At 68.6% G+C, this 44,158-nt stretch carries 50 protein-coding genes, 1 other RNA gene and 1 pseudogene; 14 read left to right on the top strand and 38 right to left on the bottom strand.

The genetic code is table 11. The features are described from left to right. Nucleotides 1-56: 56 nt before the first annotated feature. Together Adu01nite_RS19565 and Adu01nite_RS19560 are read right to left on the bottom strand one after the other, a co-directional pair. Nucleotides 57-281 (bottom strand): winged helix-turn-helix domain-containing protein, encoded by a 225-nt coding sequence (locus tag Adu01nite_RS19565; protein WP_203728335.1) that lies wholly within the window; start codon nt 279-281, stop codon nt 57-59. A gap of 338 nt (nt 282-619) precedes the next feature. Beyond that, nucleotides 620-1,390, bottom strand: a complete 771-nt coding sequence (locus Adu01nite_RS19560; protein ID WP_203728334.1) for an SGNH/GDSL hydrolase family protein — start codon at nt 1,388-1,390, stop codon at nt 620-622. Between the two features lie 228 nt (nt 1,391-1,618). Between Adu01nite_RS19560 and Adu01nite_RS19555 the strand changes: the two genes are divergently transcribed. The 3 genes from Adu01nite_RS19555 to Adu01nite_RS19545 are packed head-to-tail and all read left to right on the top strand — an operon-like array spanning nt 1,619 to nt 3,320. Then, nucleotides 1,619-2,644 (top strand): LCP family protein, encoded by a 1,026-nt coding sequence (locus Adu01nite_RS19555; RefSeq protein WP_239132536.1) that lies wholly within the window; start codon nt 1,619-1,621, stop codon nt 2,642-2,644. Nucleotides 2,645-2,657: 13 nt separating this feature from the next. Next, on the top strand, nt 2,658-3,005 hold the full coding sequence (locus Adu01nite_RS19550; protein ID WP_203728333.1) for a hypothetical protein: 348 nt from the start codon (nt 2,658-2,660) through the stop codon (nt 3,003-3,005). Nucleotides 3,006-3,059: 54 nt separating this feature from the next. Beyond that, nucleotides 3,060-3,320 (top strand): type II toxin-antitoxin system prevent-host-death family antitoxin, encoded by a 261-nt coding sequence (locus Adu01nite_RS19545; RefSeq protein ID WP_203728332.1) that lies wholly within the window; start codon nt 3,060-3,062, stop codon nt 3,318-3,320. Nucleotides 3,321-3,327: 7 nt separating this feature from the next. Here the strand turns inward: Adu01nite_RS19545 and Adu01nite_RS19540 are convergent, their stop codons facing one another. Further along, complete coding sequence (locus tag Adu01nite_RS19540; protein WP_203728331.1) at nt 3,328-3,867, bottom strand: hypothetical protein; 540 nt, start codon at nt 3,865-3,867, stop codon at nt 3,328-3,330. Nucleotides 3,868-3,941: 74 nt separating this feature from the next. Further along, nucleotides 3,942-4,331 carry a helix-turn-helix domain-containing protein gene (locus tag Adu01nite_RS19535; RefSeq protein WP_239132535.1) on the bottom strand — a complete coding sequence of 130 codons (390 nt, stop codon included), beginning with the start codon at nt 4,329-4,331 and terminating at the stop codon, nt 3,942-3,944. Between the two features lie 146 nt (nt 4,332-4,477). Between Adu01nite_RS19535 and Adu01nite_RS19530 the strand changes: the two genes are divergently transcribed. Genes Adu01nite_RS19530 through Adu01nite_RS19520 form a run of 3 tightly spaced genes read left to right on the top strand, consistent with a single transcriptional unit; the run spans nt 4,478 to nt 5,558 of the window. Then, nucleotides 4,478-4,741 (top strand): hypothetical protein, encoded by a 264-nt coding sequence (locus tag Adu01nite_RS19530; RefSeq protein WP_203728329.1) that lies wholly within the window; start codon nt 4,478-4,480, stop codon nt 4,739-4,741. 53 nt (nt 4,742-4,794) lie between these two features. Beyond that, a complete protein-coding gene (locus tag Adu01nite_RS19525) occupies nt 4,795-5,190 on the top strand; it encodes a TetR/AcrR family transcriptional regulator (protein WP_203728328.1) in 396 nt (131 codons plus the stop codon). Nucleotides 5,191-5,201: 11 nt separating this feature from the next. Further along, the gene (locus Adu01nite_RS19520) at nt 5,202-5,558 is read left to right on the top strand and encodes a hypothetical protein (RefSeq protein ID WP_203728327.1); all 357 of its coding nucleotides are present in this window, start codon (nt 5,202-5,204) and stop codon (nt 5,556-5,558) included. Between the two features lie 4 nt (nt 5,559-5,562). Here the strand turns inward: Adu01nite_RS19520 and Adu01nite_RS47870 are convergent, their stop codons facing one another. Further along, nucleotides 5,563-5,889 (bottom strand): hypothetical protein, encoded by a 327-nt coding sequence (locus Adu01nite_RS47870; protein WP_239132534.1) that lies wholly within the window; start codon nt 5,887-5,889, stop codon nt 5,563-5,565. After that, nucleotides 5,883-6,725, bottom strand: coding sequence for a hypothetical protein (locus Adu01nite_RS19515; RefSeq protein WP_239132533.1), 843 nt, complete (start codon nt 6,723-6,725; stop codon nt 5,883-5,885). Before Adu01nite_RS19515 ends, Adu01nite_RS47870 begins: the two co-directional genes overlap by 7 nt. A gap of 283 nt (nt 6,726-7,008) precedes the next feature. On the opposite strand from Adu01nite_RS19515, the gene Adu01nite_RS19510 reads away from it, so the two are divergent. Together Adu01nite_RS19510 and Adu01nite_RS19505 are read left to right on the top strand one after the other, a co-directional pair. Next, nucleotides 7,009-7,704, top strand: coding sequence for an aggregation-promoting factor C-terminal-like domain-containing protein (locus Adu01nite_RS19510; protein ID WP_203728326.1), 696 nt, complete (start codon nt 7,009-7,011; stop codon nt 7,702-7,704). A 710-nt stretch (nt 7,705-8,414) separates the two neighbouring features. Beyond that, nucleotides 8,415-8,861: a type IV toxin-antitoxin system AbiEi family antitoxin gene (locus Adu01nite_RS19505; RefSeq protein WP_203728325.1), complete on the top strand. Its 447-nt coding sequence runs from the start codon at nt 8,415-8,417 to the stop codon at nt 8,859-8,861. Between the two features lie 334 nt (nt 8,862-9,195). Here Adu01nite_RS19505 and Adu01nite_RS19500 read toward each other — a convergent pair whose 3' ends face one another. The 3 genes from Adu01nite_RS19500 to Adu01nite_RS19490 are packed head-to-tail and all read right to left on the bottom strand — an operon-like array spanning nt 9,196 to nt 11,385. Beyond that, nucleotides 9,196-9,813, bottom strand: coding sequence for an NAD(P)-dependent oxidoreductase (locus tag Adu01nite_RS19500; RefSeq protein WP_203728324.1), 618 nt, complete (start codon nt 9,811-9,813; stop codon nt 9,196-9,198). A 1-nt stretch (nt 9,814) separates the two neighbouring features. Further along, a complete protein-coding gene (locus Adu01nite_RS19495) occupies nt 9,815-10,591 on the bottom strand; it encodes an inositol monophosphatase family protein (RefSeq protein WP_203728323.1) in 777 nt (258 codons plus the stop codon). A gap of 29 nt (nt 10,592-10,620) precedes the next feature. Then, nucleotides 10,621-11,385 (bottom strand): inositol monophosphatase family protein, encoded by a 765-nt coding sequence (locus tag Adu01nite_RS19490; protein WP_203728322.1) that lies wholly within the window; start codon nt 11,383-11,385, stop codon nt 10,621-10,623. Between the two features lie 66 nt (nt 11,386-11,451). Here Adu01nite_RS19490 and Adu01nite_RS19485 point away from each other — a divergent pair, with 66 nt between their 5' ends. Further along, the gene (locus tag Adu01nite_RS19485; protein WP_203728321.1) at nt 11,452-12,357 is read left to right on the top strand and encodes a LysR family transcriptional regulator; all 906 of its coding nucleotides are present in this window, start codon (nt 11,452-11,454) and stop codon (nt 12,355-12,357) included. Nucleotides 12,358-12,360: 3 nt separating this feature from the next. Here Adu01nite_RS19485 and Adu01nite_RS48510 read toward each other — a convergent pair whose 3' ends face one another. After that, complete coding sequence (locus tag Adu01nite_RS48510) at nt 12,361-13,068, bottom strand: CPBP family intramembrane glutamic endopeptidase (protein ID WP_203728320.1); 708 nt, start codon at nt 13,066-13,068, stop codon at nt 12,361-12,363. 459 nt (nt 13,069-13,527) lie between these two features. Here Adu01nite_RS48510 and Adu01nite_RS19475 point away from each other — a divergent pair, with 459 nt between their 5' ends. Both Adu01nite_RS19475 and Adu01nite_RS19470 read left to right on the top strand, forming a co-directional pair. Further along, nucleotides 13,528-13,815, top strand: a complete 288-nt coding sequence (locus Adu01nite_RS19475) for a type II toxin-antitoxin system Phd/YefM family antitoxin (RefSeq protein ID WP_203728319.1) — start codon at nt 13,528-13,530, stop codon at nt 13,813-13,815. After that, nucleotides 13,812-14,084 (top strand): Txe/YoeB family addiction module toxin, encoded by a 273-nt coding sequence (locus tag Adu01nite_RS19470; protein WP_239132532.1) that lies wholly within the window; start codon nt 13,812-13,814, stop codon nt 14,082-14,084. Before Adu01nite_RS19475 ends, Adu01nite_RS19470 begins: the two co-directional genes overlap by 4 nt. A gap of 316 nt (nt 14,085-14,400) precedes the next feature. Here the strand turns inward: Adu01nite_RS19470 and Adu01nite_RS19465 are convergent, their stop codons facing one another. From Adu01nite_RS19465 to pruA, 11 genes are all read right to left on the bottom strand, one after another. Beyond that, complete coding sequence (locus tag Adu01nite_RS19465) at nt 14,401-14,784, bottom strand: DUF5615 family PIN-like protein (RefSeq protein ID WP_203728318.1); 384 nt, start codon at nt 14,782-14,784, stop codon at nt 14,401-14,403. Continuing rightward, nucleotides 14,781-15,206 (bottom strand): hypothetical protein, encoded by a 426-nt coding sequence (locus tag Adu01nite_RS19460; RefSeq protein WP_203728317.1) that lies wholly within the window; start codon nt 15,204-15,206, stop codon nt 14,781-14,783. Before Adu01nite_RS19460 ends, Adu01nite_RS19465 begins: the two co-directional genes overlap by 4 nt. 332 nt (nt 15,207-15,538) lie before the next feature. Then, nucleotides 15,539-15,913: a transfer-messenger RNA gene (ssrA, locus tag Adu01nite_RS19455) on the bottom strand. Nucleotides 15,914-15,946: 33 nt separating this feature from the next. Next, nucleotides 15,947-16,570 carry a cellulose binding domain-containing protein gene (locus Adu01nite_RS19450; protein WP_203728316.1) on the bottom strand — a complete coding sequence of 208 codons (624 nt, stop codon included), beginning with the start codon at nt 16,568-16,570 and terminating at the stop codon, nt 15,947-15,949. A gap of 47 nt (nt 16,571-16,617) precedes the next feature. Next, nucleotides 16,618-17,094, bottom strand: a complete 477-nt coding sequence (smpB, locus tag Adu01nite_RS19445; protein WP_203728315.1) for an SsrA-binding protein SmpB — start codon at nt 17,092-17,094, stop codon at nt 16,618-16,620. 65 nt (nt 17,095-17,159) lie between these two features. After that, complete coding sequence (locus tag Adu01nite_RS19440) at nt 17,160-18,353, bottom strand: M23 family metallopeptidase (RefSeq protein WP_239132531.1); 1,194 nt, start codon at nt 18,351-18,353, stop codon at nt 17,160-17,162. A gap of 158 nt (nt 18,354-18,511) precedes the next feature. Next, nucleotides 18,512-19,387: a permease-like cell division protein FtsX gene (gene ftsX / locus Adu01nite_RS19435; protein ID WP_203728314.1), complete on the bottom strand. Its 876-nt coding sequence runs from the start codon at nt 19,385-19,387 to the stop codon at nt 18,512-18,514. A 67-nt stretch (nt 19,388-19,454) separates the two neighbouring features. Then, nucleotides 19,455-20,135, bottom strand: coding sequence for a cell division ATP-binding protein FtsE (gene ftsE / locus Adu01nite_RS19430; RefSeq protein ID WP_203728313.1), 681 nt, complete (start codon nt 20,133-20,135; stop codon nt 19,455-19,457). A 142-nt stretch (nt 20,136-20,277) separates the two neighbouring features. Continuing rightward, entirely contained in the window at nt 20,278-21,390 is a 1,113-nt protein-coding gene (gene prfB, locus Adu01nite_RS19425) for a peptide chain release factor 2 (protein WP_203728312.1), read from the bottom strand. Between the two features lie 58 nt (nt 21,391-21,448). Next, on the bottom strand, nt 21,449-21,964 hold the full coding sequence (locus Adu01nite_RS19420; protein ID WP_203728311.1) for a PadR family transcriptional regulator: 516 nt from the start codon (nt 21,962-21,964) through the stop codon (nt 21,449-21,451). Nucleotides 21,965-22,211: 247 nt separating this feature from the next. Next, on the bottom strand, nt 22,212-23,843 hold the full coding sequence (pruA, locus tag Adu01nite_RS19415) for an L-glutamate gamma-semialdehyde dehydrogenase (protein WP_203728310.1): 1,632 nt from the start codon (nt 23,841-23,843) through the stop codon (nt 22,212-22,214). A 121-nt stretch (nt 23,844-23,964) separates the two neighbouring features. Between pruA and Adu01nite_RS19410 the strand changes: the two genes are divergently transcribed. Next, complete coding sequence (locus tag Adu01nite_RS19410) at nt 23,965-24,936, top strand: hypothetical protein (protein ID WP_203728309.1); 972 nt, start codon at nt 23,965-23,967, stop codon at nt 24,934-24,936. On the opposite strand, the gene Adu01nite_RS19405 is transcribed toward Adu01nite_RS19410, so the two are convergent. After that, a complete protein-coding gene (locus Adu01nite_RS19405; RefSeq protein WP_203728341.1) occupies nt 24,888-25,391 on the bottom strand; it encodes a DUF6912 family protein in 504 nt (167 codons plus the stop codon). The two genes, Adu01nite_RS19410 and Adu01nite_RS19405, sit on opposite strands and share 49 nt — an antisense overlap. Nucleotides 25,392-25,506: 115 nt before the next feature. Beyond that, the gene (locus Adu01nite_RS19400; RefSeq protein ID WP_203728308.1) at nt 25,507-25,935 is read right to left on the bottom strand and encodes a rhodanese-like domain-containing protein; all 429 of its coding nucleotides are present in this window, start codon (nt 25,933-25,935) and stop codon (nt 25,507-25,509) included. 93 nt (nt 25,936-26,028) lie between these two features. Between Adu01nite_RS19400 and Adu01nite_RS19395 the strand changes: the two genes are divergently transcribed. Then, on the top strand, nt 26,029-26,508 hold the full coding sequence (locus Adu01nite_RS19395; RefSeq protein ID WP_203728307.1) for an Lrp/AsnC family transcriptional regulator: 480 nt from the start codon (nt 26,029-26,031) through the stop codon (nt 26,506-26,508). 26 nt (nt 26,509-26,534) lie between these two features. On the opposite strand, the gene Adu01nite_RS19390 is transcribed toward Adu01nite_RS19395, so the two are convergent. The 4 genes and pseudogenes from Adu01nite_RS19390 to secA form a co-directional block, all read right to left on the bottom strand. Then, a complete protein-coding gene (locus Adu01nite_RS19390; RefSeq protein WP_203728306.1) occupies nt 26,535-27,116 on the bottom strand; it encodes an Rv3235 family protein in 582 nt (193 codons plus the stop codon). 123 nt (nt 27,117-27,239) lie between these two features. Further along, nucleotides 27,240-27,455, bottom strand: a complete 216-nt coding sequence (locus Adu01nite_RS19385) for a helix-turn-helix transcriptional regulator (RefSeq protein ID WP_203728305.1) — start codon at nt 27,453-27,455, stop codon at nt 27,240-27,242. A 114-nt stretch (nt 27,456-27,569) separates the two neighbouring features. After that, the gene (locus tag Adu01nite_RS49140; RefSeq protein WP_438871087.1) at nt 27,570-27,899 is read right to left on the bottom strand and encodes an SEC-C metal-binding domain-containing protein; all 330 of its coding nucleotides are present in this window, start codon (nt 27,897-27,899) and stop codon (nt 27,570-27,572) included. A gap of 56 nt (nt 27,900-27,955) precedes the next feature. Further along, a pseudogene (gene secA, locus Adu01nite_RS19380) lies at nt 27,956-30,470 on the bottom strand (preprotein translocase subunit SecA); the annotation flags it as partial. Nucleotides 30,471-30,650: 180 nt separating this feature from the next. Between secA and Adu01nite_RS19375 the strand changes: the two are divergent. After that, nucleotides 30,651-31,781 carry a GNAT family N-acetyltransferase gene (locus Adu01nite_RS19375; RefSeq protein WP_239132538.1) on the top strand — a complete coding sequence of 377 codons (1,131 nt, stop codon included), beginning with the start codon at nt 30,651-30,653 and terminating at the stop codon, nt 31,779-31,781. A gap of 12 nt (nt 31,782-31,793) precedes the next feature. Here Adu01nite_RS19375 and hpf read toward each other — a convergent pair whose 3' ends face one another. From hpf to ahcY, 11 genes are all read right to left on the bottom strand, one after another. Further along, on the bottom strand, nt 31,794-32,417 hold the full coding sequence (gene hpf, locus Adu01nite_RS19370) for a ribosome hibernation-promoting factor, HPF/YfiA family (protein ID WP_203728302.1): 624 nt from the start codon (nt 32,415-32,417) through the stop codon (nt 31,794-31,796). A gap of 318 nt (nt 32,418-32,735) precedes the next feature. Further along, nucleotides 32,736-33,467, bottom strand: a complete 732-nt coding sequence (locus Adu01nite_RS19365; protein ID WP_203728301.1) for a ComF family protein — start codon at nt 33,465-33,467, stop codon at nt 32,736-32,738. Between the two features lie 21 nt (nt 33,468-33,488). Then, entirely contained in the window at nt 33,489-35,303 is a 1,815-nt protein-coding gene (locus Adu01nite_RS19360; RefSeq protein ID WP_203728300.1) for an LpqB family beta-propeller domain-containing protein, read from the bottom strand. Next, nucleotides 35,303-36,976: an MtrAB system histidine kinase MtrB gene (gene mtrB, locus Adu01nite_RS19355; protein WP_203728299.1), complete on the bottom strand. Its 1,674-nt coding sequence runs from the start codon at nt 36,974-36,976 to the stop codon at nt 35,303-35,305. Before mtrB ends, Adu01nite_RS19360 begins: the two co-directional genes overlap by 1 nt. A gap of 54 nt (nt 36,977-37,030) precedes the next feature. Further along, a complete protein-coding gene (gene mtrA / locus Adu01nite_RS19350; protein ID WP_203728298.1) occupies nt 37,031-37,720 on the bottom strand; it encodes an MtrAB system response regulator MtrA in 690 nt (229 codons plus the stop codon). Between the two features lie 76 nt (nt 37,721-37,796). Then, nucleotides 37,797-39,050 carry an iron uptake transporter deferrochelatase/peroxidase subunit gene (efeB, locus tag Adu01nite_RS19345; RefSeq protein ID WP_203728297.1) on the bottom strand — a complete coding sequence of 418 codons (1,254 nt, stop codon included), beginning with the start codon at nt 39,048-39,050 and terminating at the stop codon, nt 37,797-37,799. A 7-nt stretch (nt 39,051-39,057) separates the two neighbouring features. Then, nucleotides 39,058-40,182 carry an iron uptake system protein EfeO gene (gene efeO, locus Adu01nite_RS19340; RefSeq protein WP_275414673.1) on the bottom strand — a complete coding sequence of 375 codons (1,125 nt, stop codon included), beginning with the start codon at nt 40,180-40,182 and terminating at the stop codon, nt 39,058-39,060. A 9-nt stretch (nt 40,183-40,191) separates the two neighbouring features. Next, nucleotides 40,192-41,025, bottom strand: coding sequence for an iron uptake transporter permease EfeU (efeU, locus tag Adu01nite_RS19335; RefSeq protein ID WP_203728296.1), 834 nt, complete (start codon nt 41,023-41,025; stop codon nt 40,192-40,194). 147 nt (nt 41,026-41,172) lie between these two features. Then, nucleotides 41,173-41,370, bottom strand: a complete 198-nt coding sequence (locus Adu01nite_RS19330; protein ID WP_203728295.1) for a DUF397 domain-containing protein — start codon at nt 41,368-41,370, stop codon at nt 41,173-41,175. Nucleotides 41,371-41,409: 39 nt separating this feature from the next. Then, nucleotides 41,410-42,270, bottom strand: coding sequence for a helix-turn-helix domain-containing protein (locus tag Adu01nite_RS19325; protein ID WP_203728294.1), 861 nt, complete (start codon nt 42,268-42,270; stop codon nt 41,410-41,412). A gap of 186 nt (nt 42,271-42,456) precedes the next feature. Continuing rightward, nucleotides 42,457-43,923 (bottom strand): adenosylhomocysteinase, encoded by a 1,467-nt coding sequence (gene ahcY / locus Adu01nite_RS19320; RefSeq protein ID WP_203728293.1) that lies wholly within the window; start codon nt 43,921-43,923, stop codon nt 42,457-42,459. Between the last annotated feature and the right edge of the window lie 235 nt (nt 43,924-44,158).

Here is a 44,158-nt window from a genome sequence, read left to right as displayed (position 1 = left end):
CCGCACCGCATCGCACGGCACCGCCCCCACCGACCCACCCTCCCCGGCGGTGGCGGCTAGCTTTCTTTGTCGGCTACGAAGACTCCTACGCCGGACAGGCCCTCGACTAGGCCCTTTGCCTTCAGCCACTGCACTGCGTTGCGTACGACGGTGATGGACACGCCGTACTGGGCTCTTAGCTCTGCTGTGCTTGGCAGGCGGTCGCCTGGGGCCAGCTGGCCCGATTCGATCTGCGTGGTGATGTCGTCGATTACGTGCTGGGTCTTTGATTTTGCTGGCAACGTTCCCTACTCCCTGGTCCGCGAGGTCAGTTGACCACGCCGGCAGGAGGGCTGCAAGCATCAGTAGGCATCAGCATGTGTCTAGGTGTTGCCGTATGCATAAGGTTGGGCTAGGTTCGCGATGTCGCTTCCTGGTCCGCAAACCGGAGTGACCGCGGCGGCACGGTGGCCGAGGCATTGTCTGACGACCGGCGTCGCGGGATCTCATGAGCCGTTGACTGGCTGCTCGCCGGCCTGCCCGGCGGACATCCGGAAACTTCGACCGCACCGGCCGCCGCGTTTTTCGGTGTGTACGAAGGCCCGGTCCGACGACCGGGCCTTTTCTCATGTCTGCGTTTTCAGACGCCGATGCCGGACGCCGCGGTCAGCAGCGGGAGATACACCTGGGCGTAGCCACCCCCGTTCGGGTGGTAGGAATCGGCCGGCCGGGTCGCCGACACGTTGTTGATCCATGCCACCGTCGTGCACACCCCGTGGCCGGTGAACAGCGGGCGGGTGTCGGCGAAGGTGAAACCGGCCGCTTTCACCCGGTCGGCGGTTACCGCCGCCAGGCTGTCGGCGGTGTCGTTGAGCAGTTGCCGGCGGGCCGCGCTCAGGCCGCCGCCCGGGCAGGACGCCGCGATGTCGAACAGTCGGGGGTAGCCGAGCACGACCACGGTCGCGTTCGGGGCCTTCTGCCGGATCGCCTGGTAGGTCGCGTCCAGCTTGGCCGGCAGGATCTGGGCGATCGCGGTGCGCGCGGCGGCTACCTGCTGCTGGCACGCCGCGTCGGTGCCGGCCGTGCACACCGACAGGGTGGGCGAGAAACCCACGTCGTTGCCGCCGGCGGTGATGCTGACCAGGTCGGTGTCCGCGGTGAGGCTGGTGAGCTGCGACGTACGTACGTTATCGGTGGTTGCTCCGCCGCAGGCGGCAAGATGGAGCACCGCGGCCGGATGGTTGATCGCCCAGAGCGACGGATAGCTGCTCGGGCTCTGCCCGCAGGAACCGGCGGCGTCGGGGGTGCCGACACCCGCCGAATACGAATCACCGAGCGCCACGTAGTCGACGGTGGTTGTGGCCGCGGCGGCCGGCTCCTGCAGGCAGAGCCCGGCCAGCAGCACGGACACGACTACCGCAGCAGGACGAGAAGGACGGAAAGACAACGATGACCTCCGATGTGTGAACGAGCACAGGCAGCCTAGACGGATCGGACACCCGATCCGATCCGGGTCGCTTCGCCGCACCCGGAACCGGTGCCCTCACGGGATGAACGCCGGCGCCGATAGGTCCTAGGAGACGGGCAAGTTCCCTGGATGAAGGCGGTGTGAGTGGCGCGCTGGGCGAAAGCGGTACTGGTGACCCTGACGGCACTCGCCGCCCTCGCGGGGGCCGGTTTCGGGGCTTCCGTGCTGTATGCCGAGCACGTCGCCGCTCAGGTCGGCCGGGACGACATGCTCGGCCAGGCCTCGGCCCTGCCGAAGATCGCCAAGGGCTCCGAGTACGTCGTGGTCACCGGCCCGTCGACCGGCCCGAGCGCCCTTCCCGGCGTCGGCAACGGGGTCGAGGTGGGGCAGAACTTCCTGATCCTCGGCGTCGACACCCGCAGCGGCTGGACGCAGGGCCAGTCCCGCAGCGACACGATCATGCTGCTGCACGTCGACCGCAACCGCGAGCACGCCGGCATCGTCTCGTTCCCGCGCGACTCGTACGTCTACATCCCGCCGGTCGCGGGCCGCTGGAACGGCGGAAAGACAAAGATCAACGCGGCGTACGCGTGGGGCGGCGCACCCCTCGTGGTGCAGGTGGTCAGCCACCTGACCGGAGTGAACATCGACCACGTCGTACGGGTCGACTTCGCCGCCGTTCGCAAGATCACCGACATCGTCGGCGGGGTCGACGTGACCGTCCGCAAGACCACTCGGGACGGCCGCACCGGCTTCACGTTCAAGGCGGGCGTCAATCACCTCGACGGCAAGAAGGCCGAGATTTACGTACGCCAGCGGTACGGCCTGGCCGGCGGCGACTTCGACCGGGTGAAGCGGCAGCAGCAGTACCTGCACGCGCTGACCGGCAAGGTGCTGTCGATGGGCGTGCTCACCAACCCGATCCGCCTCAACCAGCTGCTGTCCGAGGCGGCCAAGTCACTGGTCGTCGACCAGGGCCTGAGCCTGGCCCAGACCGCCCGCGAGCTGTCCCACCTGAGCCAGGACGACCTCGGCTTCACGACGATTCCGTCGACCGGCTTCGTGCACACCACCGCCGGCACCGCGAACCGCCTGGACACGAACGGCTGCCGCGCCCTGTTCCTGGCGCTGCGCACCGACACGATGACCGACTGGTTCCGCACCCACAAGGGCTACCAGGCGGTCACCGGAGCGTGACATCGTGGCCGGCATGACCGACCACGACGAGCGACGCCTGCGCCAGCGGGCCGCAACCGGCGACCCGGATGCGCTCGACGACCTGATCGCCCTGGCCGTGGAGCGCGGGGACCTGAACGAGCTGCGCCGCCTCTCCGACGCGGGAAATTCCGACGCGGCTGCCCACCTGATCGAGCTGGCCGGCGAGCGAGGCGACCTGTCCGAGCTACGCCACCTGTCCGCCCAGGGCCACTCCGACGCGACCGCCGTCCTGATCGAGACAGCCGCCGAACAGAACAACCTGACCGAGCTACGCCGCCTCGCCGCCGCCGGCAACAGCGACGCCACCGAGGTCCTGGCCGAACTGACCGACGACGACTGATTCCCCCAGCTCCCCCGACGGCAAGCGGACTAGCCTCTGGGCCAAGGGGTCGTCATGACGGAGAGCGCCGCGGAATTCAACGTCCACCATGCGGCGACGAATCTGTCGCGCATCATCGGTCGTGTCGAGCACGGCGAAGAAATCATCATCAGCCGGTCAGGCACTCCCGTCGCCAAGGTCGTCCCGCTCAACCGCCGAGTCGACCGCGATCCCTTCGACCGGATCCTCATCGCGCAGGCTCAGCTCGAAGACCTGACGCTGATGACCCGCGACTCCGAGATCCAGAAGTACGAAGTCGACCTGCAAGTGGTGTAGAGCCAGTTCAGCGCTGGGGTGGGGTGCGGCGTAGTGCTCGCACGTTTGCCTCCGGTGACTCCGGCGCGGTGGCCGTACGCATGCCGTTGAGGTAGCCGTCGGTTTCCCGGCGCTCGCCGAACTCGGTGGTCATTTCGGCCAGCCGCTCGCCCAGCGCTGCCAGGTCACGTTCCCGGTCGGCGGCGATCTCGGCGCGCAGCCCGGCCAGCATGCCGCCCAACTCGCCGCTCAGCCCGCCCCCGGGCGACGGCGGCGGCTGGTGCCGGCGCATCTGCCGCAGAACCTGGTCGCGGGCGAACACCACCAGCACGGACAGCCAGGAGAGCACGAAAAAGCCGGTGACGACGGAGAAGAAGGCCAGCGGGCGCAGGCTCGGCGGAGGCGGGGCCATCCCGACCGGCGGGGGCGGCGGATTACCCGGGGGCATCGCTGTGAACAGCATGACGATCAGGGCGCCGGTGGCCGCCGTGGCGACGATGACCGCGACCACGAGCAGCTTGCTGATCTGGAGGTGGAGTCCGCTGGAGAGGTGCGGCCGCTCGGTCATGGTTGGAGGCTAGTGACCCGGCGGCCCGAACGCGACAATCGACCAGCGAGAACGTGCGTAGAGGCGGGTATCTGTCACCCGGATTTGCGACGGCGCGACAGTCTCCGATATGGATCAAGAAGCCGATCGAGGACCGTCTCGAGTGCCTCGCGGTCGGCGCGCGGGATCGGCGAGTCGTCGGCGAGGAGCCGCCCGAGCTCGTGCACCAGCGGATGAATGGCCGGCGTCGCCGGGACAGGCCCGCTGAGCCGATCGGGATAGGCGGCCAGCACGAGCTCGTTGATGCTGCGGCCGAGCACCGGCGCAATCCGCTCGATCGACGTGATGGTGGGCCGTTGCTCCTCGCTCAGCCACCGCAGCACCACCGACGGGTCGGTGCCGACTGCTCGCGCGAAGTGGCTCGGCGTCGGGAAGCGGGCAGCCAGGATCGCTTCCTTCAGGTAGGCGCCGAATCCCGATGACATCGACACAGCATAAGAGCGAACAGCGCGGGTGTACGTCCACAAGTCGGCGGATTGGCTAGCGCGCCAGTCACTGCTAACGTCGTTGTCTCGATAACCAATGACCCCGGGTGAGAGGTCGTGGCAACGTGGTTCGCACGATGGTCCTGGTGAGCATCGTCCTTTCCGCGACGGCGCTCGTGCTGTTCCGCCTCAGGCGCAACACACAAGCCCGACACCACCGCCCGGCATCGGCGGCACCGGGTGCTTCTGTGGCGGCGGAAGCACCCGGTGCGGCATCGAAGCCGGCCCCGCAGCGTCCCCGGCGCCGCCACGACAACAGCGGCTTCTCCCATTTCGCCACCGGCCGGCGCGGCCACGCCCGCATGCCCCGGATAGCCGAGCTCAAGAAGCGCCCCGACGCGGCCTCGTAATTAAGGAACGCTCGTTCTTGACTGCTCGTTCCTAAACTGGCTACGCTGGTCACGTGGGCAGACCAAGAGCATTCGACGAGGCCGAGGTGGTCGCTTCGGCCGCGGCTTTGTTCGCTTCCCGGGCGTACGACGGAATCTCCGTCGACGACCTGGTCAACCACCTCGGCGTGCACCGCAACAGCCTGTACCAGACGTTCGGCAGCAAACGCGGCCTCTACCTGACCGCGCTGCGCTGGCACCTGACCGAGCAGGTCCGCCCGGCCTTGCAGAGCGGCACCCTCACCGAACACCTGGACTTCCTGCTGCTGGCCGCGGTCGACCGAGCCCCGGACGACCCCGAGGTGGCCACCGAGATCACCGAGATCCTGGCCGAGTTCGACAAGGCCATGTCCCCAGCAGCAACGGCTTCCCTGCTCGGCGAAAAACTACGAGCCCGCCTACCCAGGTAAGGACGCGACCCATGGCGCAGATCAACATCGACGGCGACCACCTGATCGTGGAGATGGAGGGCTGGGACAAACTCTGGGCCTTGAAGAGCCGCCTGGAGATCCCACTGTCCAATGTCCGCGGCGCAACCGCCGACCCCGGCATAGCCCGAGAGCCGAAAGGCCTCCGCGCCCCAGGCGCCTACCTGCCGGGCGTAATCACAGCCGGCACGTTCCACATCGACGGCGAGCGAGTCTTCTGGGACGTCCACGACCCGACAAAGGCCGTAGTGATCCAGCTGGCCGACGAGCGCTACACCCGCCTGATCATCGAGGTCCCCGACCCCCGCGAAACCGTAGACCGCGTGGAACGAGCAATCGCCCGCCCCTGACCAGCTACGACGCCGGCGTGTCCGTCGCCTCGACCTCCGGTCCGTCCTGGGACGAGATAGCGGTGGAGATCAACGAATTCGAGACCGGTTCGGCCTCGATCACGTCCTCCGCCGCCCGGAGCTTCGGCGGCGCCGGCATCCACGGCTTCAGGTTCTGAATGACCTGCCCATAGAAGTCGTCGACGGCCCCGAGCACCGAATCGATGAACGACCCACGCCCGGTGCCCCGCTTACTGCCGGCCGGCGAGGTCACCGCGACCCGGAACGATCGGATCTCCTTGCCGGGATCACCGACGAGAATCGTCGGGCTGTCCCGCACCGCCTTCAGCAACTCAGCATTGCCAGGACCACGCGAGTAGGCCGTGAACGACTCGAGGCGCACGGACTCCGGCGCGTCCTTGAGCTGGCGTACGAGCCAGTTGATTCGCGTCGTCGGCCGGCCTTCGCGCGGCGCGTCCAGGTCGACGTGGCAGGTGATTTTCGAGGCTCGCAGGTCCGCCGTGATCGACAGCGCTCCGACCGCGCCCGGAGCGTCCCCGCCCCCACCGAGTCACGGGCCGACACCCACCGCGGCCCCATGTCGCTGAATTCGAGAGCACCCGACCGTGGATGTTCGAGGTAGCGAATCAGCTCACCCAGAACCCACGCCTGATCCGGGTCGGCGACCCCGCGGTACTCCTTCTGCATCACCGCCGCGGTGAGAACCTCCGACCAGGGAAGGTGATAAAGCGCCACCGTCTTCAGTTTCCGTTTGTCGATGACGGTCGGGTGCTGTCCGGCGATCGGCGGAATCTCGTTCGAGATCGTGATCAACGCATCGAAGCCCTGTTCGCGGGCAATGTCGAGATAACGCTCGAGCTGCTCCGTCTGCAGTTCATTGTTGCCCGTCTTGACCTCGACGAGGGCGGTCCACTGGCGCTGGCCGCGACTCACCCGGATAAGACCGTCCGGAAAGAACTTCCCGTCGCCGAGGTGAAACGGAACCTCGATGAACGTTTGCACCGGCCCCGCGGGCGCACCGAGAGGCTGCGTCAATGATCGGCCGAACTCCCGCACCGCACTCATCACGGCAAGCAGCGCGGACGTCGCTCGCCTTTCCTGCTCGTCGGGCCCGTTGATGCCCGACGTAGGAATGAGCCGCGCGGCAAGCCAGGTGTCTTCAGCCATGATCACTCCTCGTGACGAAGTATGCACGCGGAGGTTATGAGAGATAACGCGCTCGACATGTTGCCCATCCGGCCAGGAACCAGCAACCAACCGTACGTAATCCAGTCCGTACAGTCCGATATGGACCGAACATGCGATCGGCACGATTCCGTCATGATTCGGTCGCTATAAGTAACAGTGCCCTATGGCCTATCCCACATCGGCGCGGCGGCGTTTACCATTGGCGCCCGTGTGCGCCATGGTGTTGCGCGAGCATCATCGGCCCCCGACGAAGGGATGCTTAGTGGACCGGCGCTGGAGCCGCATCGGAATGCGTTCCGCCTCGGTGGCACTGCTGTTGGCCGGTTTGGCCACCGGTGTCTACCTGGGCCAGGGCCACGAGGCGCAGCGTCTCTCCACGCACGCATCCCTGGACGTCGCGCAGGTGGACGCGGACGACATGCAGTTACTGAAGCAGCGTCAGCGTGACCACGTGGCGGCCCGAGCATGGCAGCGCCAGGCCGAGGGCGACGCCGCCGACAAGGCCGCCGCCGAGGCGAAGACGGCCGCCGCGAAGTCCCACAACCTGAACACCAAGATGGCCGCCGCGAAGAAGGCCGAGGCCGACCGGAAGAAGGCCGAGGCAACCGGCGGCCCGGTCCCGTATGCGGGCCCGATCCCGGCCAGCTGCAACGAATACAGCGGCAGCCGCCAGATCGGTTGCGCCCTGATGCTCGACGCCGGCTTCGGCCTCGACCAGTTCCCCTGCCTGGACAAGCTGTTCAAGAAGGAAAGCGGCTGGAACTACCGGGCCGAGAACCGAAGCTCCGGCGCCTACGGCATCCCCCAGGCCCTGCCCGGCAGCAAGATGTCCTCGGAGGGCGCCGACTGGAAGACCAACCCGGCTACCCAGATCAAGTGGGGTTTGGGCTACATCAAGGGCAGATACAAGACCCCGTGCAAAGCATGGGCCCACTCCGAAGCCGTCGGCTCGTACTAGTCACGTCCGCTTGCACGGCTTGCTCAAGGTCGTAGACGGCGGCCTTGTTGACCGGCTCGCCCAGGCCCTCGCGAACGTGCGGCTGCAAGACTCCAGCTCGCCGTCAGAAGCCGGCGTTTCACCGTATCCCGGCGTCAGCGACATCAGTCTTGCGGCTGGCGCTCAGCCAAGAGACGCTCGACCTCCGGCGGCCGCACATACTCCGTCGGGACACTTCGCCGTTCGAGCCGGGCTGAAGCCTCCGTCGACCGCACCGCGAATCGCTTGACGGCATCCCGAGACACCGGACGTCGCTTAGCAACCCGCCGAATTTCCATAGCTCCAATGTTAGCGCCGCGCTCCGTATACAGCGCCCCGCGATCACCACCGCCAGGGGCCGCGCCACCCGCAGCCATTGTGTTCGGTTCTTGAAATCGTTCAGTTAAGCTGAACGCACTGAAAAACCGAACACCTGCCGAACTCGGCCACCGTCTCTTAGAGGTGGCCCGTGAGCGTCTGCGGGAGTTCGGCATCACCGCCGAGGTCGTGACGCTGTCGCATGCAGCGTCGCAGGCCCGATATGCGGTAGAGGTGCTGGAGCCGATGACGCTCAGCTCGCTGGCCTATCGGAGTCCGGGCCCTCGCCATACCCCCTGCTGATTGTCGGCGAGCACATCAGCCGACGCAGTGCCGCCGCGTTTCGCGAGGCGGACATCCATTTCCTGGACACGTTGGGAAACGCCTTCATCCTGTTCGATGGCGTACGCATCGAGGTGCAGGGCCGCACTGCCCCGACGAAGCACACCGCGAAAGACAATCCGCCCGCCGCGCCGCCGACTCGGCGGACCAATCTCTTCAGTTCGGGTCGTTCCCGGGTCATCTTCGCGCTCTTGGCCTGGCCAGAACTCGCAGGTGGGAAGATTCGCGAGATCGCAACGGCTGCGGGAATCCCGGTAGGGCAAGCCCACGATGCCCTGACTCGTCTCGAAGAAGCCGGCTATCTCATTCGCGCCTCCAGAGCGATGACCAGGGAAGACGACCTGCTCGACTTCTGGGCCGCCGCCTACCCGGCCGGACTCGGCCGACGCCTCGAGATCGCCCGCTACCACGGAGATCCGGTGAAGCCGATCAACAGCAGAACATGGAAGGCTCACCAAGCTGAATCCGACCATTCCTGAGCCCACCACTGCACCCGGTCAGGCCGTGGAACGAGGCATGAGTACCACCGCCTAAATCAGCTCTGGGGGACCCTCCGCACGAATCGGCAACAACGAACGTCGCCCAACAGAGGCTGTGCCCGTCGCGATCGCACAGCCGACCAGCCCGATCAGGACGGCCGCAACAACCATGCCGGCAACGGCGACTGAGCCAACGCCCACGACCACACCGAAGGCGCCGACCGCCAGTAGCGACCCGATCGCGCTGATCGACAGAATCGAATCCTTCGAGTAGACGCTCAGGATCGACCCGCTGGATGTCGCGGACCGAGGGCTTCAACGTCTTCCGAGCCGCCTATCGGTCCAACGGGATCGCGATCGCGCCCATGTAAGTCGGGGCCTCTGCCTCGTCGAGCATGGCGGCGGCCACCGTTGCGCGGCTCACGCGTGCGGGAAACAGGCGCTTCGGTGCCTCGGTCAGGGCGACTGTGCGGCGGGTCGGGCTCAGCGGGCCGTTCGACAACGGGCCCGCGTGGAATACCGTTCCGCCTGCGTCCATGATGGTCGCGTCGGCGGTTACCTTGTCGGACAGCTCGGCGCCCATCATTTTCAGCAGCGTTCGGGTCAAGGCGCCGGCCGCTCGCGCGGACGGGCCCGTGCCGAATGCGCCCAGCCAGATGGCACGTTCGGGTTGTGCTGCGGCGACCGCTCGGGCTCCGGCCGTCAGCGCATTCGGCCTGTCGCCGCTCGCATTGCCCAGGCCGGACAGCACGATCTTCTGGCCGGCCAGGGCCTCCTCGATGGAACGCCGGTCGTGCACGTCGGCCGACACCCGGATCAGCCGGGCCGAACTCGGAACGGTTATGCGGTCGGGGGTGCGCGCGATCGCGGTGACCGTGTGGCCCCGCTCCAACGCCTGGCGGGTCAATTCGAGGCCGGTCGCGCCGGACGCCGCAAGAATGGTGAGCTCCATGTCAGTGCACGTCTTCCGCTTGAAGAAGGGAAAGCAATTCCTTGTGTACGCCGGGGGCCGCGGCCAAAATGCCGGACTGCCCGGGCTTCCACGGCCGGCCCTGGAGATCGGTCACCACGCCGCCGGCCTCGCTGACCAGTAGGACGCCCGCGGCCACCCCGACCAGGTCGCATTCGTACTGCCAATAGGCGTCGACGTGCCCGGCGGCGAGATCCAGCTGCGGAAAGGTGCTGGGCACCGTGGAGCGGATGAAAAGAACGCTCGCCAGCAGGGTCGCCACCGCGTCGCCGAAACGGCGGTTCTGGGTGCGGGGCTGGGTCATGGTGACAATGGCCGCATCGACGTCGGTCTTCGCCGACACGCTGAGTGGCTCGCCGTTCAGGAACGCGCCCCCGCCCTGCAGCGCGGTCCACGTCCGGTCGCCGACCGGCTGGTGGACGACCGCCAGCACCGGCACGCCGTCCCTGACCAGCGTGGCCGTTACCGCCCACTGGTCCATGCCGTGCACGTAGTTGACGCCGCCCTCGATCGGGTCGACGACCCACCACTCGCCGGCCGGAAGTGCCGCCATTTCCTGTTCCTCGCCGGCCCAGCGCGCTTCGGGCCGGATGTCGGCGAGGCCGGGTTTCACGATGCCGGTGACGAGCTCGTCGAGGCGTCTACCGGCCACCGCCATCTCCGCTTTGTTCGCGGGGCGCGCTGTCTCGGCGTACCCCTCAAGCAGTTTTCTTCCGGCCTGGATGACGACGGCCGTGACCTGATCGAGCAGCTTCTCCATCGTGTTTTCCCTTCTCGACGCCGGGGACGTCAGCGCAGTGGGCGGAGGACGTCGAGGGCGGCCGCGTGCAGACCTGGCGCGGCCGCCAGATAGTTGTCGCTGGTGATCTGCCACGGCTTGCCGTCGAGGTCGGTGACGGTTGCGCCGGCCTCCTGCGCGATCAGCACGGGTGCGATGTGCGAGCGCAGATTGTCGAACTGCCAATGCAGGTCCATCCGCCCGGCGGCAACCTGCGCGAGTTGGTGACTGACCGGCACCGCCGCGCGGACGTAAAGGGCGTGCTGCATCATCGCCGCGATGGCGGCGCCGGCCCGCTGCGCGGCCGCCGGATCACGGTTGGGCTTGGCCTGTCCGGTTCCGGCCAGCGCCACCGACAGGTCGGTCTTTTTCGAAACGCTTACGGGTACGCCGTTGAGAAGCGCCCCTTCGCCGGCGACCGCGGTGAATGTCTCGCCGGACAGCGGCGTATGCAGAACGGCGAGGACGGGCCGGCCGTCGCGCACAAGGCTGACGCCGATGTTCCAGTCGGCCATGCCGTAGAGGGCGTGGAGGTTGCCGCCGACCGGATCGACGATCCACCAGTCGCCGTCGGGCAACCGGCCGGAGCCGTGCTCGTCGGTGTTCCAGCCGGAGCCGGGCAGTGCGGCGGTCAGGGCGGGCCGGAGCACCGCGGTGACGGCGTCGTCGTTGGCCTGCAGTCCGGCATGCAGCGCCGCGGCGTCGGCGGGCCGGGACCCGAGCACGGGCAGATGCTTACCGGCTTCTCGTACGGCGGTGATCGTTGCTTCAAGCATGGTTCAACCTTCGAGCCCACCACCGATTAAGTCCAGTGCACTCTTGCTAAGCTACGATTTACCACCATGCAATTGGACTTGAACCTGCTCACGGTGCTCGACGCCCTCCTGGAAGAGGGCAGCGTGGCCGGCGCCGCCGAGCGGCTTCGGCTCTCCTCCCCCGCGATCAGTCGTTCACTGGGCCGCATCCGCCGCCACACCGGCGACGACATCCTGGTGCGCACCGGCCGCACGATGACCCCGACGCCGTACGCGCTGGCCGTCCGCGAGCAGGTCAGCGACCTCGTGCGGCAGGCCCAGGACGTGCTGACCCCCAGCCGGGAGCTCGACCTGGCCGACCTGACCCGCACCTTCACCCTGCAGTGCCACGACGCGCTGGCCACCGCGTTGGCGCCACCGCTGCTGAACGTCATCGCGGCGGCGGCTCCCGAGGTCCGCTTGCGATTCCTGGCCGAGCCGGCCGTCGACACCGACGACCTGCGCCACGGCCGCATCGACCTGGCAATCGGCGCAACCGCCCCCGACCTGCCAGAGTTCCGCTCAGAAACGCTGGGTCACGACCGCGTGGTAGCGATCCTGCGCCGCGACCACCCATGTGCGGGCAACCTCGACCTGGCCGCATACGCCGCCCAGCCACACATCCTGGTGTCCCGCCGAGGCCGCCTGACCGACCCGATCGACGACGCACTGGCAGCACGCGGCCTGCACCGCCGAGTCCTGGCCTCGGTAGGCACGGCCGCAAGCGCCATGCTGATAGTCACCCGGAGCGACGCCATCCTGACCGCGCCGGAGGCAACCTGGCGCCCCCTGATCGAAACCTTCGCTTTGCGAACCGAGCCGTTGCCGCTCCCCGTGCCCGGCCCACCGATGATCAGCAGCTGGCACCAGCGCTACGACACCGACGCCGCCCACTCTTGGCTGAGATCCCAGGTCCGCAAAATCATGGCCGCGACCGTCCTCCCGCCCGATTAGCGTCTATCGGGCCGCGCGCCAGTTGCCGGTCTTGCGGGCTCGACGGATGAGGAGGTAGGCGGCGAACCCGCCGACCACGACCGCCCAGATGCTGGCCTCGGGGCCGAAGGTGCCACCGCTGAAGAAGGCGGGACCGTGCGGGGTGCCGGTGAGCAGACCACCGACGGCACTGTCGGAGCCGGAGACGGTCGCGCCGAAGATGCCGGACTCGGCGAAATTCCAGCCCAGGTGCAGGCCGATCGGCAGCCAGAGGCTACGGGTCGCGGCGTACGCGGCGCCGGCCAGCAAGCCGCCCTCGATGGCGATCGACGCTGCTCCCCAGACGGTGGCGTGGGGGTTGATCAGGTGCAGCCCACCAAAGACGACACCGGAGACGATCAGCGCAACCAGGGTGCCCCAGCGCTCCTCGACGATGCGGAAGAGCACGCCGCGAAAGGCCAGCTCCTCGACGGTGGCAACACCAACCATCAAGCCGAAGCTGGCAACCATGCCCCCGAACGACCCGCCGTGCAGCCGATAGCCGTTGCACATGAAGATCAGCGCGAGGGTGAGAACGAACAGACCAACGCCCAGCAGGGTGCCGCGGGTCAACTGCCGAGGCATCGCGCCGAGGCTGATCTCGGAAGCCCGGCGCCCCTCAAGCCAGGAGACGAGCTTCCCGTAGCCGAACAGGGCAGCCGCCGCCGTAGCCAGCCCAACGACGATGCTCAAGACCGGGTTGATCCCGGCCGCAGCCGTCAGCAACGGCGTGCAGAGCGCCTCAATCCCCAAGAAGACCACAAGCAGAAACGCGAGCCGAGCCCCAACGGACCGCAGCCACCGCGGCGCCCTCGACCGAACAACCGACCCAGAATCAACGGGCTCAATACGCATTTCTTCTCCCCAGCAGTCTCCGAAACCACCCCTGCACCAACGAGAAGAACGCTATTGAGATCGATCAACGCAAAAATCCCCCCGCGGTAGACATTCCCGTGTCCCCCACGAGAGCTACAAAGCCGGATCGTCGCTCGAACCGCCGCGCACCCGGTTGCTTTGAGACAACTAGGCGTGCGACCATTCGCCTCTCACGTTGGCCACGACGGAGGGGAGCACCCAGTGGCCGCGGCACTTAGGCCAGACCGGCAGTCCGCGCGAAGGCGTACGTTCTGTCGTACTTCCCGGGAGCCAGACATGAAGGTACTGACGATCACCGACGTCCGGAAGAATCTCGCCGCCGTCGTCGATGCCGTTATCGACGATGCCGAGGAGTGCGTCATCCCCCGCGGCGGCGGTAAGGCAGTGGTCATGGTGTCCCTGGACGAGTGGAACGCCATGAACGAGACCATTCACGTTCTCGGATCGGCTCGAAATGCCCGCCGGCTGTTGGAAAGCATCGCCCAGGCAGACGCAGGCCTCCTGGAGGAGCACCCGCTCGCCGCCCCAAGCTCGCCCGCTCCGCCCGGCACGGAGGCAGCGTGAGCCTGCGCATCGTCTTCACCCCGCACGCCTGGCAGGAGTACGACACCTGGCTCCGGCACGACACAAAGATGGCCCGCCCCATCAGCCGGTTGATCCTCGACGTCCAGCGAGATCCACACGGAATGGGCCTGGGCAAGCCCGAACTCCGGAAAGGCCCGCTGGCCGGCTGGTCTTCCCGCCGCATCAACGACGAGCACCGCCTCATCTACCGAGTCCGAGGCAACGACCTCGAAATAGCGGCTTGCCACGGCCACTACGAAGACAAATAAAGGATCCGAGTCCCCAAGACTCCAACTGCCCCATGCGGTGCGACCAACTGCAGATCCGCAACCACCGCGCTGATCCTCAGCCACGCACCGCGGGGTTTCCGGGGGCTCGGCCCCCGGAGCAGATATACCGGAACGGCCCCCGGTTCGCGCTTTCCGCGAACAGGAGGCCGTCAGGCAGTGGAGGTGCTGACCGCCTACTTGAACCCGGCCGTGGAACTGTCAACGCTGCGCGCCAGCCTAACCAACCGCAACTTTCCGCCTATGGCAGCCAGAGGATCGCCAGCGATACCACCGGATGCTCCGAAAGAACTCCGACTCAGACCGGCTGCAGCCAATCCTCAATGATCGGTGGTTCGGGTGGCCCCTTCGTGAGCCACGCGTTGAGCGCGTCTACCAGCGGGCCGACCTGCTGCCGAGAACGCGGAAAGGTTCGGCTACTCGTGAACAACAGTCCGGCAAGTGACGCGTTCGCCTGCAAGGCTCGCAGTTTGATCGGCTGAAAGTCCTTTACGTTCTCGGTCAGCAGCCAGCATCGCTGCGCAGCAGCCCACGCGAAGACCTCCTCGTCTGGCATAGCGCGCATTTCCGGCCGCTCAACCAGGGCGACTACCCTGTGGCCTTCCGCACGCAACGCATCGGCGATCATCGGTGAAAACATCTCATCCAGCAGCAGCTGAATCAGCTCCACCGGCTCAGTCACGCGATCAGCCTGCTCTGCACAGTCCAAGCGCGCTCGGCCCGCGTCGACGCCTCCTCAGCCGCCTCGATTTCCCCCTCGATCTCGGTGCTGTAGTCGCTGTAGTAACTGACGGCCGAGGTGATGCGACCGACATCAACTGCGAAAGTCTCAGCAGCGGCAACGAGGGCAGCCGGCCCTCGCTCATCGATCTCTCGGAGAAACTTGACGACTTCCCAGACGTCTGGCCCGTAGGCGAGAGCTGCACGACGGCCGGACGGGCCGGGCTTGAAGACAATGCCGGGATGTTCAGCCATCCGCAGGCCCTCATCAACGAGCCGGTGGGCTAGCGCCGACACGTTGTTGCCAACCTCGGTGGAGGCTTGATGCCGAAGCCTGGCAAGCACCGCGTCGTCAAACCGTATGGACCGGGGCGTCGTCGTCATGGCTACATCGTAGCGACCACGCTACGCAGGCAGCCACAGGAATTCCTGAAGCCCGCCGGCTTCGAGCAGCACCGCACAAGCCAGAGGACGCCGAGAAGCACGAAATGGTCCAAAACCCCCGCGTAAAGCTATCCCGATAGGCGAGCGGCGCTATGCGGGTATTCGCCAAGCCATCTTCGCCAAGCCGTATCGCGACTCGGACGATGACGGGACCTTTCGTGGCGCGGCCGACGAACTTACGGGCCTGATATCGCCGCTGACTGCTCATGCTGGAACGGCAGCGGCACCGCCGACGAGGGCGGTGCCGCTGCGGGTTCGAGCTAGAAACCCTCTCGTGGAGGTGCCGGGAATCGAACCCGGGTCCTTCGGTGTTTCGTCAGGGCTTCTCCGAGCGCAGCTCACTATGCCTCTACTCGCCCCTACCGATCATGTGAGCAAGTCGGTATGACGGGGCCAGCCGTGTTTAATCTCGTCGCGCGGTCCTCACGACTGGGACCGGTTGACCAACCTTCTAGCTGATGCCGGGTATCTGGGACGAAGGTGTTCCCAGTCCGACAGACACGCTACTTGCCTCAGGCGGCGAGAGCGTAGTCAGCGCGATTGTTATCGGCGCTTATAAGTTTCCGACGACCGATTCTCGAGACGACGTCGGCTTCCTCGGCTCGCTTCCCCTGTCTCCACGTACGAAGTCGAAACCAGTCACCCCCTGGTAGTGCTGCACATGCTGCAACCTACGAATCTTAGCTCACTCCGCACTTGCCGCCCACGACGGAGCAGCCGCTGGGCCGCGCGTTGCCGCGGCCGCCCTTGCTGACCTGGTAGCCGAAGGAGAACGAAGCCCCCGGTGCCAGCTCGCCGCCGGTGAAGGTCAGCCTGTTGCCCTGCTGGGAGCCGCGCGCGTTCCACGTGTTGGTCAGGCGCAGGTCGTCGACGCCGCTGTGGCTGACGGTCACCGTCCAGCCGGCCGCTCGGTCGCCGGTGTTCTTGATCCGCACCATGGCCACATAGCCCTGGTCCCAGTTCGCCCCGAGGCTCACCGTCGCCGAGAAGTCGTTGGCGGCCGGCCTGGTCGTCCTGGTCACCACCGGGGTGCGGCTGGTCTTCTCCGCCACCGGCGTCCTGCTCTTCTTGGGCTTGGCGGACGCGCTGGTGGCCGACGGCGTGGGCGTGGGCGACGTGGTCGGGGTCGCGGCCAGCGGCACGGCTGAGGCCGACGGCAGGGCGACCGCCGGCAGGTCGGATGCCGAGGCCGGGCCGACCGCTCGCACCGCGATCCAGACGACCAGCATGACGAGGACCGCGGTGGCGGCGCTGAGGATTATTCGGGCGGGACCGAGCGGGCGCGCGGAGTGCTTCGCAGACACGAGCCATCCCTCCGGTGATCTAGGGGGCGCCCGGGCACTTTACCTGGTCAGGCCATACCTTTGTTACGTCGGCCCATGGCGCGGGAAATTTCCCGCTGGGCGTCGCGGCTGGCCATGTCCTGGCGCTTGTCGAAGCTCTTCTTGCCTCGGGCCAGCGCGAGCTCGACCTTCGCGTACCCATTGTTGAAGTAGATCTGCAGCGGCACCAGCGTGGTGCCGTCGTCGCGCAGTTTGCCCTGGATCTTCCGGATCTCGTCGCGGTGCAGCAGCATCTTGCGGATGCGCCGCGGCTCGTGATTGGTCCAGGTGCCCTGCGTGTACTCGGGGATGTGCAGCGCGTGCAGGAAGACCTCGCCGTCGCTCTCCTGGCCGAACGCGTCGACCAGCGAGGCCCGCCCGGCCCGCAGCGACTTGACCTCGGTGCCGGTCAGCGCCAGGCCGGCCTCGAAGGTGTCCATGATCGCGTAGTCGTGATGAGCCTTGCGGTTGGAGGCAACGACCTTGCGCCCTTGTTCGCGTGGCATGTCCGCCCCCTCTGATAGCCAACCGCCCAAGGTTACTCGGATGGCAAAAAGGCGGAAAACCGGTTTCAGCAGAGGCAGGACGGCAGGTATCGGAGCGGATTCTTGGGTACGCCGTCGAAGCGCGTCTCGAAGTGCAGGTGGTACCCGGTGGACGCGCCGGTGGTCCCGACCCGCCCGATCACCTCGCCCCGCCGCACGTACTCCCCGACGTGCACGAGAATCCGCGACTGATGGCCGTAACAGGTCTGGAAGCCCTGCCCGTCGATCTTCCCGTGGTCGATGCACGTGTAGTTGCCGTACCCGCCGTTCCAGCCGGTCCGGATGACGTGCCCGGCCGCGGCCGCGTGGATCGGCGTCCCGCCGGGCGCGGCGATGTCGGTGCCGGCGTGGAGTTGCCACACCCGGTAGTACGGGTCGTACCGCTCGCCGAAGTCGCTGCTCTTCCAGCCGCGGACCGGCATGAGCAGCCGCCCGCCGAGATACCGCCCGCTGTCGCCGGACTTGACCGCCCAGCCGCGCAGCGCGGTCCGGATGCGGCGCTCCTCGGCGACCGCGGCCCGGTAGCGGGCGAGCACCCCGGCCCGCTGGGCGTTGGCGGCCCGCAGCGCGGCCTGCCGGGTGGCCGCCAGCCGGACCAGGGCCTGCTGGGCGGTGACCGCGGAGAGCTGGGCGTTCTTGGCCGCGGAGAGCTTGCTCCGGGCGGCGGCTTCGGCCTCCTCGGCCTCGCGTTTGGCGAGTCCGGCCCGGTCCTGGGCGGTGCGGGCCTGCGCCCGGGTGCGGATCAGCCGCTCGACGTCCTGCTGCTGGGTGCGCATGAGCTGGTCGACGAGGCTGAGCCGGTCCATGATGTCGGCCGGTCCGGTCGCGTCGACCAGCACGTTGATCCGGGAGAACTGGCTGCCCATGTAGGTGGCCTGGGCGATCTTGTCGACGCGCTCGCGGGCGTCGGTGAAGCTGCCCTGCGCCACCGCGAAGTCGCCGGCGACCTTGGCGTAGGCGACGCGGGTGGCGTTGGCGCGGCGGCCGGCGGTGTTGGCGGCGCTGATCGCGGCGGCGACGGCACCGCGGGAGGTGGCGACGCGCCGCTGCGCGGCGGGCATCGCCCGGGTGGCGGCTTCGAGGTGGAGTGCGGCGGCGCGAGCTTGCGCGGTCACGTTTTCCAGTACGGCGCCGGCCCGGTCCACTTCCCGGGCGGCCCGGCCGCTGTCGGTGTCGGCTCGGGCGGGAGATGGCGCGGCCGCCAGGCTGACAAGAGACACGCATATTGCCAGAATGGGCGATACCCGGCTATGTCGACATTTTGACCACACAGCGACCCAACCTACTCGCCGAATCACTAGCAAAGGTCCAAATCGCCCAACGGCCGCGATCCCGTGTCGGGGAGCGCGGCCGTTGGAGGTGAGTCAGCTGAGAAACGCTAGACCTTCAGGTAGAACCGCAGGGTGATCCAGGCGGTGACCGCGCTGACCACCGCGCCGACGCCCATCAGCAGCGGCAGCATGAGCCACACGTTGCCGTTGTGCACCGGGGTCAGGATCGACGTCAGCGCTTGTAGCTTGTGGTCGAGCAGTACGACCTTGCCGACGAAGAGCACGGCGAAGCCGATGACCGCGCCGATGACGCCGGCCACCACCGCCTCCAGCACGAACGGCGCCTGGATGAACCAGTTCGAGGCACCGACCAGCTTCATGACCGCGACTTCACGTCTCTTGCTGTACGCCGCCACCTGGATCGTGTTACCGACCAGCAGCAGCGCCGCGACAGCCATGAAGGCGGCCACCCCCAGCGAGCCCACCTGGAAGCCGTTGAAGATGTTGAACACCTTGTCCAGCAGGGTGCGCTGGTCGATGACGTCCTGGATGCCTTCCATACCGCTGATCTGGTCGGCGAAGCTCTTGTACTTCTCCGGGTCCTTCAGCTTGACCCGGAACGACTCGGGCAGGCTGTCCGGGCCGACCGACTTCACGAAGTCGGGCGAGTCGGCCCAGAGCTGCTGGAAGCGGGTGAACGCCTCCTGACGGGTCTCGTACGTCTTCTTGCTCACCAGCGGGTTGCCGGAGATCGTCGAATCGATGGCGGCTCGCTGCGCGTCGGTGACGTCCGAGCGCAGGAAGATCGACACCTCGATCTCGCCGTAGTAGTAGTTCTTCATCTGGTCGACCTGCATATACAGCAGGACACTGGCGCCCAGCATGAAGAGCGAGACCGACATGGTGATGATCATGGCGATCGTCATCGTGACGTTTCGCCACAGGCCCACCAGGACCTCGTTGAGGACGTACTTCAACCGCATCGGGGGGTTCCTTCCGGGACTCCGCGTCGTGCAAGTTCAGGGTCGGGGATGGGGACGGGAGCCGGGCTCAGCCGTAGACGCCGCGGGCCTGGTCACGAACGATGCGGCCGCTCTCGATCTCGATGACCCGGCGCCGCATCTGGTTGACGATGTTGGAGTCGTGCGTGACCATCACGACCGTCGTGCCGGTCCGGTTGATCCGGTCCAGCAGTCGCATGATCTCGATCGACGTATCCGGGTCGAGGTTACCGGTCGGCTCGTCGGCCAGCAGGATGAGCGGCCGGTTGACGAACGCCCGGGCCACCGCGACACGCTGCTGCTCACCACCGGAGAGCTCGTGCGGGTAGCGGTGCTCCTTGCCACCCAGGCCGACCAGCTCGAGGACCTCGGGCACGACCCGGCGGGCCACCGCCTTGGTCTTGCCGATCACCTCGAGGGCGAAGGCCACATTTTCGTACGCAGTGCGGTTGGGCAGCAGTCGGAAGTCCTGGAACACGCAGCCGATGGAGCGGCGGAAGTGCGGCACCTTCCAGGAGCGGAGGGTCGTCACGTCCTTCGTGTTCACCACTACCTTGCCGCGGGTCGGGGCGACCTCGTGCAGGAGGAGCTTGATGATCGTCGACTTGCCGGAACCGGAGGGGCCGATGAAGAAGACGAACTCACCCTTCTCGATGCCTACGCTCACGTCGTCCAGCGACGGGCGAGACGCCTTGGGGTACGTCTTCGTCACGTTCTCGAGCTGAATCACGGGAACGGAGTCTACGCGGTGTAACGAAAACGCCAACCCCGGCGGGTGCGTCAATCTGCACCCGGCATGCCGGAACAGGCATTCCGGCGGCGGACGCCTGACCGAACGTTCAGACGCCGTCGCCGTACGTGGTGGATCTTGCTCAGCCTTCCGTCTGGCCGGTCTTGCGCCAACGGATCCCGGCCTCGATGAACTCGTCCAACTCGCCGTCGAACACCGAGGACGGGTTGCCGGTCTCGTACTCGGTACGCAGATCCTTCACCATTTGATACGGGTGCAGGACGTAGGACCGCATCTGATCGCCCCAGGAGCCGGTGGTGTCCTGCTTGAGGCCCGCCATCTTGGCCTCTTCCTCCTGGCGCTTGCGCTCGAGGAGCCGGGCCTGGAGCACCCGCATCGCCGACGCCTTGTTTTGCAACTGGGACTTCTCGTTCTGACACGTCACGACGATGCCGGTCGGAATGTGCGTGAGGCGCACGGCCGAGTCGGTCGTGTTGACGCTCTGCCCACCGGGCCCGGACGAACGGTAGACGTCGACCCGGATCTCGTTCTCCGGGATGTCGATGTGGTCGGTCTGTGCGACAACCGGCATCACCTCGACCCCGGCGAAGCTGGTCTGCCGCCGGCCCTGGTTGTCGAACGGGCTGATCCGGACCAGCCGGTGGGTGCCCGACTCGACGCTCAGCGTGCCGTAGGCGTAGGGCACCTTGACGGCGAAGGTCGCCGACTTGAGGCCGGCCTCCTCGGCGTACGACGTGTCGTAGACCTCGGTCGGGTAGTGGTGCCGCTCGGCCCAGCGCAGGTACATCCGCATCAGCATCTCGGCGAAGTCGGCCGCGTCCACGCCGCCGGCCCCGGCCCGGATGGCCACCAGGGCCTCGCGGGAGTCGTACTCGCCGGAGAGGAGGGTGCGGACCTCCATCTCCTCGATGGCCTTGGCCAGCGACACGAGCTCGTCACCGACCTCGGCGACCGAACTCTCGTCGCCCTCCGCCTCGGCCATCTCGAGCAGCAGCGCGGCGTCGTCGAGCCGGCCGCGAAGCTTCTCCATCCGGGCGATCTCGCCCGAGGCGTACGACAACCGGCTGTTCACCTCTTGTGCACGCGCCTGGTCGTCCCACAGGTCGGGCGCGGAGGCCTGCTCCTCGAGGTCCGCCTTGTCCTTACGCAGCTTGTCGAGATCGAGCACATTCTCGATATTGCGAAGGGTGGCGTCCAACGCCTTGAGTTGCTCGGGAAAATCGGCAGCCGTCACGACACCCAAGACTACGCCGCCCGGCCAGTGTTCCGGCCGGGCGGTCCGAACGGGTGCATTAGTTGGCGGGAGCGGTCTTCAACCAGCTCAGCGCGGCCTTGTGGTAGGCGACGGCGAATTCGAGTGCGGCCGACCCGTACGCGTCGCCGTTCTTCTTCGCCTCCTTCGCCTGCTCCTTGGCCATGGCCATCGCTTCCGAGTGGTATTCGCTGGCGCCGGAGTAGAGCTCTTTCAGCTGTCCCCCGCTGTGCTGCTCGCCGAAAGCGACGCGCAGGGCAACCGGGTTGCGGAGAGCATCCCGGCCGGGAGCCTCGGCGAGCCAGCGGCTGAAGGCGCGCTTGCCGGAGGCGGTGATGGCATAGGGCTGGCTGGAACGGGGGCCGGGCTTGCCGAGCCGGACGAATCCCATATCGGCGAGAACCGGCAATTCGCGGTAGACCTGGCTCCGCGTCATCGACCAGTAGGGCCCGAGGCGGCGTTCGGCAGCCGCCATGAGCTGTCCGCCGGTCATCGGCCCCTCGTGAAGCAGGCCGAGCAGCGCGGCAGCCGTGGGATTGATTTGAGTGTCGGGCATGCCTCCTACGCTGCCACTTTGTTGTGTCCACGTCCAGGATTTCGCCCGATCCGTCCAGTTTGCGTCTCCACAAACGACTGTCCCGCACAGACAGTCCGACCACGAGGGTCGAGACGGCGCGTTTAACCGGCGAGCAGCAGTCTGACCAGCTAAAATGGCCCTAGCAAACCGGTCAGACGGCGATGCCGGGCAGCAACCGGGCGAAACCGGCCAGACCGCCGCTCGCAAATCCCCCGAAGCGGCTTTTCTAGCCCATATGGGGATAGCGCCACGAGACTGGCGGCTCGAACGTCTCCTTGATGGTGCGTGGCGAGACCCAGCGCATCAGATTCAGCACCGATCCGGCCTTGTCGTTGGTGCCGCTCCCCCGCGCGCCGCCGAACGGTTGCTGCCCGACCACGGCCCCGGTCGGCTTGTCGTTGATGTAGAAGTTGCCCGCGGTGTAGCGCAGCGCCCCGGCCGCCCGGTCGATCACGGTGCGGTCGGTCGCGAAGATCGATCCGGTGAGCGCGTAGTCGGACGCGCCGTCGGCCTGTGCCAGCACCGCGTCGAACTCGTCGTCCGGGTAGACGTGCACGGCCAGGATCGGGCCGAAGTACTCGGTGCGGAACACCTCGTGCGTCGGATCGGTGCACTCGACCAGCGTCGGGGCCACGAACCAGCCCTCGGTGTCGTCGGCCGTCCCACCGGCGAGGACAGTGCACGCGTCGCTGTTCTTGATCCGGTCGAGGGCGCCGGCCAGCTTCGCGAACGCCCGCGCGTCGATCACCGCGCCGCCGAACACCGCGAGGTCGCTGACATCGCCGTACGCAATGGAACTGACCGAAGCCGCGAGGCGGTCGCGCAGGCCGCCACCCACCCAGAGGCTCCGCGGGACGTAGGCCCGCGAGGCCGCGCTGCACTTCTGTCCCTGATACTCGAAGGCGCCGCGCACCAGCGCCGTGTGCAGGGCCGCCACGTCCGCGCTCGGGTGCGCGACCACGAAGTCCTTGCCGCCGGTCTCGCCGACCAGGCGCGGGTAGGTGCGGTAGCGGTCGATACCGGCGCCCACCGTGCTCCACAGGTGCCGGAACGTCGTGGTCGAGCCGGTGAAGTGGATGCCGGCCAGGTCACGATCGGCCAGCAGCACCTCGGAGACCGCCTGGCCGTCGCCGGTGACCATGTTGATCACGCCCGGCGGGAGGCCGGCCGCCTCGAACAGCCGCATCGTGAAGTGCGCGGCGAACTGCTGCGTCGGCGACGGCTTCCAGATCACCGTGTTGCCCATCAGGGCCGGCGCCGACGGGAGGTTGCCGGCGATCGCGGTGAAGTTGAACGGGGTGATCGCGTAGACGAAGCCCTCCAGCGGGCGGTGGTCGAACCGGTTCCACACGCCCGGCGCCGACTGCGGCTGCTCGGCCAGCAGCCGCTCACCGAACGCCACGTTGAAGCGCAGGAAGTCGATCAGCTCGCAGGCGGCGTCGATCTCGGCCTGGTAGCAGGATTTCGACTGGCCCAGCACGGTGGCCGCGTTCAGGGTGTCCCGCCAGCTGCCGGACAGGAGCTCGGCGGCGCGCAGGAAGACCGCGGCCCGCTCGGCGTAGGGCAGCGCCCGCCAGCCTGCCGCCGCCTCCCGGGCGGCGGTGACCGCGGTCGCCGCGTCGGCCTGGGTGGCGTTGCCGGTCACGCCGAGCGCGGCGTGCCGGCGATGCGGCTGGACCACCTCGATCGGGGCGCCGCCGGCCATCGACTGCCGGCCCCCGATCGTCATGGTCAGGTCGGGGCGGGCGTCGCGCAGATCGGCGATCCGGGCCGCCAGCGCGGCCCGCTCGGGGCTGCCCGGGCGGTAGTCGCGGATCGGCTCGTTGCGCGGAGTGGGCACGGCAAGCTGGGCGTCCATCGGGTACTCCTCGACATGGTGGTCTGCTGAGTAGATCCGGGGCCCGGGGTGGCCGGGGCCGGATTCCTCATCCTCGCACCAGCTCCGGATCACTTCAGCCTCGCCGCGTACCCTGAGCCGCATGAGTGCCCAGGACACGACACCGGACGCCGAGCAGCCCTCGCCGCACGGTCTGTTCCTCGCGCTCGCCGCGCTGATCTGGATGGCCGCCATGCTCTTCTCGGCCCGCGTCTCGATCACCGGCCGGGCGGACGCCGAGATGGAGGTGACCTCCACGGCGTACGCGTTGCCGGGCGCCGTGTCGGCAAGCCTCGTCGCCGGGACCGCGGCGGCCCTCGCCGTGCTCGCCCTCCTCACCCGACGGCGCGCGCTGGGCTCGACCGCCCGGTTCGCGGTAGCCACCGGCACCGGCCTGCTGCTCGGGCTGGCCGGCGCGATGTCGATCATCACGATCAACACCGAGGGGTGGATCTACGCGGTGGTCGGCGGCACGATCGCCGCGGCCGCCACCATCGGCGGGGCGCTCGCCGGTTTCCGGCAGCCCCTGGTGCTGCGGGCGGTGTGCTGGGCCGCGATCGGGGTGTTCCTGGTCGGGTTCGCGCTCAACCTCGTCCAGGACGAGCTGCTCGGCGTCCTCGGCTCGGGCAGCACGCAGGCGTCGCAGGCGAGCGCCGCGCAGTGGTTCTCGTTCCTGCAGTCGCTGCTGTCCGGCCTGGCCGCCGGCATCATCTCGTACTCGATCCTGCGCCGGGCCCGCCGCGGGACCGCGTGGCCGCTCTACGCGCTGGCCGGCGCCGGTCCCGGGCTGCTGCTGGTCGTCGGCGAGGGGCTGACCCGCACCGCCGGCTCCCGGGTGCTCGACCTGGCCGGGAAGGTCAGCGAGCTGGAGCTGGCGGTGCAGCAGATGCTCAGCAGCTCCCGGTTCAACAGCGCGCTGATCGTGCTGTTCGTCGGGGCGATCAGCGCGACGATCGCGATCGGCCGGACGATCCGGCCGGCCGCCTCCGCTGACGAACCGGCCGCCTCCGCTGACGAAGCCGAGGATCAGGCCAAATCGTCCAGCTCCGACACCGCGTACCACTCCAGCTCGTGATCCTCGGCGCCGTCGACCGTGAACTGGGCGTCCGGGTCGCCGGCCAGCGCCTCCTCGATCGCGTCGGCGGCCGCGGCGACCTGCTCGGACGCGTCGGCGCTGTCCACGTGGATCGCCGCCACCTCCTTGAGCGACAGTGCCTGCGGCAGCCGCACGGTGCTGGAGCCGAGCTCGACGTCCTCCCGCACCAATGCGGTGGTCGGCACGTCGGCCGAGACCACGACCCGGCGGCGCGGAGCCGCGGGATCGTGCCGGAGCAGCCGTAGCGCGCCCTGGGCGGCCCGGGTGAACGCCACGTACTCCAGTTCCTCCTCGTCGCCCTCCGCATACCACTCGCGGAGGGCCGGGGTGACCGCGTGCGCTTCCACCGGCCCCTCCCCCAGCTGCCCGGCGGCGCGCAGGGCCGCGAGCATCGGCACGGTGGCCGGCACGTAGACCCGGACCAGATCGGTCATCGGCACGTCACGTCTCCTCCTGCGGCGGGATGGACCGTCCCCGTAGTACACCGTCGTAACGGCACCCGGAAGGCCCATTCCACCAGTCGTGTCCGGATCGTGGCGCGCCGGGGGCTCAACAGCCGCAGGCCAGGGCGAGCGGCGCGGTGAGCGGGTCGGCGTCGGCAGCGACGTCACCGTGGGGGGTACGCAGGACGAGTCCTTCCCGGACCCAGTACTCGACGCCCCCGATCATCTCCCGGACCTGGTAGCCGGCCAGTGCGAAGGCGAGCGCGGCCCGGGTGGCGCCGTTGCAGCCCGGCCCCCAGCAGTAGGTCACCACCGGCACGGCCGGGTCGAGGAGCTCGGCGTGCCGGGCGGCGATCTCGGCGGTGGGCAGGTGCACGGCGCCCGGGATGTGCCCCTGCTCCCAGGCGGCCGTGCTGCGCGAGTCGATCAGCACGAAGCCGGGCTCGCCACCGGCCAGGGCAGCGGCCACGTCGGAGACGTCGGTCTGGAACTCGAGGCGGGCCGCGAAGAAGGCGGCGGCGGTGAAGGTCGTCATGCCGAAAACGCTACGGTCGAGGGCCGGCCCGGGACAGAAGCGTTCCACGGCGCTGCCGCCCGCCGGCCGCGGATTGCCCGGTAGATTGCCGCCATGACCGTGGACTACACCCCCGACCGGACCGATTGGCGCTTGTTGGCCGAGCTGCAGCGGGACGGCCGCGCCTCCTACGCGGAGCTGGCCCGTGCGGTGGCGATGTCACCGAGCGCGGTCGCCGAGCGGGTCCGCCGCATGGAGGAGGCCGGGGTGATCGCCGGCTACCGGGCCGCGGTGGACCCGGAACGGGTCGGCCTGACCGTGATGGCCTTCGTGCGTCTCCGCTACCCCACCGGCAACTACCGGCCGTTCCATGCCCTGCTCGACTCCACCCCCGAGATCGTCGAGGCGCATCACGTCACCGGCGAGGACTGCTTCGTCCTCAAGGTGCTGGCCCGCTCGATGCGCCACCTCGAGGAGGTGAACGGCCGCATCTCCGGCCTGGGCTCGGTGACCACCAGCATCGTCTACTCCAGCCCGCTCTCCGGCCGGGCGATCGCCGAGCCCGGGACGCCCACCGCCACCACCGACCAGTAGGCGCCCCGGGGGTACAGGGGCCTTTCCTAGATGAGGCGCAGCGTCGTGGCCGACCACGCCTGATGGTGCAGCTCCATCCGCAACGCCATGGCCCACGTGCGCTCGCCGGTCACCAGGGCGATCGCGGCCTCGACCGCGCCCGGGCGCGGCTCGCACATGCGCAGGCGGACGACGGCGACCGGGGACGGCCGCCGATGGCCGGCGCGGCGGGCCGGCGGGCCGGTGCTTCTCAGCTCGGCCACCCGGCGGGCGCCGGCCAGACCCTGGGCGACCACGCCGGCCGCCTCCTCGGGGCGGGACAGGTGGCGGAGGTGGGCGGGTGGGCGGTGGCCGTTGAGCACCTCGACGGCCAGCCGCACGAAGCGGTGGACCGCCAGCTTGGCCTCCTGCGAGGCACCGGCCACCACCGAGCGGCGCAGCGGCGGTGGGGGCGGCGCAGGTGGCGGTGGAGGCGGTGGAGGCGGGGACCAGTCGAACGCCATCTGGTGCGCGGTCGCCCAGACGGTGGGCTCGATCTCGTCGTCGAACGGAGGCTCGCAGGGCGGGACCCTCCGGAGGCTGATGGAGGGGCGCGGGCCTCTGGGCGCGATCTCCACCGTCCGTCTCATCCTGCACCCCGATCGTTGCGTTTGCCTGCGTTTGCCTTCGATTCCCTTCAGAAGCGATTGTTGGGGCTCCGGTGACGGAGGGTCAATGTGGATGGACCGATGCGGGAAGACGCGCAAACCGGCCTACTCGGTCAGCGGGTTGCCCCGGACCCACTCGGCGGTCTCGGCGTACTTCTGCTGGATGTATTCCTCCAGCCTGGAGCGCTCCACCCGCCATTGACCGCGCCCGCCGACCTTGATCGCGGGCAGCTCGCCGCTGCGGACCATGTGGTAGACCTGCGAATCCGACACGTTCAGCTCGGCTGCCACGTCGGACAGCAGAAGGAACCTGGGCTCCACGACAGTTCCGCCTCCTAGCTTGCGATCGGCTCAGTTTGCCACCGTTTGCCAGCAAGTAAAGGATGCAGAACGGCCCGCCGGCGACAACGCCGGCGGGCCGCATCAAACGTCAGGTCACGCGCCCCCGGGGGCTCCGTGGCAGCGCTTGTACTTCTTGCCCGAGCCGCAGTAGCAGGGCGCGTTACGCGACGGCCCGGCCGACTCGGCCTGCCCGGACGAGCGGGACGCCCGGCCGGTGGTGTTGTGCGCGGGCGACGGGGGCACCGGCGAGTTGCCGAGGCCGAGCGCCGGCGCCTGCTGCTGCTGGATGACGGGAGCGCCGGCGCCGGCCTCGCCGTCGATCGCGGGCGCCGTGTACTGCAGGGTCTGCGGACGGCGGTTGCCGCCGAGACCCTTGGCCCGCACCTCGACCCGGTCGGACTCGGTGGCGTTGTCGTCGGACATCACCCCGCCGGCCGGCAACGGCACGGCCTTGCTGGGGTCGACGGTGACGTTCGGCGACTCCTCGACCTGGACCTCCAGGTTGAAGAGGAAACCGACCGCCTCCTCCTTGATGCCCTCCATCATCTGGTTGAACATGTCGAAGCCCTCGCGCTGGTACTCCACGACGGGGTCGCGCTGCGCGTAGGCCCGGAGGCTGATGCCCTCCTGCAGGTAGTCCATCTCGTACAGGTGCTCGCGCCACTTGCGGTCGATGACCGCGAGCAGCACCTGACGCTCGAGCTCACGGATCGCCTCGGCGCCGAGTTCCTCCTCGCGGCCGACGTAGGCGGCGGCCGCGTCGTCCTTGAGCTGCTGGATCAGGAACTCCTGGTCGATGGTGCCGCGCTCGCCGCCGGACTCCTCGATGATGTCGTCGATCGTGAGGGTGACCGGGTAGAGCCGCTTGAGGTTGGTCCACAGCTGGTCGAGGTCCCAGTCCTCGGAGTAGCCCTCGGACGTGGCCGCCAGGACGATGTCGCCGACCACGTCGGAGACCATGTGCTGGGCCTGGTCGTGCATGTCCTCGCCGTCGAGCACCCGCTTGCGCTCGGCGTAGATGACCTGGCGCTGCTTGTTGAGCACCTCGTCGTACTTCAGGACGTTCTTGCGGATCTCGGCGTTCTGACCCTCGATCTGGGTCTGCGCGCTGCGGATCTGCCGGGTCACCATCTTGGACTCGATCGGCACGTCCTCGGGGATGTTGAAGCGCTCCATGACCGCTTCGACCGCACCCGCCCGGAACCGCTTCATCAGGTCGTCCTGCAGCGACAGGTAGAACCGGGACTCACCCGGGTCGCCCTGCCGACCGGAGCGGCCGCGCAGCTGGTTGTCGATGCGGCGGGAGTCGTGCCGCTCGGTGCCGAGAACGTAGAGCCCGCCGGCCGAGGTCACCTCGGAGGCCTCGGCCTCACAGGCCTCCTTCCACGCGGGAAGGACCTCCTCGAGCGCCTTCGCGTACTCCTCGGGGCTCTCCGCCGCGTCGAGACCGCGCTGGTGCAGCTCGGCCGAGGCGAGGAACTCCGGGTTGCCGCCGAGCAGGATGTCGGTGCCACGGCCGGCCATGTTCGTCGCGACCGTGACGCCGCCCTTACGGCCGGCCTGCGCGATGATCGTGGCTTCCTGGGCGTGGAACTTCGCGTTGAGCACCGAGTGCGGGATGCCGCGGCGGCGCAGCAGGGTCGAGAGGATCTCGGAGTTTTCCACCGAGACCGTGCCGACGAGCACCGGCTGGCCGGTGGCGTGCCGCTCGGCGATGTCCTCGATGACCGCGTCGAACTTGGCCTTCTCGGTCTTGTAGATGACGTCCGGGTGATCGATCCGGATCATCGGGCGGTGCGTCGGGATCGACACCACGCCGACCTTGTAGACGCTGTTGAACTCGCCGGCCTCGGTCTGCGCCGTACCGGTCATGCCGCCGAGCTTCTCGTACAGCCGGAAGTAGTTCTGCAGGGTGACGGTCGCCAGGGTCTGATTCTCCTGCTTGACCTCCACCCCCTCCTTCGCCTCGATGGCCTGGTGCATGCCCTCGTTGTAGCGACGACCGTGCAGGATGCGGCCGGTGAACTCGTCGACGATGAGGACCTCGCCGTCCTCGTTGACGATGTAGTCCTTGTCCCGCTTGTAGAGCTCCTTGGCCTTGATGGCGTTGTTCAGGTAGCCGACCAGCGGGGTGTTCACCGACTCGTACAGGTTGTCGATGCCGATCCGGTCCTCGACCTTGGCCACGCCGCGCTCGGTGATCGCGATGGTCCGCTTGGCCTCGTCGACGTCGTAGTCGGCCTCGCCCTCCTTGCCCCGCTGCAGGCGGGCGACCAGGGCGGCGAACTCGCCGTACCACCGGGCCGAGTGTTCGGCCGGGCCGGAGATGATCAGCGGGGTACGCGCCTCGTCGATCAGGATCGAGTCGACCTCGTCGACGATCGCGAAGTTGTGGCCGCGCTGCACCAGCTCGTCCCGCGACCACGCCATGTTGTCGCGGAGGTAGTCGAAGCCGAACTCGTTGTTCGTCCCGTACGTGATGTCGCACGCGTACGCGGCCTTGTGCTCGACGGACGGCCGGTTCGGCAGGATCACGCCGACGGAGAGCCCGAGGAACGTGTGCACGCGCCCGACCCACTCGGCGTCGCGCTGGGCGAGATAGTCGTTCACCGTGATGATGTGCACGCCCTTGCCACTCAACGCGTTGAGGTAGGCCGGGAACACGCCGGTCAGGGTCTTGCCCTCACCGGTCTTCATCTCCGGGATGTTGCCGAAGTGCAGCGCGGCGCCGCCCATCAGCTGAACGTTGTACGCCCGCTGGCCGAGCACCCGCTTGGCGCCCTCACGGGCCACCGCGAACGCCTCGGGCAGCAGCGAGTCGAGCGTCTCGCCCTCCTCGTAGCGTTCTTTGAACTGCTGGGTGCACTCCCGCAACTCGTCATCGGTCAGGTCGACGTAGTCTTCCTCGATCGAATTGACCGCGTCCGCGATCGCCTTGAGCCGGCGCACCATGCGGCCTTCGCCGGCACGTAGGACCTTTTCCAATATCGACACGGGTCAGCGCTCCCCTAGACAGTCTGCCGGACCATCGTAGGCACCCCCTCGCGGAACCTGTGACCCGAGCCTCCAGTAAACCGCACAAACGGCGCGAAACATGGCATGGAGTTCGCTGAGAGCGCAGCGTTTCCGGCAGGATTACCCCCGAAAACGGCACCATCGGGAGGCAATTTGAGCATCACCACGGAGATCACCGGCGCTGGCGTGCGCCTACGGGCATTTCGCCCGGAGGATCTCGAAGCGGTCGCCGCCGGTTACGACGATCCACTCTGCTTCCGGTTCCTGCCACCACTGCCCTCGCCGTTCACCCTCGCACACGCCGAACGCTTCCTCAGCGAGGGCGTGACCTCGGTGTTCGCCGAGGGTGGAGCGGTCTACGCGATCGCCGATCCCGGCTCCGACGAGGTGCTCGGCGGCATCGGTTTCGACAAGGTGATACCCAGCCGCGGCCAGGCCGAGATCGGCTACTGGGTGGCCTCCTGGGCCCGCCATCGCGGGGTGGCCACCGCGGCCGTCCGCGCCCTGAGCGCGCACGCCCTCGGCACCGGACTCGCCCGGCTGGAACTACTCACCCATTGGGATAATCCGGTGAGTCAGCGTGTCGCGCTCGCGGCCGGCTATCGGCGCGAGGGAGTCCGCCGTGCCGCGATGCCCGGCCGCGACGGTGGCCGCGAGGATCTGGTGGCATTCGCCCGGCTGGCCGGCGACTCCGGTGAGCCGACCCCACGCCTCCTGCCCGACCTGCCCGGCGGCGAGCTCACCGACGGCGTCGTGACCCTGCGCCCGGCCGGCCCGGCGGACACCGACTTCATCGTCCGGCTGCGCAGCCTGCCCGAGGTCTGGCAGACCAGCGTGCCGGCCGAGCCGCCGGACCCGGCCCAGGTCGCCGAGCGATGCCTGCGGGCCCCGGCCCAGTGGCTGGCCGGCACCCGTGCCGAGTTGGTGATCACCGACGTGGCCACCGGGGCCCCGGCCGGCGAGATCGCGTTGTTCTACGAGGAGCCGCCCACCGGGCAGGCGATGATCGGCTACAGCATGATGCCGGCCTTCCGGGGGCGTGGCTTCATGACCCGGGCGGCCCAGATGGTCGCGCTGTGGGCATTCGCGGAAACGGACATCGCCCGCCTCATTGCGGGAACGCTTCCGTCGAACGCGGGATCGCAGCGGGTGTTGGAGAAGGCTGGGTTCCGCCGCGAGGCGTACCTCAGATCGCGGTTGCCCGGCCCGGGCAAGACGCGCGTGGACGACGTGCAGTTCGTCCTCCTCGCCGAGGACCTCCTGACCGAAGGCCCCCGGCTCGATGGCTGAGGCCTCATCCGCTCAGGCGGGGGTCTCCAGCGAAAGAATCCCGTAGTCGTAGCCGCGTCGCCGGTAGACGACGCTCGGCCGGCCGCTGTCCTTGTCGAGGAACAGGTAGAAGTCGTGGCCGACGAGCTCCATCTGGAAGAGGGCATCATCGACGGTCATCGGATCGGCGGGGTGCTCTTTCTCCCGCACGATGCGCCACGGCTGATCCTCGTCGTGCTCGGCGAGGGCGGTGGCGACGGAGGACGACTCCTCGGCGGCCGTGGTGGCCATGCTCAGATCGGTGGGCAGGCCGGCGGTCGCAGCCGCTACCGAGACGGGGGCGTGCCGCCCGCGGTGGACCCGGCGGCGGTCGGCGGAACGCCGCAGCCGGCCGTCGAGTTTGGTTATTGCTAGGTCCAGGGCTGCGTAGAAGTCCTTGGCGCAGGCCTCGGCCCGGATTACCGGACCTCTGGTCATGACGGTGATCTCGACGCGCTGGCACGTGTCCGCCTGCCGTGGATTGCGTTCGTGGAACAGCTCCACGTCGGCGCGGATCAGCTTCTGGTCGTAGCGTTCGACCTTGCTCAGCTTGTCGGCGACGTGTTCCCGATAGTGGTCGGGAACCTCTACGTTGCGGCCCTTGACGACAATGTCCACTCGTGACCTCCCCCAACGTTTTGTTCAGCGGGCGCCCTGATCGACCTAGGTGCCGGGGGCGCCGAAATGCGACGCGCTGCTGGTTACGGTGACGCCCGTTCCGCTCGGCTTGGGGAGCTCACGCGGCGTGACCGATCGCGAATGCGACGACTCCTTTCCGGTGGCCCTGAAGCGGATGACTCCGCGCTCTCCCGGTGGGCGAGTAGGCGATGAAACCTACCCTCGTCACCAAGACGCTAACGTGCCGATGCTCCCGCGTCACCCCTCGTTTCGGATACCTGATCCGTGACCTTTGGCCCTTTCGGTACCACGAGGCGGTTATCCGGAGAATTTTCCCCGGGAGGCTCGGCGCAGTCGAGTCGCGGCCAACACTGCGGCACCCGTGACCTGCATGTCCGCCTCCTTCAGGCGACGCGTCACCGCGGCCAGCGTGGCCCCGGTCGTGACGATGTCGTCGACCACCACAAGCGTGCCCCCGAACCGGGTCGCGCGTCGGCGAAATCCGATCAGAGCGGAGCGGATTCGCAGCGAACTCTCAGCCGCCGCACGGCGTTCGGCGGCAGAAAGTGACGCAGAGTCAGGTCTCGGTAACGCTCGGAGCGGCCGGACCACGCCAGCCTCCCAACCGGCCCCGCGCAGCCGTCGCACCGCCTGTCCGGCGAGACGTGCCATGTGGTCGCCGCCGCGCGCACGCATCGCCGCGGCGGTGGACGGCACCGTCAGCAGGGTGACCGGGCGGTCCCGCGGGGCGAGCTCGGCCACCGCGGCGGCGAGCAGCATCCCGAGCGGCCGGGCCAGCCGGTGCCGGCCGCGCTCCTTGTAGGCGAGCAGAGCACCCCGTAACGGCCCCTGATAGGTCCCCACGGCGACGCACGGGGGCAGGCCGGGTGGCGGGGGGCTCGGCGCGGTCCGGAACGGCCGCAGGGCTTCCAGGAGGGTCGCGCACCCGGCGCACATCCCGTAGCGCAGCGGGAGCCGCTCGGCGCCGCAGCCGGCACATGGCGCGGGCAGCACCAGATCGGCGAGATCGGCAAGAAACGCGACGGCCATCCGCGATCGGCTCCGGCTCGGCTAGTCGAGGAAGAACGGCGCGGTCGGTGCCGCCCCGGCCGGCGGCGCGCTGGCGGCCGGGCCGGCCAGGTCGGCCGCGGTGATCCGGACCGGCTCGCCGAGCACGTCCCAGGCGTCACCCGCGGTCTCGTACGCCTCCGAGTCCGAATTTTCCTCGCGGGACACCGGGTTGGCCGGGTACGCCGTGAGGTAGATGACCGTCTCCTTGCCGATGTCGGTGAGCCGCGCATAGGTCAGCGCCCCGTCGACCGACACGTCCATCACCGCGGACCGCCCGTCGGCCCGGGTGCCGGCCACCGCCAGGTAGGTCTCGCTGCTCCAGGCGACCGCCGCGACCGAGCTGAAGTTGGGCGGCTGCAGCTGCTCCGGCGCGCTCAGGGTCAGCGCGTCGCCGCCGGTGTCGAGCACCGTGCGGTAGAGCCGGCCGCCGGCCACCAGTGCGACCCGGTAGCCGTCCGGCGCCACCGAGATCGCGGTGATCGCGCCCGGGTCGCCCTGCCACTCGACCGGCACCGCCTTCGCCCCGCCGACGCCGAAGCTGTAGAGCTTCCCGTTCGCGGTGATCAGGCCGATCGCGCCGCTCGGGTCGTTGTCGGGGGTGATCGCCCAGACCGGCCGGCCCAGGTTGCCGGTGAGGCCGGGCACCTCGACCAGGTCGTTCTGCTGGCCGATCCGGGCCACCGCGACCCGCAGCTTCGGGCTCTTGCCGGCGCCGGTCACCGCGGCCACGTAGGTGTGCGTGGCCGAGGAACTCATCGCGGCCGACACGAAACCCTTGTTGTCCGGCGACTTGATCACCGGGATCGGGTCGGCCGGCTGCGCCGAGTCGTTGAGCCGGCGGATCGAGGAGTTGTAGACGACGAAGCGCTCCGGCCGGTCGGCCAGCCGGGCGGCGACGTTGCTGTCCTGGTAGTCGATGCCGGAGTAGCGAACCGGGTCCTGGTTGCCGATCTTGAGCTCGAGGTCGCGCGGGATCAGATCTCGCAGCGACCACTGCAACTGCCGGCGCAGCCGGTCGAGCGACTTGTCGTCGCCGGTCGGCACGGCCTGGGCGCTCAGCGTGACCTGCAGCGTCTCGTTGGCGGCGGCGGGCACGTTGTCGGGCGCGGCGGTGCCCGTCGGCAGGCCGTGCACGGTGTCGCCGAGCCAGGAGGCCGGCCCGTTGACCAGCCAGTTGAGGATCGTGGTGGGCTGCTGGACGCTGGGCAGGCTGCGTGGCATGTAGCGCAGGTCGGGCACCAGCGCGGTGTTGTCGTTGTTCCAGAAGTAGACCGTGCGGCGCAGGTAGTAGTCGTTCAGCGCGGTATCGGTCATCAACAGCCCACGCGGTGGCGGCGAGGTGATGAACAGGCCGGCCTCGCCGACCGTGCCGACCTTCAATTTGTATTCGGTGTCGGCGGGCGACGGATCGGGCGACGGCTCCAGCACGCCGTTGCTCTTGAGCGTGCCGACCTGCTGGGCCCGGAAGGTGATCTCGGGATCGCCGGGGGTGTAGAGCAGCTTGTCGGTCAGCCGGATCACCCGGACGTCGGCGGTGGCCGGGAAGCCGGGCTTGGCGTCCTCGGAGAGGAACGATTTCACCCGGTTGACCGCCCCCTCGGGGTCGCCCGCCGCGGCCTGCAGGTAGTAATTCACCAGCTGGGCCGGGTCGGTGGCGGACTCCCGCTTGGGTGGCTCGGAGGGCACGCTGTCGTCGGTGGTGGCGAAGCCGGCCGACGGCCCGTCGCCGATCACGGTCACGTCGGTGTCGTCCGGGATGCCGCAGCCGCCGGCCAGCAGCACGGCGGCCAGGGCGAGCGTTGCGTACCGGCGCATCAGATCACCTCGGCCGTCTCGTCGCTGAGCCGGCCGTTGACGGCGGAGCTGTCGATGGCCGGCACCCGGTCGCGCGGGATCAGCGTCAGCGGCGCGGCCACCAGCCGGTCACCGGAGCGCACCGGCAGGGTCAGCCGGAACTGGGCGCCCTCGCCGGGCGCGCCCCACGCCTCCAGCCAGCCGCCGTGCAGCCGGGCGTCCTCGGCGCTGATCGACAGGCCGAGGCCGGTGCCGCCGGTCTGCCGGGCCCGGGACGGGTCGGCCCGCCAGAACCGGTTGAAGACAAGGCGTTCCTCGCCGGGCTTGAGGCCGATGCCGTGGTCGCGCACGGTCACCGCGACCGCCGCCTCGTCGCAGGCCAGGGTGATCTGCACCGGCCGGCCCTCGCCGTGCTCGACGGCGTTGCCGACCAGGTTGCGCAGCACCCGTTCGATCCGGCGCGGGTCGATCTCGGCGATCACCGGGGCCTCCGGCACGCGCAGCTCGAGGGTGACCCCGACCCGGTCGGCCAGGCCGGTCAGCCGGTCGGCGACCCGCTGCACGATCGGGACCAGGTCGGCGTGCTCGGCGTCCAGGGCGGCGAAGCCGGCGTCGAAGCGGCTGATCTCCAGCAGGTCGGTGAGCAGGCTCTCGAAGCGGTCCAGCTCGGCCTGCAACAGCTCGGCGCTGCGGGCCACGGCCGGGTCGAAGTCTTCTCGCTCGGAGAAGATCAGGTCGGCGGCCATCCGCACGGTGGTCAGCGGGGTGCGCAGCTCGTGCGAGACGTCCGAGGTGAAGCGCCGCTGCAGCCGGGACATCTCCTCCAGCCGGACGATCTGCCGCTGCAGGTTGGCCGCCATCTGGTTGAACGACGCGGCGAGCAGCGCCAGATCGTCCTCGCCGTCCACCTTCATCCGCTGGTCGAGCAGGCCGGCCGAGAGCCGCTGGGCGGTCCGCGCCGCATCCCGCACCGGGAGCACCACCAGGCGGGTGACCAGGCCGGCCACCACCCCCAGCAGGATGACCAGGGCCAGACCGGTGACCAGCACGGTGGTGCGGATCTGATTGGCCGCGCTGTCCTCGGTGGTCAGCGGCACCAGGTAGTAGAGCTCGACGTGCCCGAAGCTGGTCGGCACCGGCGACCCGTAGACCAGGAACTTGGTCTGCCGGCCGTCCACCTGGGCGGTGCGGACCTGCTCGGCGACCTTGCCGTCGCGGGACACCGCCCGGATCAGGTCGGCGGTGATCAGCTCGCTGGTGTCCATCTTCGCCGAGGTGACCGCGTCGATCTCGGTGGTGAACTGGTCGGCGCGCAGGGACACCACCGAGCCACCGGACTCGGCCGGGTCGTCGTCGGCCAGCACGTCCACCGTGGTGTTGACGGTCGCCTGCAGTCGCGGGTCGCGCGCCTGGCGGTGCACGCTCAGCTGGGAGGCCGCATATTTCACCTTGCCGGCCATCGACGACTGGACCTCGTCCTGCGCGCGATTGAGCAGGATCTTGGCGCTGCGCTCGGCCACGAAGAAGCCGAACGCCCCGACCAGCAGGCTGGACGCGACAAGGGTCAGCGCCACCACCCGCAGTTGCAGCGAGCGCCGCCACTCGCGGCGGGCCGGGGCCAGGAACCGCTCCAGCCGGCGAGCGGACACGCGGAAGTAGCGCCGGAGCACCCTCAGGGTGCGCCGCACGGGCATCGGAAGCCAGGCCGGGGCACGCATCTCGCGGGCAAGGTTAGCCCCTCGGGGCTATTACCCGGTGCCCGCCTTGTAGCCGACCCCCCGGACGGTAAGGATGATCTCCGGCCGTTCCGGATCCGGCTCGATCTTCGCGCGCAGCCGCTGGACGTGCACGTTCACCAGCCGGGTGTCGGCCGCGTGGCGGTAGCCCCAGACCTGCTCGAGCAGCACCTCGCGGGTGAACACCTGCCGCGGTTTGCGGGCGAGCGCGACCAGCAGGTCGAACTCGAGCGGGGTCAGCTTGACCTCCTCGTCGTCGCGGGACACGGTGTGCGCCGGGACGTCGATGGTGATCTGGTTGCCGGGCGGCCCGATGGTGAGCATCTCCGGCGCCGCGTCCTCGCCCCGGCGCAGGCGGGCACGCATCCGCGCCACCAGCTCCTTGGGCTTGAACGGCTTGACCACGTAGTCGTCGGCGCCGGACTCGAGACCGAGCACCACGTCGACGGTGTCGCTCTTGGCGGTGAGCATGACGATCGGGATGCCGGACTCGGCGCGGATCGCCCGCGCCACGTCGATGCCGCTCATGCCGGGCAGCATCAGGTCGAGCAGCACGATGTCCGGCCGGCTCTCCCGGAAGGCGGCCAGGGCGCGTTCGCCGTCGGCGACGAAGGAGGGCAGGAAACCCTCGCTCCGCAGAACGATGCCGAGCATCTCGGCCAACGCTGGGTCGTCATCGACGACGAGTACCCGGGCTCTCATGCGGTCCAATATTGCACTGTCCTCCCCGGTACCGCGTACCCCGGTGCCGATCTTGCCGGCGGAAGGCCGCCGGAAGCTACGCGAAAAGGGCACGGCCCCAGTAATCGTCCGGCCCGCTGACGCCGGGAGGACAGGCGAAAAGGCCACTGGAGACGTGCCGGAGGTACTCGTTCATCGCGTCGTGCCGGGCAAGATTCAGCTGAATGGGTACGAAATGCGTACGCGGATCCCGCTGGTACGCGATGAAGAACAACCCCGCGTTGAGCCGGCCGAGCCCGTCCGAGCCGTCCACGAAGTTGTAGCCGCGGCGCAGCAGGTGCGCGCCGGAGTTGGTGGTCGGGTGGGCCAGCCGGACGTGTGCGTCGGCCAGGATCGAGGTCGACGTCAGGTCCGGCTCGTCGAACTCCTGGCCCTGGCCGATCGGGGCACCCTCGCCCTTGGTCCGGCCGACGATGTCCTCCTGCTCGCCGAGCGAGGTACGGTCCCACGTCTCGATCAGCATCCGGATCTTGCGGGTCACCATGTACGACCCGCCGGCCATCCACTCCGGCCCGTCCCCGGTCGCCGCCCACAGGTGCTCGCGCAGCAGGTCGGTCTCCTCGGCCTTGAGGTTGGCGGTGCCGTCCTTGAAGCCGAACAGGTTGCGCGGCGTCGCCTGGGTGGTCGAGGTGGACGACGTCCGCCCGAAGCCGAGTTGCGACCAGCGCACGCTGACCACGCCCATCCCGATCCGGGCCAGGTTGCGGATCGCATGCACCGCCACCTGCGGATCGTTCGCGCAGGCCTGCACGCCGATGTCGCCGGCGGAGAGGGCCGCGTCGATGGTGTCACCCGGGAAGTGCGGCAGGTCGGCCAGCGCGGCCGGCTTGCGCGCGGCCAGGCCGAAGCGGTCCTTGCCGGTGGCGTCGCGGAACAGCGTGGGCCCGAAGCCGATGGTGATGGTGAGCCCGGCGGCGGGCAGGCCGATGGCCTCGCCGGTGTCGTCCGGCGGCGCCTCGAGGATCCCGGCGACGGCGCCGACCTCGCCGGCATCCTTGCCCGCAGTCATCCGGGCGGCGGCCGCGGTCCAGTCCTTGAGCAGCTGGATCAGGCGATCGCGGTCCTTGGTGAGGACGTCGAACGCGACGAAATGCAGCCGGTCCTGAGCCGGCGTGACGATGCCGGCCTGTACCGGCCCGTAGAACGCCACCTGGTCGGCGACCGGGGCGGCGGACGGCGCGGAGTCCTGGCGGGCCAGGGCACCACCGATGGCAGCGGCGCCGGCCACACCGGCCACACCGGCACCGGCGAGCGCGATGGCTCGCCGGCGCGACACTTGCGAAGACGACATGAGAAACCTACTTCTGGGCGATGACCCCGGCGATCTTGCTGATCGGCTCGGCGAGCGCGTTGATCACGTCGGAGAGGCCCTTCAGCTCGGTCTGGGAGAGTTCGTTCTGGTACTTCCATCCGTCGCCGACGCGGTACTTCGCGAGCTCGTTGTCGACGTTGGTGAAGGCGGTGTCGATCTGCTTGACCAGGTCGGGGTTGCGCTGCTCAAGGGCCGGGCGCAGAGCCGCGACCGCCGCCTGCGAGCCGTCCACGTTCGCCGCGAAGTCCCACAGGTCGGTGTGCGAGTAGCGGTCCTCCTCGCCGGTGATCTTGCTGTTGGCGACCTCGTCGAGCAGTTCCTTGGCGCCGTTGGCCAGCTGCAGCGGGGACAGCTTCTCGGCCTTGGCCTTGGCCACGACCTCCTTGACGTCGGTCAGCAGCTGGTCGGCGACGGGGCCGTCCTTGCTGATGTCCTTGGTCGCCCAGAGGTCCTTCTCGATCTTGTGGAAGCCGGAGAAGGGCAGCTCGGCGGTGGCGTCGTCCTCGCGGCCGTCGATCTTCGGGTCGAGGTCACCGAAGATCTCCGCGACCGGCTCGATCCGCTCGTAGTAGGTGCGGGCGATCGGGAACAGCGTCTTCGACTTCTCGATGTCGCCGCCCTTGACCGCGGTCACGAAGTCGGTGGTCTTCTCGACCAGCGCCTCGCTCTGCGAGGTGATGTAGCGGCTGTAGCTCTCGGTCGCCTGCGCCAGCGCGGCGTCCTCGGTGAGCGGCGCCGCCGAGCCGGAGACGGTCAGGTCGGCCCGGATGCCGGCGCCGATCATGCCCGGCTTGCAGGCGGTCTGGTAGGTGCCGGCGGGCAGCTCGACACGCAGCTCGCGGGAGAGGCCGGGGGTGATGTTCTCGACCTCGCCCATCACCCGGTCGCCGGCCGCGTAGACGTAGAACTCGGTGACCTTGTTGCCCGAGTTGGCGATCTGGAAGACGTGGGTGCCGGCGTCGAGGGTGTTCTTGCCGACCTCGCAGGCCGTGTCGGAGGCCTTGACGGCGATCGGGCCGCCGGCGGACGCGGCGGTGTCATCCGACTTGTCGCCACAGGCGGCGACGGCGCTGACCGTGACCAGCGCGAGAATCAAAGGGGTGCGGCGCACGTGTCTCTCCTATGCGGGGGCGGGTTCGGCCTTGACCGGCTTGCGGGCCGGCCAGAGGAAAAAGACCAGGGCGGGGATGAGATAGAGCACCCAGGCCACGATCTCGAGCACGCTCGGCTGCGGGGTGATGTTGAACATTCCGGCGAGCAGGGTCGCGTACCAGGTGGACGGGTCGAGGAAGCTCGCCGCGTCGTACGCCATGTTGCCGATGCCGGGCAGGAACTCGGCCTCCTGCAACGAGTGCACGCCGTACTTGAAGATGCCGGCGGCGACCAGGATGAGCAGCACGCCGGTCCACTTGAAGAAGACCGACAGGTTGATCCGGACCGCCGTCGCGAACATCAGATAGCCGATCAGGATCGCGGTCGCGATGCCCCCGAGCAGCGCGACCAGCGGCCCCCCGTTGAGGTCGGCGCCCTGCACCGCGGCGTAGAAGATCAGCGACGTCTCCAGGCCCTCGCGGACCACCGCCAGGAACGCCATGAAGCCGACCGCGAACGAGCCGACCGCCAGCGCGTCCTCGAGCTTGTTGCGCAGCTCACCGGCGATGCCGCGGGCCGCCCGCCGCATCCAGAAGATCATCCAGGTGACGAAGCAGACCGCCGCGATCGAGGTGATCGCCTCGAAACTCTCCTGCTGCTTGAAGTCCTTGAGCAGCGTGGTCTCGGTGTAGCTGAGGAGCCAGCCGAACAGGACCGAGATCGCCACGGCCGCGGCGACGCCGATCCACACCAGCTTCAGCTTGTCCTTGCGGTCGGATTTGACCAGGAACGCGACGAGGATGCTGACCACCAGAGTGGCCTCCAACCCCTCGCGCAGGCCGATGAGGTAGGTGGCGAACATGTCACTCCGAAGCTAAGGCGACCCTAAGTTAGGTTGGGCATACCTTAGCCAGACAGCCGGAAGTCCCGTCAAGGGGGTCCTACGTTTTGTAGGTCACAAGACAAGAAAAAGGGCGGCCCCGAATCAGGGCCGCCCTCGGAACGCGGATCAGGCGCGGTCGAACTCACCGGCCCGGACACCCGCGATGAAGCCGCCCCACTGGGGCGCGGCGAACGAGAGCACGGGACCGTCGGCGTCCTTCGAGTCGCGCATCAGCACGGCCGCCGGAACATTCGCGACCTCGACGCAGTGCCCCGCGGCACCACTCCGAGTGCTCTTACGCCAGGTGAGATTGGCGTCCTGCATGGCAGTCCCCTTCCAGGATTGAGGCACTCCCATTTCAGCTCAAGAAGTGGCCGAAACGCGGAGGGCGTCCTCCCTTTCAGCGATAGCCGTTCGGCTGTCTTCTGGCGACAATGAGCGTTTCCGCAGGTCGTTGAGGGCGTCGCGGTAGACCTCGAGTTCGCCGGGCTTCACTCGGAAGAGACCTCCGGTCAGCCCTTCGATGTGGACGACCGGGGCGCGGGTGCCCTCCGCGAAGTCCAGAACCATGAACGACTCGGTCTGCCCGGCGTGCGCACCGGCCGAGAACGGCAGGATCAACAGCTCGATGCCGGGCCGCCGGCTGTCCTCGGTGAGCCGGGCCAACTGACGCAGCAACACGTCCCGGCCGCCGACCTCCCGGTAGAGCACCGCCTCGTCGAGAACCATCCGCAACATCGGCGGCGGGTCCCGGGTCAGCACCGCCTGGCGGGCCATCCGCAGCGCGAGCCGGCGCTGGATCACATCCGGATCGTCCACGTCGGCGCCGGCCTCGATCACCGCCCGGGCGTACTCCCCGGTCTGCAGCAGGCCCGGCACGACCTGCGCCTCCCACTCGCCGATCAGACAGGCCTCGCCCTCCAGGGCGAGATATTCGTCGTACGGGTCGGGCACCGACGACCGGTACTGCGTCCACCAGGCCCGGTCCCGGCCGCGACGGGCCAGATCGCGCAGCCGGTCGCGATCTTCCACCCGGACGCCGTAGGTGGTCAGCAGGCGGTCGAGATCGTCCTCGGTGATCGCGGTGTGGGCCGTCTCGATCCGGCTCAGCTTCGACTCGGACCAGCCCAGCGCGGTGGCGACCGTCGCACCGCGACGCTCGCCACGAAGCCGGCGCAGCTCGCTGCCGAGCTCGCGCCGCGCGGTAGAAGTTGGTCGGCCCACGCCGTCACCATAGACACGCTTCGGTGTCTCTCTGCAACTTGCATTGCACACTATGCACTTGCATGCAGGTCAGGCGGCATGGAGTAATGAACGTGAGACGACGGGGATCACGGTAGCGGCAACTGCCGGACACCCCCGGAGAGATCGAGCCCTCGTCCGGCGGCGGACGAGGGCTCGATCATGCGATCAGTAGCGGTAGAGCTCCGGCTTGTACGGTCCCTCGACCGCGACACCCAGGTAGGCGGCCTGCTCCTTGGTGAGCTCGGTCAGCCGGACCCCGAGCGCGGCGAGGTGCAGGCGGGCGACCTTCTCGTCCAGGTGCTTCGGCAGCACGTACACCCCGACCGGGTAGTCCTCGGTCTTGGTGAACAGCTCGATCTGGGCGATCGTCTGGTTCGAGAAGCTGCTGCTCATCACGAACGACGGGTGCCCGGTCGCGTTGCCCAGGTTGAGCAGGCGCCCCTCGGACAGCACGATGATCGAGTGCCCGTCGGCGAACCGCCACTCGTCGACCTGCGGCTTGATGGTGATCCTCGTGGTGTCCGCCCGCCGGGTCAGGCCCGCCATATCGATCTCATTGTCGAAATGTCCGATGTTTCCGACGATCGCCTGGTGCTTCATCCGGCTCATGTGCTCGTGGGTGATCACGTCGAAGCACCCGGTCGCGGTCACGAAGATGTCCGCGGAGGAGACCACGTCGTCGATCGTGGCGACCTGGTAGCCGTCCATCGCGGCCTGCAGGGCGCAGATCGGGTCGACCTCGGTGACGATCACCCGGGCGCCCTGGCCACGCAGCGACTCGGCGCAGCCCTTGCCCACGTCGCCGTAGCCGAGGACGACCGCCACCTTGCCGCCGATCAGCACGTCGGTGGCCCGGTTGATGCCGTCGATCAGCGAGTGCCGGCAGCCGTACTTGTTGTCGAACTTGCTCTTGGTCACCGAGTCGTTCACGTTGATCGCCGGGAACAGCAGGGTGCCGTTCTGCTGCATCTCGTACAGCCGGTGCACGCCGGTCGTGGTCTCCTCGGTGACGCCCTTGATGCCGGCCGCCACCCGTGTCCACCGCCGGTCGTCCTCCGCCAGCGAGCGGGCGAGCACGCCGAGGATCACCGCGTACTCCTCGGAGTCGGCCGACGAGGCCGACGGCACCGCACCGAGCTTCTCGACCTCGGCACCCTTGTGCACCAGCAGCGTCGCGTCCCCGCCGTCGTCCAGGATCATGTTGGGCGCCTCGCCGTCCGGCCACAGCAGGACCTGCTCGGTGCACCACCAGTACTCCTCGAGCGACTCGCCCTTCCAGGCGAACACCGGCACACCCTGCGGCTCCTCCGGCGTTCCCGCGCAGCCGACGACGATCGCGGCGGCCGCATGGTCCTGCGTCGAGAAGATGTTGCAGGAGGCCCAGCGCACCTGCGCGCCGAGCGCGGTCAGCGTCTCGATCAGGACCGCGGTCTGAATGGTCATGTGCAGCGAGCCGGTGATCCGGGCGCCGCGCAACGGCCGGCTCGGCCCGAATTCGCGCCGCAGCGACATCAGCCCCGGCATCTCGTGCTCGGCCAGCTCGATCTCCTTGCGACCGAAAGCGGCGAGCGACAGGTCGGCGACCTTGAAATCGCCGGCGGAAACCGTCCGCGGACGGCTGGTAATGGTCATCCAAGCTCCTCATGCGGATGGCGATGCACGTGCCTGACGCTTGGCACCCACGCCCGGCGACCCCAACCATCAAGACCACTTCATGGGTACGCGGGTGGACAGTCCACAACCGCACCGGCGCGCGGCCCGCCTCTCGGCGCGATCATCTGCAACACCGGCGCGTGACGCGCCTTTCGCGTGCGGCACGCCCACGCCGGCGTCGCCCCTGAAATGCAGCGTCGTCCCCGAAACGCGG

This window comes from Paractinoplanes durhamensis (genome assembly GCF_016862175.1).
Classification (GTDB): Bacteria; Actinomycetota; Actinomycetes; order Mycobacteriales; family Micromonosporaceae; genus Actinoplanes; species Actinoplanes durhamensis.
The sequence above is the reverse complement of the archived record's forward strand: the minus strand, read 5'-3'. Positions and strand labels throughout refer to the sequence as shown.

Bases quoted from the DNA above. Each gene is read 5' to 3' on its own strand.
- Adu01nite_RS19550 (WP_203728333.1), top strand. From the start codon at position 2,658: ATGACCGACCACGACGAGCGACGCCTGCGCCAGCGGGCCGCAACCGGC.
- Adu01nite_RS19545 (WP_203728332.1), top strand. From the start codon at position 3,060: ATGACGGAGAGCGCCGCGGAATTCAACGTCCACCATGCGGCGACGAAT.
- Adu01nite_RS19540 (WP_203728331.1), bottom strand. From the start codon at position 3,867: ATGACCGAGCGGCCGCACCTCTCCAGCGGACTCCACCTCCAGATCAGC.
- Adu01nite_RS19535 (WP_239132535.1), bottom strand. From the start codon at position 4,331: ATGTCATCGGGATTCGGCGCCTACCTGAAGGAAGCGATCCTGGCTGCC.
- Adu01nite_RS19520 (WP_203728327.1), top strand. From the start codon at position 5,202: ATGGCGCAGATCAACATCGACGGCGACCACCTGATCGTGGAGATGGAG.
- Adu01nite_RS19515 (WP_239132533.1), bottom strand. From the start codon at position 6,725: ATGGCTGAAGACACCTGGCTTGCCGCGCGGCTCATTCCTACGTCGGGC.
- Adu01nite_RS19500 (WP_203728324.1), bottom strand. From the start codon at position 9,813: ATGGAGCTCACCATTCTTGCGGCGTCCGGCGCGACCGGCCTCGAATTG.
- Adu01nite_RS19495 (WP_203728323.1), bottom strand. From the start codon at position 10,591: ATGGAGAAGCTGCTCGATCAGGTCACGGCCGTCGTCATCCAGGCCGGA.
- Adu01nite_RS19490 (WP_203728322.1), bottom strand. From the start codon at position 11,385: ATGCTTGAAGCAACGATCACCGCCGTACGAGAAGCCGGTAAGCATCTG.
- Adu01nite_RS19485 (WP_203728321.1), top strand. From the start codon at position 11,452: ATGCAATTGGACTTGAACCTGCTCACGGTGCTCGACGCCCTCCTGGAA.
- Adu01nite_RS19475 (WP_203728319.1), top strand. From the start codon at position 13,528: ATGAAGGTACTGACGATCACCGACGTCCGGAAGAATCTCGCCGCCGTC.
- Adu01nite_RS19460 (WP_203728317.1), bottom strand. From the start codon at position 15,206: ATGACGACGACGCCCCGGTCCATACGGTTTGACGACGCGGTGCTTGCC.
- smpB (WP_203728315.1), bottom strand. From the start codon at position 17,094: ATGCCACGCGAACAAGGGCGCAAGGTCGTTGCCTCCAACCGCAAGGCT.
- ftsX (WP_203728314.1), bottom strand. From the start codon at position 19,387: ATGCGGTTGAAGTACGTCCTCAACGAGGTCCTGGTGGGCCTGTGGCGA.
- Adu01nite_RS19420 (WP_203728311.1), bottom strand. From the start codon at position 21,964: ATGCCCGACACTCAAATCAATCCCACGGCTGCCGCGCTGCTCGGCCTG.
- pruA (WP_203728310.1), bottom strand. From the start codon at position 23,843: ATGGACGCCCAGCTTGCCGTGCCCACTCCGCGCAACGAGCCGATCCGC.
- Adu01nite_RS19410 (WP_203728309.1), top strand. From the start codon at position 23,965: ATGAGTGCCCAGGACACGACACCGGACGCCGAGCAGCCCTCGCCGCAC.
- Adu01nite_RS19405 (WP_203728341.1), bottom strand. From the start codon at position 25,391: ATGACCGATCTGGTCCGGGTCTACGTGCCGGCCACCGTGCCGATGCTC.
- Adu01nite_RS19400 (WP_203728308.1), bottom strand. From the start codon at position 25,935: ATGACGACCTTCACCGCCGCCGCCTTCTTCGCGGCCCGCCTCGAGTTC.
- Adu01nite_RS19395 (WP_203728307.1), top strand. From the start codon at position 26,029: ATGACCGTGGACTACACCCCCGACCGGACCGATTGGCGCTTGTTGGCC.
- Adu01nite_RS19390 (WP_203728306.1), bottom strand. From the start codon at position 27,116: ATGAGACGGACGGTGGAGATCGCGCCCAGAGGCCCGCGCCCCTCCATC.
- Adu01nite_RS49140 (WP_438871087.1), bottom strand. From the start codon at position 27,899: ATGTCCGACGACAACGCCACCGAGTCCGACCGGGTCGAGGTGCGGGCC.
- Adu01nite_RS19365 (WP_203728301.1), bottom strand. From the start codon at position 33,467: ATGGCCGTCGCGTTTCTTGCCGATCTCGCCGATCTGGTGCTGCCCGCG.
- Adu01nite_RS19360 (WP_203728300.1), bottom strand. From the start codon at position 35,303: ATGCGCCGGTACGCAACGCTCGCCCTGGCCGCCGTGCTGCTGGCCGGC.
- mtrB (WP_203728299.1), bottom strand. From the start codon at position 36,976: ATGCCCGTGCGGCGCACCCTGAGGGTGCTCCGGCGCTACTTCCGCGTG.
- mtrA (WP_203728298.1), bottom strand. From the start codon at position 37,720: ATGAGAGCCCGGGTACTCGTCGTCGATGACGACCCAGCGTTGGCCGAG.
- efeB (WP_203728297.1), bottom strand. From the start codon at position 39,050: ATGTCGTCTTCGCAAGTGTCGCGCCGGCGAGCCATCGCGCTCGCCGGT.
- efeU (WP_203728296.1), bottom strand. From the start codon at position 41,025: ATGTTCGCCACCTACCTCATCGGCCTGCGCGAGGGGTTGGAGGCCACT.
- Adu01nite_RS19330 (WP_203728295.1), bottom strand. From the start codon at position 41,370: ATGCAGGACGCCAATCTCACCTGGCGTAAGAGCACTCGGAGTGGTGCC.
- ahcY (WP_203728293.1), bottom strand. From the start codon at position 43,923: ATGACCATTACCAGCCGTCCGCGGACGGTTTCCGCCGGCGATTTCAAG.